The organism is Erwinia sp. JUb26 (assembly GCF_003751505.1).
Lineage (GTDB): Bacteria > Pseudomonadota > Gammaproteobacteria > Enterobacterales > Enterobacteriaceae > Erwinia.
Genome location: NZ_RJVB01000005.1, coordinates 285,222 through 342,892, shown reverse-complemented (window position 1 = coordinate 342,892; position 57,671 = coordinate 285,222). Strand labels below are relative to the sequence as shown.

Here is a 57,671-nt window from a genome sequence, read left to right as displayed (position 1 = left end):
TAGTGTGGCGTTTGCAGCAGCGCCAGTTTCTCATCTTTCAGGAAGGCGCCGACGGTAGCCTGCAGGAAGGTGCGTGTGGCCACGTGGTCACAGTCAAAGACGGTAATCAGTTCGCCCTTGGTGATTTTCATCGCGTGGTTCAGGTTACCGGCCTTGGCGTGGCGGTTATCGTCGCGGGTGATATAGCCCACGCCGACATCGGCGGCAAAGCGGGCAAACTCGCTGCGTTTGCCGTCATCCAGCAGGTAGATTTTTAATTTTTCGCGCGGGTAGTCGATGCACTGCGCGGCCAGCACGGTGTCGCGGACCACATCCAGGCTTTCGTTATAGCTGGGAACGTAAACGTCCACCGTCGGCCAGAGTGAAATATCATCGGGCAGAGGTTCAATCGTACGTTTTAGCGGCCAGGACGTCTGCAGATAGCCGAGAATTAAAATCAGCCAGACGTAAAGTTCGGCGATAAACAGGCCGATACCCAGGATCGCCTCCACTTCGGAATTGAAGTGCAGGGTTTCAGTGGCGCGCCAGTATATATAGCGGGTCGACATGATCGCGGAAAGAAATACCATGATCAGCGAGACCGGCTTGCTTTTAATAAAGCCCAGCAGGAACACAATACCAATGGAAATCAGACCAAAGGTATATTGTTTCTGGCTGTCCATCGGAGTGATGATGATTACCGCCGCAACGGGCAGTAAAATGAGTAAGAGCAGGTAAAACAGGACTTTATTCATAAGTCATCCTGAACACGTGTGGGTATAATTCTTCGTGGCTCACTTCACCACGCGTCTTCAGGCATCCGTGCCAGGTTCCTGTAACCCGCTAGCGCGACTGAAGCGGCGCATGCATCTCGCCGTCGCCGACCTTGATATCAAGCAGCGCGGAAAGGCGTTTTGCGATCAGTTCGATATCGAACGCGGCAGCGGAGACAGGACTGAAATCAAAAATAGACTGCTGGGAGGCATTAGCTTCGGCCACGCTTTCGTCACGATTCACCACGCCAATTAACCGGTCACCGAGGCGCTGCTGCATAAACAGCGTGACGTCGCGGCTGATATTGCGGCGGCTGTCGCTCTGGTTCAGCACAAAATAGTGGCCGTTGCGATGGTTCAGCGCGCTGCCGATCAGTTTTTCATTTTCCACCTGTGGCAGCAGCGACAGCGAAGCCGTGTCGGCAAGCATAACCACCAGGTGCATATCGGCCAGTGCTGCCATCGCCTTCAGCGCCGGGCCAGGACCCGGAGGGAAATCAGCAACAATCACCAGGCCGGGATAGTTCAGCACGGTGTTCAGACCGCGGATAATGAAGTTCGGATCGTGGGTCAGATTATCTTCGAACTGCATCCGCTGCTGTTCCGTGACGTCACCGTAGGGCAGAACGAAAATATTACCGCCGGTGGTGAGAATGGACTGGCTCCAGTCGGAAGATTCGGCGGATTTGGCAACAAAGCCGCGCCCGTCCGACAGCGGTACGCCAAAGTGCAGGCGCAGCGCATTCTGTACATCAAAATCGATCGCCAGCACTTTGCTGCCGCTGCGGGCAAGCGCGTGTGCAAGGTTGGCTGCCATGGTGGTTTTACCCACACCGCCTTTAGGGGAACAGACGCAAACTAACGGCATGAGGCAATTTTCTCCAGCAGGGATTGTAATGGCATCTCTTTAGAAACGATCTGCTCAGCCGAGCCATGGGCCGGGCTGAATAACTGTTTATAGCTGATATTTGAAGATGTTGCCGCAGACTGCGCCTGAGGCTGTGCCGCCGGTCTGCTCGCGAAAAGCGGTGCGGCTACCGGTGGCTGTGACTGATAAAGCGGTGCGGCCTGCTGCTGTGGATAACCCGGCTGAGGCTGCGATTGATACAGCGGAGCCACCTGCTGTGGCGGGTACAACGGCTGCTGCGAAACCTGCTGGGAAGCGGAGTAGGGCTGCTGCACGTTCTGCTGCGGCTGATACTGCGGCGCGACAACCTGCTGAGGCGGCGGTGTGACCGGCGGTGACTGCAGCAGCGTATTCAGCTGCGGTTGCACTGGCTGAGGCGGCAGCGGGAAACCGGACTGCAATAAAGGCTGCGCGTTCGGCAGTGCAGGTTCCGGTTGCTGTAACAGCGCGTTAAGCTGCGGCGCAGCGGGCTGCTGAACCGGCGTCTCCTGCTGCACCTGAGGCGCATTTGGCTGCGACTTCGCCAGCTGATCGAACAGCGAACCCGACGCCTGCGCGACGGACTCCGGACGCAGATCGGCGACTTTGGTCAGCTGGACCGTCGGTTTCACCGGTGCAGCTTCCGGCTGTGGTGTCACCGCTGCGGAGGCCTGTGGCTGCGTGTCCGGCTTCAGCGATGATGAAATGCTGTCAAATAGCGACGCACCCACTGAAGGCGTGTGGTCCTGCGCGGAAAATGACGGCAAAGGCTGAGCGGGCGCCGCGGCTACCTGCGGAGCTAGCAGCACCGACGGATCGATAGGCTGAGGTGCAACGACATCAATCCTCTGACTCTTATCCAGCACCGGGTCGGTGCCATCACTGAGCAACTGCTTGATAATGGCCCAGTTTGAGCTGTCAGAATGGAGTGACTGCTCGGACATATCTTTGAATTCGATGTGGTTTGTTTGCGTTTTTTCTTTAAAACGCTGCAAGTCATCATAACTTTTCATAGAAGCGATCGCGCAGGAGGAGGATTTTACGGCAATATAGCACACTCTTTTTAAAATCGTCAGATTAATCTCAGTGCGCAGTTTGCTGATTTTCAATCAGTAAATTAATGGGTTACTAGCAAAATTATTTATTGCAGACGTTATTTATCGTAATAGTGACTATGTTAATAAATTGGATAATTTTACCGGATTAAAGGCTTTCAATTCACAAACCTGGAATAGCTTAAAAATAGTTATTAACTTCCTTTCCTTAATTTTCCTTCAAATGATTAAGGTTATCGGTTAACTCGTTCTCGTTGCTGGGAAAAATCCATTTTTTCGTAAAAACAACCCTGTTACTTCTCTTAAGTGTTTAAGACGGGTACGGTTTCGGTCCGGTAAAAAATAAAGCGGAGCTAATCTCCGCTTTTGCATCACGACCGTCTTCAGGCTGCCGGTTCGCTCTCATCCTGTTCTACAGCAAAGCAGGCGACCTGCTGCCCGCCCCAGGATTTTAGCTGCGGCTGTAGCTGTGTACAGGTGCCGAGCCGACGACGGCAGCGGGCGTTAAACGCGCATCCCGGCGGCGGATTCAGCGGGCTGGGTAGCTCGCCGGTGAGTTTGATACGTTCGCGTCGATCGTCCGGGTTAAGACGCGGCGTGGCGGAAAGCAGCGCCTGGGTATAAGGGTGACGAGGATTAGCGAAAATCTCTTCTTTCGTCCCCTTCTCTACGCAGCGCCCCAAATACATCACCATCACTTCATCGGCAATGTGCTCCACCACCGACAGATCGTGCGAGATAAAGATGTAGGAAAGTCCCAGCTCCTGCTGCAGATCCATCATCAGGTTCAGTACCTGTGCCCGCACCGACACGTCCAGCGCGGAAACCGGCTCATCGGCAATCAGTACGTCCGGGTCGAGCATCAGGCCACGCGCAATAGCAATGCGTTGGCGCTGGCCGCCGGAGAACATATGCGGATAGCGATCGTAGTGCTCCGTTTTCAATCCCACCTTCGCCATCATCGCCAGAGTTTTTTCCCGACGTTCGGCTTTGGTCAGGTTGGTATTGATGACCAGCGGCTCTTCGAGGATCTGACTGACTTTTTTACGCGGGTTCAGCGAGCCATACGGGTTCTGGAAGACAATCTGAATCTTCTGACGCCGCATCTGCTGCGCCTGCGGATCGTGTTTCAGCAGGTCCTGCCCCTGATAAAACAGCTGGCCTTCGGTGGGCGTTTCGATCATCGTCAGCAGGCGGCCGAGGGTGGATTTTCCGCAGCCGGACTCCCCCACCACCGCCAGCGTTTTGCCGCGTTCGAGGTTAAACGATACGCCGTCCAGCGCTTTCACCAGTCGTTCCTGGCCGAACAGGCCTTTTTTAACCGGATAGTGTTTCTTCAGATCGATCGCCTGCATCAGCAGGGTCGGATTCGTTCCTTCAGGCTTCATAAGTGGGTCTCCCGGCATCATCCAGTGGGAAATGGCATTTGGACTGACGCCCTGCAAGATCGCGCAGCGGCGGTTCTTCCGATCGGCAGCGGTTGGTGGCGTACGGGCAGCGCGGATTTAGCAGACAGCCGTTGGGGCGGTCATATTTACCCGGTACCACGCCCGGCAGCGAAGCCAGACGCGCCTTGTCGGTGGAAAATTCCGGCAGCGCGCGCAGCAGAGCCTGGGTGTAGGGATGGCGCGGCGCTTTAAAGATATCCACCGCTTTACCGGTTTCGACCACCTGCCCGGCATACATCACAATAATGTGCTGCGCGGCTTCCGCGACCAGCGCCAGATCGTGGGTTATCAGGATCAGCGCCATATTTTCCTGGCGCTGCAGATCCAGCAGCAGCTCAATAATCTGCGCCTGAATGGTCACGTCCAGCGCGGTGGTCGGTTCATCGGCTATCAGCAGCTTGGGACGACAGGCAATCGCCATCGCGATCATCACGCGCTGGCTCATACCGCCCGACAGCTGATGCGGATAGACATCCAGCCTTGAGGCCGGATCGGGGATGCCCACCTGGTTTAGCAGGTCGATCGCGCGCTGACGTCGGGTACGGCGATTGCCGCCCTGATGCACCTTAATGGCTTCCATAATCTGGTAGCCCACGGTGTAGCAGGGGTTCAGGCTGGTCATCGGGTCCTGGAAGATCATCGCGACCTCTGAGCCCACCAGTTGGCGGCGCTCTTTCTCGGAGATCTGCTGCAGGTTGCGCTGATCGAAGACCAGCTGATCCGCCATCACCTTGCCGGGATAATCGATCAACCCCATGATTGCCAGCGAGCTGACGGATTTACCGGAGCCGGACTCGCCGACGATGCCGACCACCTGGCCCTGTTCAACCTGGTAGCTGATGCGGTCTACGGCGCGGAACGGTGCTTTTTCGTCACCGAAATGCACCGAGAGTTTATCTACAGTTAATAGTGCCATCTCGCTGCCTACTGTTTGAGTTTCGGGTCAAGAGCGTCGCGTAAACCGTCGCCCATCAGGTTGAATGCCAGTACCGTCAGCAGAATGGCAACACCGGGGAAGGTGACCACCCACCAGGCACTTTGCGCATACTGCAGTACGTCGGAGAGCATGGTGCCCCACTCCGGCGTAGGCGGCTGCGCGCCCATACCCAGGAAACCCAGCGCGGCCATATCGAGGATCGCGTTGGAAAAGCCAAGAGAAGCCTGCACGATCAGCGGTGCCAGGCAGTTTGGTAAGATATTGATAAACATCTGACGCATCGCCCCTGCCCCCGCCACGCGCGAAGCGGTGACGTAGTCGCGGGTCACTTCCACCAGCACCGCCGCGCGGGTCAAACGGATGTAGTGCGGCAGAGCAACAAAGGTCAGCGCCAGCGAGGCGTTCACAATCGACGGGCCAAAGATCGCCACCAGCACCAGCGCCAGCAGCAGGCTCGGCAACGCCAGCATAATGTCGACCAGACGCATAATCGCGGCATCAACCGCGCCGCCAACGTAGCCGGCGATCAGGCCGAAGACCACGCCCATAATCAGCGACAGAACCACCACCAGACAGCCGACCAGCAGCGACAGGCGCGCGCCATACATCAGGCGGGAAAGGACATCGCGGCCGATATCATCCGTACCGAGAAGGTACTGCCAGCTACCGTTCTCATGCCAGACCGGTGGGCGCAACAGCGCGTCGCGGAACTGCTCTGCCGGTGCATGCGGTGCCAGAACGTTGGCAAAAATAGCGATGACAATCATGACAACGACGTAAACCAGGCCGATCACCGCGCCTTTGTTACGCTTAAAGTAGTGCCAGAATTCCTGTAATGGGGTCATCGGCTTGGGTGCAGCAGGGACGCTGCCCGGATCTATAACAGACATAGTGGCCCCTTATTTCTTGTGGCGTATGCGTGGGTTGACCACGCCATAAAGCACGTCGACCAGCAGGTTAACGAGGATAATCAGCGTGGCAACCATCAGCACGCCGCCCTGAACGACCGGGTAATCACGGCGCTGCAGTGCATCGATCAACCAGCGACCCAGGCCAGGCCAGGAGAAGATGGTTTCGGTCAGGATCGCCCCGGCCAGCAGCGTGCCGACCTGCAGGCCGATCACCGTGACCACCGGCAGCATCGCATTGCGCAGGGCGTGGACGACAATCACCCGCATCGGGGTCAGCCCTTTGGCGCGTGCGGTACGAATATAATCCTCGCCCAGTACTTCCAGCATCGCCGAGCGGGTCATACGCACGATCACCGCCAGCGGAATGGTGCCCAGCACCACGGCAGGCAGAACCATATGCATCACGGCATCGATGAAGTCGCCCGGTTCGCCCCAGATCAGCGTGTCGATCAGCATAAAGCCGGTCAGCGGCAGCGTGTCGTCGAGGAAGACCGTATCGCTGATGCGCCCGGACACCGGGGTCAGGTTGAGCTGCACGGACACCAGCATGATCAGCATCATGCCCCACCAAAAAATCGGCATCGAGTAACCGGTCAGGGAGATGCCGACGGCGGTGTGATCGAAAATCGACCCGCGTTTGACCGCGGCCAGCACGCCAACGGGGATACCGACGATCACCGCAAACAGCATGGCGCAGATGCCCAGTTCCATCGTTGCCTTGAAGCGTGGAACAAATTCGTCCCATACCGGCACGCGGCTTTTCAGCGATATACCTAAATCGCCGTGCAGCACGTTCCAGACATAGGTGAAGTATTGCTGCCAGAGTGGCTTATCCAGACCAAGCTGGGCCAGCAGCTGAGCGTGACGTTCAGCGGAGATGCCGCGTTCACCCGCCATGATCAGCACCGGGTCGCCGGGGATCATGTGGACAAACGCGAAAGTTAACAGGGTGATACCAATAAACGTTGGGATAACAAGTCCCAGCCGTCGGAGTATGAACTGCAGCATATTCCGTACTCTCTTCTGTTTCCCGCCGGTCTTAGCCTGCGGGATTATTATTGCTCACATCTTGCAGCCGGGTAGACCCGGCCACGACGCAGCGAACTGCGCCTTGACCTGAATAAACAAGGATTAAGCGGGCTTCGAAACATCGAAAGGGGTTGAACAGGCCAGGTTACGGCTGTCCAACCCCTTATCGGGTTCGTTACTCGGCGATATCAACTTGGGCAAAGTAGTGTCCGCCCAGTGGATCAACCACGTAGTTGGATACTTTTTTGCTCACTGGCTCATACACGGTTGAGTGGGCAATGATCAGCGCCGGAGCCTGGTCATGCATCACCACCTGAGCCTGTTTGTACAGTTCGATACGTTTGTTGTGATCGTCCGTCGCACGGGCTGGCTGGATCAGATCTTCAAACGACTTGTCACACCAGCGTGAGTAGTTGGAGCCATCTTTGGCTGCTGCGCAGCTGAACAGGGTGGCGAAGAAGTTATCCGGATCCCCATTATCACCGGTCCAGCCCATCATCACGGTCTGGTGTTCACCGGCTTTAGCACGCTTCAGATACTCGCCCCACTCATAGGTGACAACCTTGGCCTTCACGCCGATTTTCGCCCAGTCGCTCTGGATCATTTCCGCCATGCGGCGGGCATTCGGGTTATACGGACGCTGAACCGGCATCGCCCACAGGTCGATAGCAAAACCATCCGCCATGCCGGCTTCTTTCAGCAGCGCTTTGGCTTTTTCCGGGTCATAGGCGTAGTCCTGCACCGCGTCGTTGTAGCCCCACATGGTTGGTGGGATCAGGTTTTTCGCCGCCTGGCCTGCACCCTGGTAAACCGCGTCGATGATCGCCTGCTTGTTCACCGCCATGGTCAGCGCCTGGCGCACCTTCAGGTTATCCAGCGGCTTCTTCTCAACGTTAAACGACAGGTAGCCGACGTTCAGACCCGGCTGCTCCATCAGATTGATTTTGGTGTCTTTCTTCATGCTGGCGATATCAGCCGGGTTCGGATACGGCATCACCTGGCATTCGCCTTTCTGCAGCTTGGCGTAGCGCACGGAGGCATCAGGCGTGATGGAGAAGACCAGACGGTCAATCTTAGGCTTCTCGCCCCAGTAGTTGGCGTTGGCTTTGTAGAGGATGCGTGAATCTTTCTGGTACTGCTGCAGCTGGAACGGACCGGTACCGACCGGATTCAGATCGACTTTTTCCGGCGTGCCCGCTTTCAGCATGTTGTCGGCATATTCCGCAGACAGAATGGAGGCAAAGTCCATTCCCAGGTCGGCGAGGAACGGTGATTCAGGACGGGTCAGTACGAAGCGTACGGTGTTGTCATCAACCTTCTCAATTTTGCTGATCAGGTTAGGCATGTCCATGCCTTCAAAGTATTCGTAGCTGCCGCCGGAAACGCCGTGATACTTGTTGTTTTTATCCAGCTGACGTTCGAAGGTGAAGACCACATCGTCGGCGTTAAAGTCACGCGTCGGCTTAAAGTCTTTGGTGGTTTGCCACTTCACGCCTTTGCGCAGGTGGAAGGTGTAGGTTTTACCGTCTTCGCTGACGTCCCATTTTTCCGCCAGAGCCGGATGCAGTTCCGTGGTACCGATGGTGAATTCCACCAGGCGGTTATAAATCTGACGCGAGCTGGCATCGTAGGTGGTGCCGGAAGTGAACAGCTGTGGGTTAAATCCTTCCGGCGAGCCTTCAGAACAATAAACCAGGGTTTTCGCCTGTACGCTGGCGGCCATCAGTAGTGCGATAGCGCTGAAACCGACCTTCAGCATCCCGGATTTTGTCAGGGAAATACTCATGCTTAGCTCCAATAGTGATGTGATGTTGTGTGTTGCGTGCCGACCGATAATTTTTTTGTGTGGTCTGGCGTAATGCCTTGCGGCGTCAGTCGCGGGAGTGGAGTTTGTGTTGCTTTGCCTGCAGAGAAACGCTCAGACAAATCTCCTTACCTTTTGTACTGGGGTTTCAATTTGTCAACAGTTTCAGGGAACGTCAATACAATCGTAGTGTATTTACGCAGAGTGTGAGAAACCGCATGCAAATATTAAAAAAACAATTAGTCCTTTTTTATGGATTAAAAACTTATGGTAAGGTCACAAAACAAGATTAATCGCTAAAAATACCACATCAATCCAGCGGATCGCGTTGAGAAAAAACCTTTTAAATAAACCGAATTACCCTACCTGTTACGCGATAAAATTATCCATACGGCTAACTTATAGATAAAAATGCTGCAACAGCGGGGTGAAAAATAGCGATCACACGTTAATCGGCCATTAATGGAATTCATCGCGAATTAAGATTTTATTTACATGTATAACAGGATGTTAGGTTGTTAATTCGTGGTTTCTAACGTGATTTAGAACGGCGTATAATTTTGCAACAGCAGAGTTTTATGTTGGGGGTGGGGAAATTGTCGGTGAGTTGTTGCCTGTAACGTTGGTGGTTTTCGCGGGCGGGTTCCGGCTCTGATCGGCTGGTCCTCGCGCCACGCGCTGCGTGGTGCCCTCACTCCGTTCGTCAGCCTGTCGGACCGCCGCAGACGGGCCGTCCTGGCCCGACTGCGGCTTCTGGCCGCGTCCGTGCGGCCAAATCCTGGCTTCCTCTCTCCGTTCCGCGCTGTGGATTGCCCGTTCAGAGCCGGATCCCGCCCGCTCGTGTGGTTATGCGTTGTCTGACTTAAAAGCCGGTAGGATATTTAACGGGATAGGTATAACGGAGAAGAGGGACGGGCAGGATGGTTGCTCCTGCCCGTTTAGGCGGTAAATCAATTTAAGTCTGCGCCACGCCGGTCCATCGGCGTGATTAAGCATGGGATAGCTAAGCCAGAGTGGCTTAGTTCGCCGTGCCGCTCTCGGCTGCCAGTTTCGGATCCGCGCACCAGTTATTCGACTGCTTGATACCGCCGTTGGGTGAGGTATAGCCCAGGCAACCCATAATGGTATCGAATAGCTCTACGTGGCGATGCGTTTTACCCGCGCGTTGCTGCTCCTGCAGGCGTTCAAATGCACTTTTATTGTTGGCATCAGCCAGATACTTGTCCGACGCCCAGACAATCATCGGCACGCGGAACTGCTCCGGCGGGGCCATATTGCGCGGGGTGCCGTGCAGATGCATATTGTCGCTGATCGATTCACCGTGGTCCGCCGCGTAGAAGACGATGGCTTTCTTATCACGCAGCTGATCGAATACGCTGTCAAGCACCGTATCGGTGTACAGAACCGAGTTATCGAAAGCGTTAATTAACATGGCTTTACTGCAGGTGTCGTCCACCCCCATGCATTCCGGCTGATAGCGCGCGTATTCACGCGGATAGCGCTGCGAGTAAAGATAATGGGAGCCTTTGGTGTGCAGCACGACCAGATGTTTCCCCTGCGGGTGGCGATCGATCGATGCCTTCAGCTCCGGGATCAGCAGCATATCGTCCACCGATTTGCCCTGATTGCGCTGCTCGGAGCCAATCTGCTCGCGGAAAACATAGTTATCGGCGTCGGTATTGTTGTAGAACCAGACCTCACTCTGCATCGCGAACAGCTCGGAGCTGAAGCCTAACTCTTTCAGCACGGCGAAGACGTTTTGCTCTTTCAGCGTCCGTCCCGGGTTGTCCATCGTGCCGCCCTCGCGAACGAACATGCAGCGCAGAGAGAGCTTGGTCGCGGTATCACAGGATTCCCCGCGGAAGGCGACCAGGTTTTTTTCACGCGAGAGCTTCGGTGTGGTGTCGCGCTCATAGCCCAACAGGCCCATATGGTCCCAGCGCGTGGTTTCGCCAATCACGAACACCACGTAGGTGTCGTCAAGGCCAGCAGATGGCGCTACGTAGCTAAACTTCTTTGCCGGATCGAGCAGGTCATCGTGCTCCATCTTTTCATCGTAGCTGGTGTAGGCAAACAGCCCCAGCGCCGAGAGCCAGTTTGACGGCAGATAAGAGTGAGCCACTACGCCACCGTAGCTCGGCAGGTCGATGTTGGTCAGCTTCTCATTGGCACTCTGTAACTTGTCGAAATAGCGAATGGGCAGCCAGACCAGGGCCACGGCCAGCAACAGCGTCAGCAGCGGTTTAATGCGCTGGCCAGGCGTTTTTAGCTGTTCCAGCAGCGTCATACGCTGTTTATTGGTCCAGATCAGCACCAGCGGTACGATGCTCACCAGCACCATCCACAGAATAAAGTGATAGCCCACCACTTCCTTCGACAAATCGACATCGGTGGTCATCACCGATGCCACAATCCCGTAGCCGATCACCACATTGAAGAAGGTCATGTAATAGCTGGCCGACACAGAAATTAGCACCAGCAGGGTTGCCGTAACGCGGTAAAACCATTTTCCACCGAGCGACAGCAGGCGCATCAGGAAGAAGGTGAGCATGATCGCCGCTGTCACTTCGGCCAGGGCGGAAAGCCAGGGCATAGGTTTAAAGCTGGAGAAAACCGGTTCAAAACGTCGGTAAAATACTGAGAGGTTGAGGAAAATACCGATATAAACGGCCAGCATCAGAGATAACTTCTGCTGGGTAAGCATTTTAATATAATTCATTGGGCCCTTTAGTCCTGGCGTAACCTAAACAATATCTATACACATTCCGAACATTTATCAGACCCTGGGGCCGCCTTAGAGTTCGGAAAAAACCGATAAACCTAAATTCCCTTTTATAAACAAGCTATTATTACAGAAAAGATGTAGAGCTATTCGATCATCGCCGCCAGTTAACCACATAAACCAGCAGCGACCGGTTAACTCACTGTACTATCAGCATTATTGTCACAGTTGGCCGCAATCAGGAGCACATCATAATGTACACACTCGAAGAACGTGCCCGACGCTATGCCACTAAAGCACATGCCGCAGCGGGACAACGACGCAAGTATACCGATGAACCTTACATCGTCCACCCTGCTGCGGTGGTGGAACTGGTTCGCAGCGTCAGCGACGACGAGGAAATGCTGGCTGCCGCCTGGCTGCATGATACCGTTGAGGATACACCCGGCACACTCGATGATCTTGAACAACGCTTTGGCCCACGCGTCGCTTCTCTGGTTGCAATGCTGACCAATAGCGGCAATCTTCCCGGTCAAAACCGCACCGCGCGCAAAGTCGCACACTTTCGCCACACGGCCGCAGCGTCGCCCGATGCTCAGACGATTAAGCTGGCTGATATCATCGACAATACCCGCTCGATTATTCATTTCGATCCGCATTTTGCCCGTATCTATCTGATCGAGAAGCGTGTGCAGATTACGCTGCTTACCGCCGGGAATAAGACACTATGGCAGCTTGCCGATCGTATTATTGAGCAGGGTATCCATCAGCTTGGCCAGCCCCCTTACAGCGTACCGGATGACTGGTTTACGCTTCAGGAAGCGAAGTATAGATAAGGATTGATCATCCGCTCTGACTCACCCTCAATTTCGGCAGATTGCTACCCTGGCATTCTGTGCGATTGTATGGTCCACGGCATAGAATGCCAGGAATCCCAATTTCATATCCCTATAATTGCCCGCTGATGAGTCTACCGGGGGCAATAATGTCTGAAGATCTACTTACAATTAGAAATAAAGTTAGTATTTTTCTCCTCTTTGCAGCATTTCTTAGCGCAATGATGGGTTTGGTGTTTGTTGATGTTGTCTGGATGAGTGATGAGTTACATGAAGCCTCGTTTACGGAAATCACGCAGGAATTACTACTGGCCGTGATTGCAGCCCTGTTTATCTACCACGCCAGAAAATCGCCAGAGCAGCGTCCGATACGGATTTTGGTTGCGGGTTTTTTTTGCTGCATGCTGATCCGTGAACTGGATTTTCTGTTTGATAAGATCAGCCATGGCAGCTGGTTCTGGTTTGCTCTGGCAGTGGCGGGTGTCTCGATGATTGCTGCGCTGCGCCATCCCCGCTTTCTGGTTTCGGGCCTGGCCGATTTCATGCGTCACCCCGCCTGGGGGATGATGACGGCGGGCATGCTAACCATCCTGGTTTTTTCCCGCCTGTTTGGCATGAATGAATTATGGCAGCATCTAATGCCGGGTGATTATCATCGTACGGTGAAAAACATGGCTGAAGAAGGTAGCGAACTGTTGGGTTATACCCTTTGTCTGTTTGCGACTCTGGGATATTTAATGCCGAGTAAAAAGAAGTAGAAGATATATTGATCGCGCCATCAGGTTATTATTTAAACATGCTATCTGAGATGTGTGCGATCAATGCTTAATAGACGTAGTGAGTAGAATTATCCTGTAATCCCATAAAAATGGCAGGACTCAGAGGTTCATGAATAAAAATGCTAAGATTTGCGCTTAATAATTAATCGAAATATAATTTAAGTTATTGGTCGTGTTGACAGATGAAGCGTATTTTCAGTGCAATTATCTTTATGTTTCTTAAATGTACCCGCATGAGTCGCTAATTTGGGGGGGGTTCCAGGTGTTCCAGGGAGTATAACATTCTCAACCTTGATCTGATGGCATAAACGTCGCGTGCCCTGAGATTTCACCTTTCTGGTCTGGCAATTAATGACATCGGTCTTACGTAAAATATAAGATAGCTGAAAGGATGCCCGGCGTTCGGTGATGGCAAAGACGGTAGAGACTTGTTTGTGCCCAATCCACTTTTTCTGCATCAGCCCCCACAATGCGATAAGAACATATAAAGGCTGGTCAGCATACTCATTCAATTCTTCAGGTACACGGCCTCCATCATGATTGCTTTGTTTAACAACCATTGCTGTTCCCTTATGAGGAGATGTAACGTTTTTGTCTTTACTCATAATCATGCCTTCCCTGTGTGATAAGAAATGTACACTTCCGATGAGATTCAAGGCTCATTTTTTTACGTGAAAATGGGAAAAATGGGCAAAGAGTATTTGCCCAACCCGCAGTGACACAGAAAAAATAGCGAAACGCAGCTAAAAATATTTCCCCATTGCTAAAGTAGCAATGGGGAAGAGGCTTACCAGGAGTAATTAACGCCTACGTTTGCCTGCCATGGACGTTCAAGGTTATCGCCAGTGGTGTAATTGAAGCTGGCATAACCGCCGACATTCTTCATCAGCTGGACTTCTGCACCGCCGCCGATTTGGAATGCAGCACCATCGATGCTGTTATTCATATTAATGTTGTTCAGTCTTGTTTCATTGCTATCAGCAAATTCGTTGAGCGCGGCCATATGCAGATAAGGTTTAATATAACCTTCATTCAGGTCGAATGTATAACCCACATCGGTACCGATTTCACCCACCATTGATTTGAAATCGTCGCCATTAACAACCATGCCGTTATTCATGGTGTAGTGTGCGCCGTCAATAACACGGCCGGTCGCTTGAACATACGGTTCAGCAAAGTACCCGCTGTCTTCCCAGGTGTAACCCAGTTTCATACCCAGGCCGTAGCCATTGGTAGAGAAGTCAGAACGTGAACGTTGACCATCCAGAGTTCTGGCGTCGCCGCTGTTGCTGAAGTGGTTGTACTGCCCAGACGTATCAACAAAAATGCCGTTTTCGAAGCGACGTGACAGATAGAACTGCGCACCGTAGCTGTCTAGATCGCCACTGCTGTTCATTACATCAAGGTCAGAACGCGCTGACGAGAATGCCAGACCGGCCAACCAGCTGCCGCCATTTTTCGCATCGAACAGGTTATCAACGCCCAGCATGACACCGTTGGTATTTAACTTATACCCAGCGCCGGCTGACGTTGTATTGTGATTTTCTCCACCAAAGTAAGAGATCCATACACCACCATCATCCCTGGCGTGGCGTGAAGCGGTCATATGTTGGTTAAGTGCATCGGACTCCATGCTGGCAACATTCACCTGCGCTGCTGCCATGCTTAATGCCGTTGCTGCGCTGTTTGACAAGTGACCGTTATTTTTAAAGTAAACGTTACGCTCGTCATGCACTTTGTCATTAAGGGTATCGTGAACGTCATACTGGTAAACACCCAGCTCGGTACGTCCAGTGAAGTGTGCATCGCTACCTTTATCCAGATAATTAACGAAGCTGTGTGGATTCACGCCGTTAACACGATCGCGATCGGCAACGTAGCCGTCTTTGACATAGGGTTCTACGCCAGAGTTAGCGATTTTCAGATGGTACTCACCTTTCGCTGTACCTTTGACCTGAACTGAACCATAGGTGTAATTACCGCCAAGGTTGAGCAGTGGGTCGACGACGCTTTTACCCACGGTGATATCCGATGTCTGATAGTGGCCGTTACTGTCTTTGTCCTGGTTCAGGTTGCCATGAACGACAACGCGAGCAGCCCCGAGGTCTTCATAGCGACCGCGATCCCCCAGGGTTGCGGTATTGTCTTCCTGATTGATCAAATTCAATGAAGAGTTAGACAGGTTCATATCATGTACGTCGCTGATCGCCAGACCGCCATCAGCCGTTGCGGCAGCATTCCACACCGCGCCGTCTTTCACATTCATGTCCGGGTTCCAGGAAGAAACCAGGGTATCGTCAGGACGGGAAGTGTTAGTGATACCGCCGACTTTACCATTCAACGTGCTGTGGTTCAGGTTAACGGTAACCGCTGTCCACGCATTCTTGTCATTGGTGCGTAGGGTGTTGCTGACGCTGTTGACGGTGTTTTTATAGATGGAAGAGGCAGACGACGAACCATCAATGGCATCCTGTCCCATAACGGCCGGAGCCTTCGGATCGGTGACATCGGTCAGTTGAACATCAAAGCCAGTAGAGCCGCCAGCGGTAATGTCGCCGTTGACTACGGTATTGTTGGTCAGATTCAGCGTGGTGCCGTTATGTTCACGATCCATGACCTGTGGATTGGTTATGCTGGCATCGTTTGCAACATATTCACCGGTCTTCGTATCCCGTACTACGTTGACATTGATCGTTGGCTTATAGCCATCGTGGGTAATATTAACGTTGCCATTCAGCGTCGAGCTGTTCACGTCCACACGATTAGCGTGACCGGACACGTTGAGTGCGGAACCCGCGTTGTTTACTCCCCCGGTCAGCGTCGAGTTGTTCTTCACAGAGACATATAAGCCAGAGCCGGAGATATCTACTGCAGTGGATTTTTTATCGGCATCGCGACTGTAATTACCGTTATTTTTGTGGCTACCATCGTAGTTATCGTCTTCGCGCACCGCGGCGGTGTTTTTGGCGGTAATCTGGGCGTTATCTAAAATAACGTTTGGCGTTTTGGCGACCTGATGGGTCAGCGTTTTTTTAGTGCCAATATGATTGCCGTTGCCGTCGGTAGCGTAATTCACGCTGTTGCTGTTAATACTTAAACCGGTCGCTGAAGGACGCATGGTGTAGGCATGCTCTTCACCCGACTCATTCCCTGATGGATAAACCGGCACAGAGTCAGTATTCAGCGTGTTATCAATAGTGGTGTCTTTAATCACTAAAACATCGCGAGCGCGATCGTGCGTGGCGGTTTCCTGCAGATTACCATCAACGGTAACCGCACCGACGCTTTGCTTCAGGCTTTTTACCTGAGAATAAATTTTTGCGTTTTGCAGACCAAAGTCACCGCCGGTGCGATCGACGGGGCGGATATAAACGTCAGCATTCTGATCGAGGGTAACCTCTTTACTGACTTTCAGAGGGATTTTGTGTCCTGCAGTATCAAGAACAAAGGTGCCGTCGGATTTCTTCTGATATTGAATCGCGCCGCTGGCGTCACGTTGATAAAGCGTCACGCTCTGCTTTTTTTGATAGCGATTATTTTCGGTGCCCATTTTCAGGCCGTCAACCACACCAACCGGCACAGAATAACCGTCAGAGGCAGTCGATCTTGCCTGACGTTCACCGTGAACCGCACGCTGATAATCTTCGTAAATAAGGTAGTTAGCATCGCCTGGTAGGCTTGGAGCGGTCGAGTTTAAATAGTCTTTATAACCGCTGCTGTTGACCAGTGCGTTGAAACCCTGAGTGTCCGTGTTAATCGCATCCCATTCACTTCCGGTCTGGGTATTATTGACAACAGGAAGGTCGCTTCCACCGATAAATACGGCACCACCGCCGTTATATTGCCCCTGGGCGTCATGGCTCAATGCCGACTTGTCTTTCACTGCGACGGAAGATGACGTGGTGGCGGAAAATGCTGGGGCACTAAGGCTGACGATGACTGAAGCCGCCAGAACACTCAGCTTGAAACTGTTTTTTCTCATCACTGCAATTCCTTTTATAATAAACAATTAAACAGTTCGCCTCACTGGCCTCTGTTTTCTTACATTAATTTTTAAGCATAAAACCCTACGCCAGAAATAAATATTATCTCAGCGAGAAACCAATTAAATATTTAACTCGGAAGAAGGCAAGTCCCTTCAGGTCATCCTCCATGAAAATCAGCTGAATATTACAAATCGTGTTGATTGCAGCTAATAACTGTAAAGCAAAAAAAAGTAATCAACTTGATAAGAATTTCTTGTTGAAGATAAGTTTTGAATGGTATGAAAAATTTTAAATGAAATCTTTAGTCAGAAAATAACCATGAGAAAAGTATTTAACTCTAAACATTAATGATAAATATAAATAAAATATCGCATTTGATTATTTTTTGTGTTTATTTGTCGCAATCTATTTAGTGGGAATTTATGGATATTATGCGAGTGATGAATTTTTTTTCGGAGAGATAAGCGGATTTTTGATGGGTTTATATAGGGGGGTTGGGTTTTTTTGATTGAAATAAATAACTAAAAATGTCGGAGAGTTGTTAACTCTCCGACGGGTTAATATTATATGAATTTATTAGAAGTTCAGTTCAAGCGTCGTTCCAATTGCACGTTCGCGGAGCGTAATTGGGGTGTTTCTGTCATTTGAACTAATACTTAAACTATGATCGTTATCAAATAAATTCTGCGCATATAGCGTTGCACGACCATATTTAAAGGTGTAGGCCAGTTGCGCATTGGAAACCCAGTACGGAGAAATACGGCCACGATTATCATTATCATAGGCCGAGTAATAAGAGCCGCTGAATTTCACGTTACCGCTGAGCTCAACGCCCGGCAGCAGCATATATTTCGCGCCTACGTTAGCCGTATAGCCCGGTGCCCGAGGCAGTACATTGCCTTCGTTGGTGCTGCCGTTAAACTCTTTGATCTTTGTTTTCAGCAGGCCTACAGAAGAATTTAATTCGAAATCAATTGTCGGTTTCCAGATGGCGCCAAATTCTGCACCGTAGGTCACCACTTTATCCGCATTATCGATAATTGATGAGCCTGATGACAGCGTGTACGGCAGCTGCATATTTTTATAGTCGTTGTAGAAAACGTTACTGGTCAGATCCAGGTCGGCCGCATCAATATGGTGACGGGTATACAGCTCATAGTTCCAGACGTATTCCGGATCGTAGGTGTAGGTCACCACAGGCGTTGCGAAGGTGATACCTGCGCCACCGGCATTATAACCGCGGGCGATTTTGGCACCGAAAGTCTGGCCTTCAATCGGTTTCCACGCCACGTCCAGCTTCGGCAGGAAGACGTTGTAGGTTTCATCGAAGTTCACCGCAGAAGCGCCGCCGCTGCCAACGCGACGGCGATGCTCACGTTCCAGACGGCTGGAAGCGGTGACATCAACCTCTTCGGTCAGTGCATAGGTCAGCTCGGCAAAGGCCGATGAGGTTTTGGTTTCATCTTTGAAGAAGCTGCCACCGTACAGGAACACATCCTCATCCTGGCTGGCGGTGAAGTAGTTCAGTCCGGCCAGACCGCGCCAGACGTTGTCTTCAGTGGCAAAGTTTACCAGTGGTGACATCTGGAATTCATGACCATCTACGTTCGCACTGACGTTGCTGGCGTAGGTATGGCGATGCTGGTTGAAGGCGGTATACAACGCTTTGTTTGACAGGCGCAACTGCTCTGACTGATCCCACGAGATATCCCAGATCGTGCTGTTGTACTGGTTCTGGAAGACCGGGCGACGACGATCGTAGCGGGCAACGGTGTTAGTTTCCGGGCTGAGCGCTTCGTTCTGTGGCGCGATGCTGTCAAAGTGGTTCACCGTCAGCTTGGTGCTCAGTTCGCGTAGCGATGACGGGTTATACAGCAGCTTCATACGCGCGGTATTGGTTTCAACCTGCTTCACTTTGCCCGGATAGGGATCGTAATCAATCAGGTCGACGGTACTCTGACGGCGCTGGCGGTCAAGGCTGACGCGGAAGGCCAGTTCATCTTCGATCAGCGGACCGGAAACCATCGCTGCCGTTTGCGAGGCGTGCTGGTTACCGATACCGCCTTTCACCGCGCTTTCCCATTCAAACGACGGGTCACGGGTGGTCATCACCACCGCACCGGCAATGGCGTTACGTCCCTGCACATAACTCTGCGGGCCGAGGAAGACTTCGGTACGGTCCACATCCCACAGCGACTGGCTGCCGAACGCCATTTCGTTGTAGCTCAGTGAACGGCCATCGACGGACATGTTGATACGCGGGCGTGAACCGGTGAAAAACGCGGTTGCGCCGGTTGCCGGGCCGGAACCGTCTAAGCCACGAATGGTGGGCAGATCGTTACCCGGGCCGACATCGGTAATGTTCGGAATCATCTGCATGATGTCGCGAATTTCCACCGCATGCGGCAGGGAATCGATTGCGTCTTTGTCGTAGACTTTGACGCTGGAACCGGTGTCATAGATCGAGCGGTTGGTCTTCTCACCGGTCACGATCATCGTATTATCAACGGGCGTTTCGGCTGCTTTTTGTTTGTCTTCGGCGACGTTATCATCAGCCACTTTTTCTTCCGCTGCGGCGGCTTGCCCTGCGCTTAATACGCATAAGCCAATTAACAGCGATGAAAATGTCCGTTTGAAAACCCGTCCTGCCACGAGCTGGTGTTGAGCCTGAGTCTGCTCGGCCATGTGTCTATCTCCTTTCCCAGATGCGCACTGCTTTTATTGTTTTTACGAGGGTGAAACGACAATAACATTCACATTATTAATGGATTTGTCTGCCTTCCTGGCTTGTAGTTATGCATTACCTACGCTGATTTTCTGCGAAAACAATAATCACATGGGTAAATTATTCCTTTTAACCATGATGTTAACGCGCCATCATGCTGTCTGGCTTAAAAGTTTCCAAAATGCGGTGAGTAAATATGCGCGCAAAAATCGTCAAAAATAATAATGATTTGCATATGTTAATGCAAATCATTATCAAATGTAACAAAAGTAAATTTTGGTTTTATGTTTCAGTGAAAGGATTATTTTCAGTTATTTATACTGGTTCGGGTTTAAATTTGCCGGGTACGGGTCAGCAACCAGAGCAGATAGAGCCCGCCAATAATTCCGGTCATGCGTCCAACGGGCACGGTGATCCCTACAGGCATTAGCTGGGTGAATAGATCGGCCAGCATCAGCAGGCAGGCGCCCATCAATGCTGCCCCCATCACCGGGACTCCCTTTCCACCGGTTAGCCTGACGACCAGCTGCGGCGCAGCGAGGGCAACAAAGGCGATCGGCCCGGTGGCGCTGGTTGCCACCGCCGCCAGCATCACCCCGGCAAACAGCATCAGCACACGCATACGTTCAACCGGGATCCCCAACTGACGGGCCAGGTCATCGCCCATTTCCATTAAGTTCAGGCGATGGGCACCCAGCAGGACCAGCGGCAGCAGCACGGCAACACCGACGATCACCGGAATGGCGTGATCCCAGCTGCGCGCGGCGGTGGTGCCGGAAAGCCACAGATTGGCCATGATGGAATTGTCGAGATCGCCTTTCACCAGCAGTAAGCCGTTGAATGCGCTGAGGATGGCACCGATGCCGATGCCGGTAAGGATCAGCCGGTAACCCCGTACCGCGCCGCCCTGTCGTGCCAGCAGGTAGACCAGCAGTGCGGTCAGCAGGCCGCCCGCTAGCGACCACATCACCACCTGTAGCGTACCGCCATCAAACAGGACGATCTGCATGATGGCACCGCTGGCTGCGCCGGTGGTAAATCCGATAATGTCAGGCGAACCCAGCACGTTGCGTGAGATCGACTGAAAAATCGCGCCGGAAACACCGAGTGCGGCACCGACAAACAGCGCCACCAGCACTCTGGGCAGGCGGATATTGCGGATAACGTGGCCGAAAATCTCCTCCTCGCCGCTGCCGGAGAGCGCGGCCAGCACCTGGGGAACGCCAATCGGCAGGCGGCCCACGGTCATGGCATAGCAGCCCAGCGCTAGCGCTAAGAGCAGTAAGCAGCAACAGACCGCCAGATTGCGCAGCGAATAACGCAGCGAAAACTGCCGCCACTGCCAGACGCGGCCGGAAACCGGAAAATCCTGATTTTTCATGCCTGCACCCTCTTCCAGTGCCTGACCAGCCAGATAAATACCGGCCCGCCGAGCAGCGCCACCATAATGCCCACGCTGATCTCTCCGGGGTAACCCACCAGCCGGCCAAGCGTATCCGCTGCCATCACCAGAATGGCCGAAATCAGCATCGACCACGGCAGCAGCCAGCGGTGGTCCGCGCCGGAAAATGCCCGGGCGAAGTGCGGTGCGGTCAGCCCGATAAACCCGATTGGCCCGGCGGCGGCGGTTGCCGATCCTGCCAGCAGTACAATTGACAGGGCCGCCAGCAGCCAGATGCGCAGTGGATTTACCCCAAGTGATTTACCCAGATCGAGGCCGAGAGCCAGCGTATCCAGCGCCGTCGCCAGGATCAGCGCCAGCACCACGCCCGCCAGCACCAGCAGCGAGACCGGCAGCAGCACCGCATAACCGCGCCCCTGTAGCGAGCCGACAACCCAGTGGCGGAACTGGTCAAACACCGCCTCATCGCTGTTAACGGTGATCAGCTGCGTTAGCGCCAGCATGACTATCGACAGTGCGGCACCGGCCAGCACCATTCGCACCGGGTTATTGCCGTGCAGACCGCCCAGCGCGCATACCGCGCCGCCGGTCAGCGCCGCCCCGCCCAGCGCAAACCAGATGTACTGATTGATATCGGCCAACCCGAGAAAGGCGATCGCCATGACGCTGGCGAGCGTAGCCCCGGCATTCACGCCGAGGATCCCCGGATCGGCCAGCGGATTGCGGGTCAGCGCCTGCATCACTGCCCCGGCCGCGCCCAGCGCCACGCCAACAACCAGCCCGAGCAGCGTGCGTGGCAGCCGCAGATAGTGCACCAGCAGATGCTCGCTGTTGCGTGGGTCAAAATTGACCAGCGCCTGCCAGGTGGTCGCTACCGAAATCGAACGGGTGCCGATAAACACGCTGCTGATGGTCAGCAAAATCAGCAGCAGCATGCCCCAGAGCAAACCGCTGCGGCGAAATGCCGGGCTGAAAATCTGATTCATTGCCCGCTGGCTGCCGGTGCTTTGGCGAAGTTTTTCACCACGTCGCGCACGATCTCGCTGGCGCTGTAATAATCAATGCGGAAGGAGTTAATTCCCAGGCTGTAAACCCGCTTCGCTTTCACCGACGGCAAATTCGCCAGCATCGGATCGTGCAGGAAGGCATCGACACGCTCCTGCGGCGCGCGCAGCAGGAAAGTCGTCGCTGCGGTTATCTGAGTCAGGTTTTCGTAGGTTGCCCAGACAAAATCGTTCTGCGCTTTGACGGTGGTTTGCCAGGCCGGGTTTGGATCTTCCATTGTAAAGCCGAGCGATGCCAGCAGGCTGCTGTGCACGCCTCTGGCCGTGGCGATCGGGTTAGGAATACCGGGGCCGTTATAGCTGATGATATTGGCATGGCCCGGCGGCACGGTGATTTTTTCCCGCGCCTGCTGGACGAGGCGATCGAACTCGTTAATACGCGCGCTGGCTTCTTTTTCCAGCCCGCCCGCATCACCCAGCAGCGTCGCCAGCTCCTGCCAGGTTTGTCCGCCGTAGTCGACGACGATCGTCGGTGCGATTTGACGGAAGTCCGCCAGCTGCGCCTTCGCAGAATCCGCCCCTCCGGTGGAAACCACAATCAGGTCCGGGGCTGCCGCATACGCCTGTTCCAGATCGACGGTACCTGCCGACCATAGTTTTTCCAGCTTGCGCTGTGCCGCAACGGACTGCCACTGCGCGTACCAGTCGCCGTTCACGCCGGTGGCGCTGCCCGCCAGCGGCGCGTCAATCGCCAGCAGCGTGCCGGTCACGGTGACCGAGGTCGAAAGAATGCGTTTCGGTTTCGCCGGAATGGTGGTGGTGGTGCCGTCCGCATTGTGGAACTGGCGCGGCCAGCCTTTTTCGCCTTCAGCCTGGCTGGAAAAAGCCGCCATCAACAGCATCAGAGGTAAGCAATATCGCAAAATTATATTAATATTGTTCATATATCCCTTCATTTATAAGGACTACTTTGCGCAGTACACGCTGCCCTGCGCCATTGCGTAATCGTCAAACGACGGGCAGTATATTCCGCACGCACACCGACAACAACATCAGTAAATGCAAGGATATAAGGAGAATGGAATGAACAGTAACAGGCAGCTCTGCGTCGGATTATCGCTTGCTGTAACCTGGCTTACCGGCAACGGATGGCGCCGAGGTGACAGCAAGGTTGAGGATATTTACTCAAGCGAATTTTATGTTGATATTGCCCGCCGCGCCGAAGCAGCAAAGCTGGATTTCCTGTTCCGCCCCGATGCGATGTGGCTGTCGCGCCAGGCGGTAGTCGAATCTCCGGCCTTCAGCAGCGTTGATCCTACGCTGCTGATGGCGTCCATTGCCGCGCATACCCAGCGCATCGGGCTAGTGTCTACCGCTTCCACCACCTTTATGCCGCCGTACGTGGTGGCGCGTCAGTTCCAGTCGCTGAACCAGCTCAGTCGCGGCCGTGCAGGCTGGAATGTGGTGACCTCGCTGGCCGGGAATCTGAATTTTGGCCTCAGCGAAATGCCTCCGTCGGCGCAGCGCTATGCGCAGGCGCTGGAGTTTACTGACGTGGTGCGCAAACTGTGGCGCAGCTACCCGGCAGAGGCGCTGCGCATCGATCGCGAAGCGGGCGTGTATGCCGACTTTGATAAAGTTGTGCCGATCGATCATCAGGGAGAACACTTCAACGTGCAGGGGCCGCTTAACGTACCCGAGTGGGACGGGCCGCGCATTCCGCTGTTCCAGGCGGGAGCGTCCGATTCCGGCCGTGACTTTGCTGCCCGCACCGCCGATGCCATCTTTGCGGCTACCCCGGATATCGCGGCGGGCGTGGAACTGCGCAGCGATCTGCGCCGCCGGGCCGTTGCACACGGACGCAGCGCCGATGATATTCGTCTGATGCCGGGCGTCAGTCTGTATCTGGGCAATACCCGGGAAGAGGCACGCGAACTGTATCGCGCCACGCAGGAGGGGCTGGACCCGGAGCGCAAATTCGCTCGCGCCAGCGAGCTGCTCGGCATTAACCTCCGCGAGCTGTCGCCGGATACCCGCGTTACGCCGGAGATGCTGCCGCCGCCGGGTAAAGTCTTCAGCCAGACTCACGCCAATCTGCTGCGCAGGCTGATTGAGCGCGAACAGCCGCTGCTGCGCGATCTGATGACGCGACCGGAAGTGGTGGGATCCGCCTACTGGCAGGTCATCGGAACGGTAGAAGATGCGGTGCGCGAGATCCGCGAACGCTTTGAGGCGGGCGCGCTGGACGGCATTATCGCCATTCCGGGCGGTTCGCCGGGCTGCATGGATCTCACCCTCAGCCAGCTGATGCCGCGCCTCACTGAAGAGGGCCTGCTGCGCAGCGAGTATTCATCCACAACGCTGGCCGGGCACCTTGGGATCCGCTGAGTGTTGTCGGGCTGCCGCTCTCCGGCAGCCCAAGTCCTGTCGTATAAACGTCACGTTCCGGCAATAAAAACGTCATTCCCGCCCGCCAGGATATGGCTCTGTTTCTATTGTCAGGATCCGCTGCACGATGACCTTCAAAGCGCTGCCTCATCCCCTTTCTCCGCCGCAGCGGCTGGCGCTGGGCGAGGCCGGTATTCTTTACCAGCCCCCGACGTTACGCTCACCGAATCCGGCCGACGGCATCCTGCGATTTGGTCTGATTGCCGATCCGCAGTATGCGGATGCCGATCCCGATCTGGAAAACAACCTCTACTACCGTCACGGACTGCACAAGCTTTCTTCGGCGATTAGTACCCTCAACGATCTGCCGCTCGATTTTGTTGCGACGCTGGGCGATCTGGTCGATCGCCACTGGTCTGGCTACAGCGAACTGCTACCGCGCTATGATGCGCTGCGCCACCCGCATGCGGCGATTATCGGTAATCACGATGCGCAGGTGATCTCCGAGCATCTGGCGACGTTTACCCCGCCGCTGGGTCTGCCAAAAAGCTATTACCACTTCCGCCTCAGCGGCTATCGCTTTCTGGTGATCGACGGTAACGATATCAGCCTCTACTGCAATGCGGGCAACGGCGACGACCTGCAGCAGGCGCGCGCACAGCTGGATGAACTGCTGGCGCAGCAGCAGCCTCAGGCCCAGCGCTGGAACGGCGCGGTCGGCGAGCAGCAGCTGGCATGGATTGAGCAGAATCTGCAGCAGGCGCAGGCACTGGGGGAAACGGTGATCGTCTTTGGCCACTACCCGCTGGCACCGTTGAAAAAGCACATTTTGTGGAACGGTGAAGCCGTGGCGGATCTGCTGTGCCGCTATCAGGTCCGCGCCTACTTTGCCGGCCACGACCATCGCGGCGGCTACTATCGGTGTGAGAATACCGATTTTATTACCCTGAAAGGGATGCTCGACGGACCGGATAACGTGCCTTTTGCCGTCGCCGAACTGAGCGGAACCCGGCTGACGATCGTCGGCTTCGGTGGCGAAATCAGCCGGATCCTGCCGTTAAATCACCGCGAGCAGCCGCAGGAGGCGGATAGCGAGAGCCGCCTGTAAAACCTGGGGCAATTATGTGATAGCCTGTCACGAAATTAATCCGGAATATTATCGTCATGAAAGAATTACCGCCCGCCTTGCAGCCGCTGATGGCCGGTTCCCGTGAAGGATTACAGGCCCGCCTCGACGAGGATCTCGCACTGCTGCTGCGGGTGTTGGAAATTTACGATCGACGTACCGTTGCCGAACGCCTGCAGTCAGTCGGCGGCGACGGCTGGACGCGCGAGTCGCTGAGCCGCTGGATGAACGGTAAGTCCGCCCCACAGGCATTAACCGCAGCGGAAGTCAGCGCGCTTGAAGCGATGCTGCCGCAGCCACCGGCGCATCATCCTCACTATCCCTTCCGCTTTATCGATCTCTTCGCGGGCATCGGCGGCATTCGCAGCGGCTTTGAAGCGATTGGCGGTCAGTGCGTGTTCACCAGCGAATGGAACCCCTACGCGGTCAGAACCTATCGGGCTAACTGGTATAACGATGAGCGCGCGCACACGTTTAATACCGATATTCGCAAGGTGACGCTGAGCGATAAGCCCGAGGTGGCTGAAGCGGAAGCCTATACCCATATCGACAGGCAGATCCCCCAGCACGATGTGCTGCTGGCGGGCTTTCCCTGCCAGCCGTTCAGCCTGGCGGGCGTCAGCAAAAAGAATTCCCTTGGCCGGGCGCACGGTTTTGAATGCGATACGCAGGGGACGCTGTTCTTTGACGTGGCGCGGATTATTGCCGTCAAAAAACCGGCGATTTTCGTGCTGGAGAACGTAAAAAATCTGAAAAGCCACGATAAAGGCAAAACGTTCCGGGTGATCCAGCAGACGCTGGACGAACTCGGCTACGACGTGGCCGATACCGACGTTAACGGTGCCGCCGATCCAAAAATTATCGACGGCAAGCATTTCCTGCCTCAGCACCGCGAGCGCATCGTGCTGGTGGGCTTCCGCCGCGATCTTGACCTCGCGAAAGATTTTACCCTGCGCGATGTTGCGAAGTTCTATCCGCCGCAGCGCCCCGCCTTCGCCGATCTGCTGGATAAGCAGGTTGAGAGCAAATATATCCTGACGGTAAAACTGTGGGAGTACCTCTACAACTACGCCAGGAAGCACCAGGCGAAGGGTAACGGTTTTGGCTACGGGCTGGTGTCACCCGCGGATCGTCATGTGGTGTCGCGCACCCTGTCCGCGCGCTACCACAAGGATGGTTCCGAGATCCTGATCGACCGGGGATGGGACAAGGCGCTGGGCGAAAAATCGTTCCACGATGCGGCTAACCTCGAACACCGTCCGCGCAGGCTGACGCCGCGTGAGTGCGCCCGCCTGATGGGCTTCGAAAAACCGGGCGAAAAGACGTTTCGTATTCCGGTGTCGGATACCCAGTCCTACCGCCAGTTTGGTAATTCGGTGGTGGTGCCCGCCTTTGCCGCCGTGGCCCGGCTGCTGGAGCCGGTGATTTTGCAGGCTGTGCAGAAAACCCGTTCTGCCGAGAAAGCCGCAGGCTAACACGGCCGGAAAGCGGATTTGTCACGGCGCGGAAAGCGGATCTGTCCCCTTTCCGGCCGCGTTCTTACCTCTCCGTCGTTTTTTGACGTTATTCCTTTCGCGATGACGGCGCCTGCTGCCAGGCGAGGTAGTTGCGCTGAATGGCGATCTGATCGGCGATGTATTTCGCGTCGTGCCAGACTCCCCAGATAAATGACGAACCTCGGCGTGACTGCCACGGTAAGCCGAGAAAATAGACCCCGGATTCCGATGACACGCCGCGTTGATGCTGGGGCTTACCCTGCGCATCGAAGGCGTCAACGTTCAGCCAGCGATAATCGGTGGTAAAGCCCGTTGCCCAGATAATGGCGGTGATATTGCTATCGGCCAGATCAAGCCGCAGCTCCGGTGACGTCATACAGGCCGGTGCCGGGCGAATTACTCGCGCCTGAGGCTCCTCCGGAAGGTCCTCGCCGTTGCGGGTCACCCATGCATCGGCAGCGTCCAGCAGCGACAGATAGTTCTCATCCCCGCGCTCGATGTTCTGCGCCAGGTCGTTTTCAAACTCCGCCACGCCGTTGGTAAAATGCTTCGTGCGGCCCACCAGCCTGACGCCTTCCTCCGCCAGTTTGCGGAAATCAACCGTATGGCCGCCGTTGGCACCGCTGACGGCGATCGTCACGTGTTCTTTCCCCGGTTCCGTGGTCGCTTTATCCCACAGCCCCAGCACGCCCAGCCACCAGCAAAAATCGCGCCCGCGATAGCTGCGTGGCGGGCGGTCGTGCGGGCCAACGGAGAGATACACTTCTTTTCCGGCGCGGTTAAGCTCCTCGGCGATTTGCACGCCGGATGAACCGGCACCGACGATCATCACCGCCCCGGCGGGAAGCTGCGCGGGGTTACGATAGTGTGCCGAATGCAGCTGCGTCAGTTCTGCGGTTTGTGGTGCGACGGCAGGAATGGCCGGGCACTGGAAAGGACCGGTGGCCACCACCAGGTGGCGGGCCTCAAAAACGCCGACTGAGGTTTCAACGCGAAAGCCGGGCTTGCCGGTATTGCGATCGACCCGTCGCACCTCAACGCCGGTGCGGATGGGGGCATCGAAGCGGCGGGCATAGGTCTCCATGTAGTCGGCCACGCGCTCTTTCGGCACAAAACCGTCCGGGCTGATGTCGGAAAACGCCATGCCGGGAAAGCGGTCGTGCCAGGCGGGGCCGTTCGCCACCAGCGAATCCCATCGCCCGGTGCGCCAGGCTTCAGCAATACGATTTTTTTCTAACACGATGTGGGGGATGTCCAGCCGCGTCAGGTGTTCGCTCATCGCCACACCGGCCTGACCGGCACCGACAACCAGCGTATCAATGAAGGTTATTTCTGGCGTCATTTCTCTGTCCTCAGGGCTTATTGAATCGTCAAATGCAGCCTAAGGAGCGAATCAGATACGGTAAAATATTATTAAGTTCATCACTGACGATAAATTAACGATGCAATAAAAATTCGTCTGCCGCCGCTGCAATTCTCCCTGCTTATCTCAAATGTTGCATTTTCGTTAAATCACTACTGGATTGTCCTGCACAGTTTTTTCATTCTTTCTGACCATAAACATACTTATTTACCCGTCGAAAAAAGAGAGCGCATTATCGCCTCAATATAAAAACGATGCGCCAACGCCTCGACACCCCTGTACTTTCTGACTTTGGAGCCTGCTATGTCGCCAACAGAAACTTCACCGCCGCTGATTGAGAAACACACCATTGGCTACGTTCCTCCCGCCGATCGTCACGGCAAAACCCGCGATCTGTTTACCCTGTGGTTTGGCGGAAATATCGCCCCGCTGCCGATCGTCACCGGAGCGCTGGCCGTGCAGCTGTTCCATCTGAACTTACTGTGGGGCGTGGTGGCCATTCTGGTCGGCCATCTGGCGGGCGGCGCGCTGATGGCGCTGCACTCCGCGCAGGGCCCGCAGATGGGTATTCCACAAATGATACAAAGCCGCGCCCAGTTTGGTTCGCTGGGTTCACTGCTGGTGGTGGCGATTGCCGGCGTGATGTACGTGGGCTTTTTTACCTCGAATATCGTGCTGGCCGGTGAATCGCTGCACGGCATTGCACCCAGCATACCGCTGCCGGTGGGGATTGTTATCGGGGCCGTGGGATCCGGGATTATCGGCATTATCGGCTATCGGTTTATCCACGTGCTGAACCGCATCGGGACCTGGGTGCTGGGGATCGGCATCGTGCTGGGCTTCGGCTATATCTTTAGCCATATCCACACCGCAGATTTCCTGACGCGCGGTGGCTTTTCACTTTACGGCTGGCTGGCGACGGTGTCGCTGGCCGCGCTGTGGCAGATCGCCTTTGCACCCTACGTTTCCGATTACTCCCGCTATCTGCCGGAGGATGTTTCCGTGGCGGGCACCTTCTGGGCCACCTATTGGGGGTCGACGCTCGGCTCCAGCCTGTCGTTTATTTTTGGTGCGGTGGCGGTACTCGCGACCCCGCCGGGGCTGCAGACCATGGATGCCGTCAGGATCGCCACCGGCGCGATTGGCCCGCTGATGCTGGTGCTGTTTATGCTCAGCGTGATCAGCCATAACGCCCTGAATCTGTACGGCGCGGTGATGTCGTTAATCACCCTGGTGCAGACCTTTTTCTGGCGCTGGATCCCCGGCAGCAGGAGCCGATCGGTGCTGTCGGTCATCGCGCTGGTACTCTGCTCGGTGGCGGCGATTTTTGCCTCGGCGGACTTCATCAGCCACTTTGTGGATCTGGTGCTGGCGCTGCTGGTGGTGCTGGTTCCCTGGACCGCAATCAATCTGATCGACTTTTATGCCATCCACAAAGGTCACTACGATATCCACTCCATTTTTCAGGTAAATGGCGGGATCTATGGTCGCTATAACCCGCAGGCGCTGCTGGCCTACGGCATCGGCATTGTGGTGCAGATCCCCTTTATGAACACCCCGCTTTACGTGGGCCCGGTTTCCGCCTGGATTAACGGCGCGGACCTCTCCTGGCTGGTTGGTCTGCTGGTGACGTCACCGCTTTACTACTGGCTGGCCAGCCGCAACAGCGCGTACCGCCGCAGGCAGCAGAGCGACTGCCGTCCTGCCTGAATTTTCCGTCGGCCGCCGAGAGCGGCCTTCCTGACCCGTTTTACAGGAGTTAATCGATGAGCAAACCAACGCATACCCGCATTCGCATGTTTAACACCAAAGCGACCTACCCGAATCAGAGCCTGGATAACGATCTGTGCCAGGCGGTGCGGGCGGGCAATACCGTTTACGTACGTGGCCAGGTTGGCACTGACTTTTCCGGTGCGCTGGTGGGACTGGGCGATCCGCGCGCGCAGGCGGAGCAGGCGATGAAAAACGTGAAGCAGCTGCTGGAAGAGGCGGGCAGCGACCTGTCGCACATTGTCAAAACCACCACCTATCTTACCGATCCGCGCTACCGCGAACCGGTCTACCAGGAAGTGGGAAAATGGCTGAAGGGCGTGTTCCCTATCTCCACCGGTCTGGTGGTGTCGGGGCTGGCGCAGCCGCAGTGGCTGATGGAAATTGATGTGATTGCCGTGATCCCGGACGAGGAGGCGCTATGACCTTTTCAATCGCTGCACGCTGTAGTGAAACCGGCCAGTTTGGCGTTGCCGTCAGTTCATCCAGCATGGCGGTGGGCGCCCGCTGCCCGTGGGTGCTGAGCGGTGCCGGTGCCGTATCCAGCCAGAACATCACCCTGCCAGCCCTCGGCCCGGAAATCCTTTCAGCGCTGCATCACGGTGCCAGCGTACAGGGGGCATTAGATGCCGCGCTGGACCGTGACGAACACCGCCAGTATCGCCAGGTGACGGTCATTGGCCGTGATGGCCGCACCGCCGCCTTCAGCGGCGCACGGACGCTGGGAGTGCATCATGCCGTGCAGGGCAGAGACTGCGTGGCCGCCGGGAATATGCTGGCGGGGAAACCGGTGATCGTCGCCATGGTCAGCGCCTTTGAGAACAGTCGGGGCCCGCTGGCACAGCGACTGATCCTTGCGATGGAGGCGGGGCTGGCGCAGGGAGGAGAAGCCGGGCCAGTGCATTCTGCCGCGCTGAAAGTGGTGGGCGATCGCAGCTGGCCGCTGGTCGATCTCCGGGTTGACTGGTCCGATGAGACCCCGCTTGCCCGGCTGGCCGCACTCTGGCAGGCCTGGGAGCCGCAGGCGCAGGACTATCTGACGCGAGCCCTCGATCCGCGCCTGGCGCCCGGCTATGGCGTACCCGGCGATGAGTAGCCCGGTGCGCGATCTGCTGGCGCAGCTGCTGGCGTTTGATACCACCAGCCGCGAATCTAATCTGGCGCTGATCCACTTTGTTCAGGGCTGGCTGAGAGAACACGGCGTGGAGGCCCGGCTGCTGCACAACGACAGCGGCAGCAAGGCGAATCTGTATGCCCGCATCGGGCCGGACGGCGCGGGCGGCGTGATGTTATCTGGCCATACCGACGTGGTGCCGGTCGATGGCCAAACGTGGAGCGTGCCGCCATTTGCGCTGACGGAGCAGGACGGTCGCTACTACGGCCGAGGCAGCACCGATATGAAGGGTTTCCTCGCCTGCGTGCTGGCTTCAGTCCCCGATTTTATCGCCCAGCCTCTGCGCCAGCCGCTGCATCTGGCGTTTTCCTACGATGAAGAGGTCGGCTGCCTCGGCGTGCGTAGCCTGACCGAAATGCTGGCCGATGCGGCGGATAGACCGGCGCTATGTATTATCGGCGAACCCACGCAGATGCGGCCGGTTTACGGCCATAAAGGTAAAGTGGCGATGCGCTGTAACGTGCGTGGTCACGCCTGCCATTCCGCCTATGCGCCGCAGGGAGTGAATGCGATTGAGTATGCCAGCAGGCTGATTGCCCGATTGATGGATGAGGGCGAACGGCTGGCTGAAGTGCAGGACAGCCGCTTCGATCCGGCGTTCAGCACCCTGCAGGTGGGTATGATTTCCGGCGGCGCCGCGTTAAATATCGTGCCTCAGTCCTGCCAGTTTGACTTTGAGATCCGCCACCTGCCCGATGCGCCCGCCGACGCGGTGATTGAGCGGATCGGGCAGTATGCGCAAAACGAACTGCTGCCCGCGATGCGGCAAAAAGCTGATGACTGCAGCATCACTTTTCAGCCGCTCAGCCAGTATCCCGGCCTGCTGACCGATCCGCGTTGCCGGTTTTCCCGCCTGCTGGCCGAATGGTGCGGCAGCGACAGTTTCAGCACCGTTGCCTTCGGCACCGAAGGCGGATTGTTTCATCAGGCGGGTATCACCACGCTGGTCTGCGGTCCGGGGAGTATGGAACAGGGGCATAAGCCGGATGAGTTCATCAGCGTGGATCAGCTCGATGCCTGTATGAATATGTTGGGTAATCTGACGCGCTGGCTGCGCGCCTGAACGGCGCGCGGGCTTAATTTCACAGCATGCCAGACAGCTCGGCCTTGCAGTATTCCACGAACAGCTCGGCGGGCTTGGTTAACCGATCGCCCGCCAGCCAGGCGGCAGCCAGCCCGGATCCTTCCACCTCATCTTTCAGCTCCACCAGGGATAGCGGCTTACCGTCGTAGCTGAACTGGCCGCTCGGACGGGTCACCAGCACGGCAAAACCAAAACCGTGGCCTACCATGCCACGCACCATTTCAATCGACGGCGAGCTGAAGACAATATCCGGCGTGATGCCCGCGCGGGTAAACAGGCTGATAAAGTAGTTACGGCTGGGCTGCACATCCAGCAGGATCATCGGTTCATCGGCCAGGTCAGACAGGGAAACCGCATCCTGCTGCGCCAGACGGTGGTCGGCAGGCAGTAGAATATACGGCCTTCTGGGGGCCACCAGCGGCTCAACGGTGAGAGAATTGTCGAGGTCGTGCTGGTAAAGCAGCGCCACGTCGAAGCGGCCAGCGGCCAGCCCGTGCAGGAGCTCATGCTGCTCGCCGTCGCGGATCATAATCTCCACGCCGGGATACAGTGCCTTAAAGCCGTGGATAAGCCTGGGCAGGATCAGCGGGGCCACCGTTTCAAAACAGCCGATATCGATTTTTCCCGCCACGATATTCGTATCGGCCAGCGCATTTTGCTCAAACTCATGGGCCATTCGCAGCAGTTTGACCGCCTTACGGTGAAAACGGGCGCCGGAAGGGGTCAGCGATACGCCCTGCGCGTGATGACGAATGAATAACTGCACGCCGAAGCTTTCTTCCAGAATCTTTATCGCCGTTGAGATCGATGGCTGCGCGATAAATAACGTGCGGGAGGCTTCCGCCACGCTGCCGCATTCAACCGTCGTGACGAAATACTTCAACTGACGCAATGTGTAGTTTGCCATAGCCCATCCTTATTCGTTCTCAGGATCATATCCGGCAAAATGGCGGCGATAAAGCGTTTATCTGTGTTGAACTTCACGAATTTTGCAGTCAGTTTTAGGCGGTTGCCTGAACGCTGAGGCTGTCAAGGACAACTGCTGACATTGTGGTTACGGCGGTAATGCTGTTATCTGATAGCTGGAGAAAACGGTGCCTGGGATCGGGCATTTAACCCGTGTAAAGAGATCGCATGAACGCTGAGATAACCCTGCCCCTGCAGCAACAGAATAGCAATATTTTCCGCCTAGCCGCCGCTCAGGCGCTGGCGGGTGCTAACGCCGTGGTGTTTTATACCACCGGTGCGATTGTCGGCAACAGCCTTGCGTCGGACAGCACGCTGGCCACCCTGCCGCTGACCATTTTCGTGCTGGGGATGGCCGCCTGTATTTTACCGCTCGGCGCATTCGCCAGAAAGCGGGGGCGCAGAGCCGCCTTTATGCTCGGCACCGGCACCGGAGTGATAACCGGGCTGGCCGCCGCGCTGGCGGTGGTCATCGGCTCCTTCTCCCTGTTCTGTCTGGCCGCGTTTATGGGCGGAGCCTATGCGGCCGTGGGGCTGTCGTTTCGTTTTGCGGCCACCGATGGCGTGGCCAAAGAGCGTCGCGCACGGGCGCTGTCGCTGGTGATGGGCGGCGGCGTGGCGGCGGGCGTTATCGGCCCGATGCTGGTGACCGGCACCATGGATCTCTGGCCGCCGCATACCTTTGCAATGACCTTTATTGCCCAGGCGCTGGTGGCCGCGATTTCCGCGCTGGTGCTTTCCGGCGTGAAGTCGGCCGAGCCGGTGGCGCAAAACAAGGCCAGCGCCGCTGGCCGACCGCTGGCTGAAATTATTCGGCAGCCGGGTTTTGCCCGCGTGGTATTTACCGGCGCGGTGGCCTATATGGTGATGAATTTTCTGATGACCGCCGCCCCGTTGGCGATGCATATGCACGGCATCTCGCAGGAAGCATCGAACCTGGGCATTCAGTGGCACGTGATTGCCATGTATGCGCCGGGATTTTTTACCGGCGGGCTGATTAGCCGCTTCGGCGCCTCACGCGTTGCCGCCGCGGGGCTGGCGATCACCGGTCTGTCGGTGCTGGCCGGGCTGGCCGGAACCGAAATCGTGCACTACTGGGTATCGCTGATCCTGCTCGGCGTTGGCTGGAACTTTGGCTTTACCGGCGCATCCGCTCAGATCGTTGATTTCCACCGCCCCGAAGAGAAAACCCAGGTGCAGTCGCTAAATGATTTCATCGTGTTTGGCGTGATGATTATTGGTTCATTCTCTTCCGGCGCGCTACTGCATCTGTTCGGTTGGAATGCCGTACTGTGGGGATCGCTGGTGCCGGTGATGGTGGCGCTGCTGACGCTGATATCGATAAAAAAGCGCGGATAACCAGGCATATACGGATAACAATTAAGTTGCAGACAGGCAGACAGGCAGACAGGCAGACAGGCAGACAGGCAGGCAGACAGGCAGACAGGCAGGCAGACAGGCAGACAGGCAGACAGGCAGACAAGGCAGACAAGGCAGACAAGGCAGACAAGGCAGACAGGCGCTCAGCAGCGGACAGGCTGAGCGCCTGCCCGCTGGCGAACGTAAGTGTTACCAGATGCCCACAATCTTCATCCACGCGCCGCCCGCCAGCAGCCAAATGGCAATAGAAACGAGCGACACGAGGAAGCTGACGCCCCACCACTGGCCGGTAGAGTTGTAGCCGGACCCGAACAGCGCCGGGCCGGGGCCGCCGGAGTACTGGGTCAGCCCCATCGACAGATTGGAGGTGTAGCCCAGCGTCAGCGCAGCCAGCAGCGGCGGCACGCCGACCGAAACGGCCACCGCCAGGAAGGCCAGATACATCGCGGAGATATGCGCCATTGCCGACGCAAAGAAATAGCGCGTATAGAAGTAGACCAGGATCAGCACCAGGAACACCAGCAGCCAGTCAAAGTGGCCGATATAGCCGACGATGCCCTTGGAGATCCAGGCAATCATGCCGTATTTGTTCAGGGCATTGGCCATCATCACCAGCACCGCGAACCAGAACATCGTATCCCACGCCGTTTTCTCTTCGATAATGTTCTTCCACGACATAATGTTGGAGAGCAGCAGGATCACCAGACCAATAAAGGCTGAAAGCGTGGCCGGGATCTGGAAGAAGATATCGCCCGCGGTCCACAATACAATCAGCAGCACGAAGTCGAACGCCAGAATTTTCTCGGCAAGGGACATCGGGCCCATTTTGCGCAGTTCTTCCCGCGCGATGCCCGGTATTTCCGGCGTTTTTTTCAGTTCAGGCGGATAAATATAATAGAGGCACAGAGGAATAATCAGCAGCGTCAGCAGGCCGGGCACGATAGCACCTAAGAACCAGATCCCCCAGTTAATCTGAATCCCCTGGCTGGCGGCCAGTTCGGCAATCAGCGGGTTTCCGGCCATCGCCGTCAGGAACATCGCACAGATAATGGCATCAATCTGCGAAACGCAGATCATCAGGAACGCCCCGGCCTTTCTGGCCGTTGGTCCCGGCTCGGACTGATACGCCGTGGCGATCGACTGGGTGATAGGATACATAATGCCGCCGCCGCGCGCCGAGGCGGAAGGAATGCCCGGGCCGAGCACCATATCGGACAGCGCCAGGCCGTAGGCCACGCCGAGCATGCTGTGCCCGCACTTCGAAATGAACCACAGCGCGATGCGCCTGCCCAGCCCGGTTTTAATCACCGCGCGGGAGATAAACATCGCAATACCAATCAGCCAGATAGTGCCGTTGGCAAAGCCGGACAGCGCGGCAACCTTGCCGTTGCCGCCGCCGGAGATCGGCGTCAGTCCGGTCATCGCCGACACCACCAGTGCCACCATGGTCACCGCACCCATCGGCATCACTTTTAAAATAATCGCCAGAATGGTGGCGGCGAAGACCGCGAACATATGCCAGGCAAAAATATCCAACCCGGCGGGCGGCGGCGTAAACCAGATCAGCAGACCCACAAAGAGCGTGAAAACGCCCTTCCACAGTGGAAATGCCAGTTTTACCTGCACTTGCTCAGTCATCATTATTTTCCTTTATTTTCCCCTACGTACTTTTTGAACAAAAACAGGCATCCACACCTTGATGGATATCAAGGATGGTAATTAATCCATCTTAATTTACTTAATACGGGAGGAGGTGAAGGTAAAAATGGCCTGGCCGAGTGGGGGCAGTGATTTTATATTCGGAGTTATTCAATTTATGGAAATAAAATTAAGCGGAGCGGCCTTTATACCGCTGCAATTTTAAACCTTCTACTAAATCCTGTTTCATCGGCGATCACCAGCAATTTAGCTTCGTCCATGGCTTTACGTCGCATGGCCGAAAGCTCAGGCCTGAAGACATGATTATTCCCTTTAATATTAAGCGGTAAGGTAATACCGACGATCAGCTGTTTTTCCAGCAACCATGGTTCGTCGTCTGCAACCCAGTGCACTCTTGCGTTAAGCTCCATCCAACGATCAAGCCACTGTTCTCCCAAATGCGTAAAAGTCGTTCGGGTGCCTGACCCCACTCTGCGTAGAGGGAAACCACTCTCTTTAGCCAGCAGTATGCCCAACGTTCTGCGCAGCGTTGAACCTTCGGCATTGCCGCTGTAATGAGTTCTGATACGCGTTTTTAACGTGGCGCGGCTGTTGGGTTTGCCCTTTTTATCCGGTGAGATACCAACATACAGCAGCGTAAAGCCTTCTCTCGTGATACAGCCGTCTGTTGGCACGCCTGGAGGAATATCTTTAAACCACCAGAAATATACGCCATTGACCGCCGGTACCGGCGATGGACGAGCCATTACTTCATTTCTACCGTAGGTTTTTTCAGGATAAAAATCGAACACAGGACTCCTCCCGCTGAGTTTTTCCCAATACGTTACCCGATTATTATCAGAAAGGGAGAGCGAAACATCCTGCCCCCAACGGGAGCAGGATAACGAATTTATGCTGCGCTCAGATTTTGCGCGTTATAGCGCCGCAGCTTATACAGCGTGGCTGCCGCCGCGACCAGCGCCGGAACGCTGAGGAACATCAGAATGCTGTCGGCCTGCCACTGCTGAGAAAGCAGCTGGGCGCTCATCATGGTGCCGGCCACGCCGCCAAAGCGCCCGACGCCCTGCATCCACGCAATGCCCGTAGCGCGGCAGTGGGTCGGATAAAAGGTGGCCGCCAGGGTTTGCAGGCCCGACTGCGCGCCGTTCATGGTGATGCCCATCAGGAAGATCAGCCCGCCGAACAGCACGATATGGTTGTTCTCAAAGCCGAGCGCCAGCGCAAACAGCATCGTCAGGGCAAAACCGGTCATCACCACTTTGTGCGCCTCCCAGCGGTCCATCATCCAGCCCGCCAGCAGGATCCCCGCCGTGCCGCCGAAGGTAAACAGTGAGGTCAGCCAGGCGGATTCCGCCAGCGGATAGCCCATACCCAGCATCAGCGTTGGCATCCAGCTCAGCAGCACGTAATAGATCACCAGACCCATAAAATAGGTCGTCCACAGCATCAGCGTACCGGCCAGCCAGGGCTGGCTGAACAGCTGCGCCACGCTGCCTTTTTTGCTGGTGGTGCGCTCCTCGTCCAGATAAAAATGCGTCACCTGCGCCAGATCCCCGGCGATAAACCGCTGCGCAATCCGCCGGATTTGCACAATATCTTTGCCGCGATGCACCAGGTATTTGACCGATTCCGGCAGGAACAGGATCAGCAGAACGGTGAGCGCCAGCGGGGCAATGGCTCCGGCCAGCAGCACGCTGTGCCAGCCGTAGTTGGGGATCAGCCAGGATGAGATCGCCCCGCCGCCCGCCGCGCCGAGGGGAAAACCGCAGTACATAGTGTTAATGGCCATTGAGCGGCAGCGCTTAGGAGCAAACTCAGAGACCAGCGTAATCGCATTTGGCATCGCCGCGCCCAGCCCGAGGCCGGTGAGAAAGCGCCACAGCGTCAGCGTATTCAGCGTCTGCGCGTACGCAGTACCCAGGCTGGCAAGCCCGAAGAACAGGCAGGAGAAAACGAGCACCTTTTTACGGCCCAGGCGATCCGAGGCCGGTCCGGCAACCAGCGCGCCGAGGGAAAGCCCGAGCAGCGCGGCGCTCAGCACCGGCCCGAGGTCCTGCCTCTTAATGCCCCAGTCGGATGACAGCGTGGGGGCGATATAGCCCATCGCCGCCGTGTCGAATCCGTCGATAGCGAGGATCAGAAATCCCAGGATGATAATCACCCAGTGAAAGCGTGAAACCGGTGCTTCGTCGATTGCCTGCTGGATATTCACTTTACCCGAGTAAACCATGTCACCCCCGCCCGTTGTGATGTGTATTAGTGCATATGATCTGATCATGTACTTTCCTGTATATACATTTGCAATCGACACAAAAAATTGTCAAATCGACTTAGCGTAAGTGTTAAGTAGTCGTTGTTTTTGGATGAAAAATGGACGGTTGATGAGGTTGGTAGAGTCGTATAATCCGGATTGACTAACTAGCGATATTTACAGCGTGTTAGGAGGGGATCGATTTTTTTTGACGATATAAAACGGATCGTTAGAACGATTATATTTCCCTGACCCGCAGATAAACCCGGCGTTCGCTGGCGCGAATATCGCGGATGCGTTCCAGCATCTCATCGAAGTAATCGGGTACAGCGGAGGTGCCAATGGGCGGATTTTTCAGCCGCTCATCATCCATGACAAACCCTTTTATCAGATATTCCTGCAGAGTTTGCGTGGCCCACTGACGGAACTGCGTACCGCGAGTGGATCGAACGCGGTAACCGACGGCGAGTATCGCGTCAAGATTGTAGTGCTCTAACTCTCTGGCTACTCGCCGGTTTCCTTCCTGTCGAACTATCCGGTATTTCCGGATGGTTGAATTTCGATCAATCTCGCTTTCAGTAAACAGATTAACTCAATGCTCGTTAATGGTGCGCACATCTTTGCCGTACAGTTCAGCAATCGCCGCTTGCGTCAGCCAGAGTGTATCGGACTCAAAGCGACATTCAACACGCAAGCGGCCATCGCTGCTGGCGAAGATCAAAAATTCGCCTGCTGGAGAATGTGTGATGGGATCGTTGCTCATGTCGCCTCCGCTATGCTGCAAAATGTCCTGGGCAACGGCTTAGTATGCCAGAGATACCTGCATAAAATGACTGTACGGTCGTATCCATTTTGCGGGAGGCCTCCCAGCCAGCAGATGCAATGCCGCGTTGGTTACATTGCGGCCGAACGGAGGGAGGTGTTAACTGGGAAGATATCTGGAAGAGATAACAGGTGAGCTTAAGAGACACTCATTGGCGGAAGATCACAGGAGTCGAACCTGCCCGGGACCGCTGGCGGCCCCAACTGGATTTGAAGTCCAGCCGCCTCACCGGAGACGACGATCTTCCCTCTTAAACACAGAAGCGCGGCGAGTATACCATCGGTGATACCCTTATAAAAAGCAGGGCTTCATTAAATAAGGTCACGGATGTCCTGCAGGGACAGCATCGTGTCCGTTTATGACCTTCTTTTACCCGCTTGTCCTTGCCATCATAGGGTTATTCCCTTCAGGCAAGGAGTCCGAAAATGACCGATACCGTTTTACTGGTAATTGATGCGCAGCAGTCGTTCTATCATCGTGGCTATCAGCAAACCCCCGAAACGCCCGCGTTTGAGCAGGCGCTGAGCCGGCTTATCGCCGGCTGCCAGCAGAAAGCTATTCCGGTAGTGGACGTGCTGCATGTGGAAACCGAAGGCCCGTTTTCACCGGCGTCCGGCCTGGTGGTTCGCCTGCCGTTTCTGACCCATCAGGCGGCGCACGTCGTGAAAAAAACGGTACATAATGCGCTGACGGAATCCGGTCTGCTACAGTGGCTGGAGCAGCGGCAGGTGAAGCACGTGATCGTGAGCGGTATCCGTACCGAACAGTGCTGTGAAACCACCGCGCGCGTGGCGTCGGACCTCGGCTACCGCGTGACGTTTGTGACGGAAGCGACGCTGACGTCCCCCCTTACCCATAACGGCATTACGCTCAGCGTGGCGGACTTGCGCCACCGTACCGAAAGCGTGCTGATCGATCGCTTCGCCGCGATCCGCACGGTGGAGGAGTGCCTGCAGGAGCTTGCATAACATGACAATTCCGGTGTGGTTTTTGACCCTGCCCGGGGTGATGACCCTCGACCTGACCGGCCCGGCGGAGACGCTGAAGCTGGCCGACGGGGCGTTCAGCCTGCACTATATCGGCCCCGATGAAACCGTGCTGAGCTCAACGGATATGACCATTAGCCGCATCCAGCCGCTGCCGGAAGCGTTACCCCCCGGCAGCCTGTTGGTGGTGCCGGGCGTGCAGGACTCCTCGGTATGGTTCGATACGCCGCAGGCGATTGCCGCGCGCAACTGGCTGATGCGCATTCAGCCCGCGATCCATGCCCGCCATATCAGCTTGATCTGCGTGTGCTCAGGCTCGCTGCTGGCCGCCCGTGCCGGGCTGATGCACGGCGTGGAGTGCACCACCCATCATGAAGTTATCGCGAGGCTGAAAGCCGCCGAACCTGCCGCTATCGTGCGGGAAAACCGCATCTTTATCGAAGATCGCGGCATCTGGACCAGCGCAGGGATTACCGCCGGCATCGATCTGTCGCTGCATCTGATTAATCGCCTCTGCGGCTCGCAGATGGCGCTGAACGTGGCGCGGGAAATGGTGGTTTACTTCCGCCGTTCGGGGGATGACCCGCAGCTTTCGCCGTGGCTGCGCTACCGCAACCATATGCACCCGGCCATTCACCGCACTCAGGATCTGCTGATCCAGCAGCCGGAGCAGGAGTGGTCGCTGGATGACATCGCCGATCGGGTCCACGTCAGCGCGCGCCATCTGACGCGGCTGTTCCGCCAGCATCTGGGCATTAGCGTGCGTGAGTATCACGAGCAGCTGCGGCTGGCGATTGTCCAGCAGCGGCGCCAGCAGGGCGAAGGCAACGAGCAGGCGGCGCTGGCGGCAGGGTTCTCCTCCTCCCGCCAGCTGCGTCGCGCACAGCAGCGCTGGCAGGCGGACTAGCTGACCAGGTGATGTTTATCGATGCGCTGCAGGCCGATGGCCAGCAGCAGGCTGCCGCCGAGGGTGATGGCAAACACCAGCGGGATGTCGATCAGCGGACGATCGGTATTATCCAGCCCGTGGGTGCGCATGTAATGGATAAACAGCGCGTGGAAGCCGTAAATCGGCAGGGAATAACGCGAAATGGTGGCTAAAATCGGCAAAGGCCGCTCGTTTAGCGTGTTTTTAAACAGTACCAGCAGGCTGACGGCGGCAATAAACACCGCCGGACCGCAGTAGAGGTACCAGGTATCGGCGAAGGCCCCGTTAATCGCGAACTGGCGTTTGGTGCCGAAGGCAATGACCAGCACGCAGACGATAAAGGTTATCGCCGCCAGCCAGCTAACGCCCCGCCTGTCGGTTTTCATCGTGCCGATGGCCCGGCCGGTCAGCGCGTACAGCAGATAGTAGATGGAATCCCCGTTGATATAGAGGTTCACCGGCAGCCAGTGAAAACGGGCAATCGAGCCGTCAACGGTATTCGGGTTCGCCAGTACCGCCAGCACCAGGATCACAATCGCCATATAGCCCGCGCTGACCGGCTTCACCTGAATCAGCGGTGAAAACATATAGATGGCGATAATCGCGAAGAAAAACCACAGGTGGTAAAAAATCGGCTTTTGCAGCAGGTTTTTCAGCGATGTGACTTCATTAATCGGCGTCAGCAGGCTGATGTAGGCCAGCGCAATCGCACTGTAAAACAGCAGGCACAGCACCACCCGCAGGAAATGGCGCTTCTGCGCGCTGCGCTCGCCGAAGAACAGGTAGCCGGAGATCATAAAGAAGATCGGCACGCACACCCTAGATGCCGAATTCAGCAGGTTTGAAAGGTCCCAGCTGTGCTCGCCGACCGACATGCCGGTGGTCACGTACCAGGTGGTGGTGTGGATCATAATCACCATCAAACACGCCACTGCGCGTAAATTATCTATCCAGCCAATTTTCTGCATTATTTCAATCCTGTTTGCCGGAAAAGTCCGTATCGATGCTCGCTAATTCTGGCCAGGAGAACGGACTTCAACAACCCGATGGGCAAAAACTCGGAACAGGACGAATAAAATGTGTGGCGTCGCCGACAAAAGCAGCGGATTCGATTAAATCACCGCCGTTATCATTACCATTTTGGTAATCAACCCGGTCAAAGGGTATACTGACGCCCACTTTTTTAACCACTCGTATCGCGTGCGAAATCAACATGCAAAAGTTTGATACCAAGACTTTCCAGGGCCTGATCCTGACCTTACAGGATTACTGGGCGCGCCAGGGCTGCACCATCATCCAACCGCTGGATATGGAAGTGGGCGCTGGTACTTCTCACCCGATGACCTGCCTGCGGGCGCTGGGGCCAGAGCCAACGGCGGTGGCCTACGTGCAGCCGTCACGCCGCCCTACCGACGGCCGCTACGGTGAAAACCCGAACCGCTTACAGCACTACTACCAGTTCCAGGTGATCATCAAGCCATCGCCGGACAACATTCAGGAGCTGTACCTCGGCTCGCTGAAAGAGCTGGGCATGGACCCGACCATCCACGATATCCGCTTCGTGGAAGACAACTGGGAAAACCCAACGCTGGGTGCCTGGGGTCTGGGCTGGGAAGTGTGGCTGAACGGCATGGAAGTGACGCAGTTCACCTACTTCCAGCAGGTTGGCGGCCTGGAGTGCAAGCCGGTTACCGGTGAAATCACCTACGGTCTGGAGCGCCTGGCGATGTACATCCAGGGCGTGGACAGCGTTTACGATCTCGTGTGGAGCGACGGTCCGCTGGGTAAAACCACCTACGGCGACGTGTTCCATCAGAACGAAGTGGAGCAGTCCACCTATAACTTCGAATACGCCGATGTCGATTTCCTTTTCACCTGCTTCGAGCAGTACGAGAAAGAAGCGCAGAGCCTGCTGGCGTTGGAAAAACCGCTGCCGCTGCCTGCCTACGAGCGTATTCTGAAAGCCGCACACAGCTTTAACCTGCTGGATGCCCGCAAAGCCATCTCCGTCACCGAGCGTCAGCGTTATATTCTGCGTATCCGCACCCTGACGAAAGCCGTGGCCGAAGCCTATTATGCCTCCCGCGAGGCGTTAGGCTTCCCGATGTGCAATAACAAGAAATAAGAGGCAGCCATGACTGAAAAAACCTTCCTGGTGGAAATCGGCACCGAAGAGCTGCCTCCGAAAGCCCTGCGCAGCCTGGCCGAGTCTTTCGCAGCAAACTTTACCGCAGAGCTGGATGCGGCTGGCCTGGCCCACGGCGACGTGAAGTGGTTCGCCGCGCCGCGCCGCCTGGCGCTGAAAGTCGCCAACCTGAGCGCCGCACAGCCGGATCGCGAAGTAGAAAAACGCGGCCCGGCAATTGCCGCCGCGTTTGACGCCAACGGCGTGGCCACCAAGGCCGCTGAGGGCTGGGCGCGCGGCTGCGGTATCACCGTCGATCAGGCTGAACGCCTGAGCACCGACAAAGGTGAATGGCTGGTGTACCGTGCGAAAGTGACCGGTGAGCGCGCTCAGGCGCTGCTGCCGGCAATGATCGCCACCTCACTGGCGAAGCTGCCGATCCCGAAACTGATGCGCTGGGGCGCGTCTGACGTGCAGTTTGTGCGTCCGGTGCATACCGTGACCATCCTGCTCGGCGACGAGTCCATCCCGGCCACCATTCTGGGTATCGATTCGGCGCGTACGATCCGCGGACACCGCTTTATGGGCGAGCCGGAATTCACCATCGACAATGCCGACCAGTATCCTGCGATCCTGCTGGAGCGCGGTAAAGTGCAGGCGGATTTCGAAGCGCGTAAAGCCACGATTAAAGCTGATGCTGAAGAAGCAGCCCGTAAAATCGGTGGCGTCGCCGATCTGAGCGAAAGCCTGCTGGAAGAGGTTACCTCCCTGGTGGAGTGGCCGGTGGTGCTGACGGCGAAGTTTGAAGAGAAGTTCCTCGCGGTTCCGGCTGAAGCGCTGGTGTACACCATGAAGGGCGATCAGAAGTATTTCCCGGTGTATGACACCGCGGGCAAGCTGCTGCCAAACTTCATCTTCGTGACGAACATTATCTCGAAAGATCCGCAGCAGATTATCTCCGGTAACGAGAAGGTGGTGCGTCCACGCCTCGCCGACGCCGAGTTCTTCTTCAATAGCGACCGTAAGCGTCGTCTGGAAGATAACCTGCCGCGTCTGGAAACCGTACTGTTCCAGAAAGAGCTGGGCACTCTGCGCGATAAAACCGACCGCATTCAGGCGCTGGCGGGATGGATTGCTGCCCAGATCGGTGCGGATGTGAATCACGCGACCCGTGCTGGCCTGCTGTCCAAGTGCGACCTGATGACCAACATGGTGTTCGAATTTACCGACACCCAGGGCGTGATGGGCATGCACTATGCGCGTCACGACGGCGAAGCCGAAGACGTTGCGGTCGCGCTGAACGAGCAGTATCAACCGCGCTTTGCCGGTGACGAGCTGCCGTCTAACCCGATTGCCTGCGCGCTGGCAATCGCCGATAAGATGGACACCCTGGCCGGCATTTTCGGCATCGGTCAGCATCCGAAAGGCGATAAAGACCCGTTTGCTCTGCGCCGTGCCGCGCTGGGCGTGCTGCGTATCATCGTTGAGAAAAACCTGCCGCTGGATCTGCAAACCCTGACGGAAGAAGCGGTGCGCCTGTACGGCAGCAAGCTGTCTAACGCCAAGGTTGTGGATGAGGTGATCGACTTTATGCTGGGGCGTTTCCGCACCTGGTATCAGGAAGAAGGCCACAGCGTGGATACCATCCAGGCCGTGCTGGCGCGTCGCCCGACCCGCCCGGCGGACTTCGATGCCCGCATGAAGGCGGTCTCCCACTTCCGCACGCTGGAAGCCGCTGCCACGCTGGCCGCCGCCAACAAACGCGTCTCTAACATTCTTGCCAAGTCCAGCGAACCGCTGAACGACAGCGTGCAGGCCGTGCTGCTGAAAGAGAATGAAGAGATCAAGCTGGCGACCTACGTGTCAGCCCTGAGCAGCAAGCTGCAGCCTTACTTTGCAGAAGGCCGCTACCAGGAAGCGCTGATCGAGCTGGCTGAGCTGCGCGAGACGGTGGATAACTTCTTCGACAAGGTGATGGTAAATGCCGATGACCAGGCGGTGCGTATTAACCGCCTGACGCTGCTGGCTAAGCTGCGCGAGCTGTTCCTGCAGGTCGCGGATATCTCCCTGCTGCAGTAATCTGCGGCCATCAGGGGCGGGCCATCGGTCCGCCCTTTTTTATCGCGCAGACACCCCGACTTACAATTCCGCCTTGCCCCTCGCGCACCATTTCCTTACCCTGTGCGGTTTTTGCCATTCAGGTTAAGACATTTATGCAATCCTTTGGATACGCTGCCAAAGCAGCCAACACCCCTCTCGAACCCTTCGAATTTAAGCGTCGCGACCTGCAGGCCGGTGATGTCCATATCGACATCCACTACTGTGGTGTGTGCCACTCTGACCTGCATATGGCGCGTAACGAATGGGGCGTCAGCCAGTTCCCGCTGGTGCCGGGCCACGAGATCGTTGGGCGCGTCGTCGCCGCCGGCAGCGACGTCACCGCGTTTAAAGCGGGCGACCTGGTTGGCGTGGGCGTGATGGTCGACTCCTGCGGCCACTGTGCTCAGTGCCACGGCGGCGAAGAGCAGTACTGTGAAGAAGGTTTTACCGCAACCTATAACAGCGAAGAAAAAACCATTGGCGGCATGACCTTCGGCGGCTACTCCGACAGCATCGTGGTCGACAGCAAGTTTGTGGTCTCCGTGCCGGAGAATCTGGAACTGAGCGCGGTCGCACCGCTGCTGTGCGCCGGTGTGACCACGTGGTCGCCGCTGAAGCACTGGAACGTACAGCCTGGCCAGCGCGTGGGGATTATCGGGCTGGGTGGCCTGGGCCATATGGCGGTGAAACTGGCGAGCGCGCTGGGTGCTGAAGTGGTGCTGTTTACCACGTCCCCGGCGAAAGGTGCCGACGCGCTGCGTCTGGGTGCCAGCCAGGTGGTGGTGTCGAAAGATGCAGAGCAGATGGAGAGCGTGAAGAACAGTCTGGATATGATCCTGGACTGCGTGGCCGCACCGCACGATCTCGACCCTTACCTCAACGCGCTGAAAACCAACGGTCACCTGGTGCTGGTGGGCATTCCTGACTCACCGCATAAGTCCCCAAACGTCACGCCAATCGTGTTTAAACGCCTGAGTATTTCCGGCACCTCGATCGGCAGCATCAAGGAAACCCAGCAGATGCTCGATTTCTGCGGCCAGCACAATATCGTGTCGGATGTTGAGGTGATTCGCCTGAATCAGGTGGAAGAGGCGTTTGAGCGGATGCTGAAGGGTGATGTGAAGTACCGTTTTGTCATCGATATGAAAGCGGGGCGCTAAGGCTTTTTTGCATAAAACCCGCCCTGTGGCGGGTTTGTTTTTTTAGCTCTTTTATCTTTCCAGCAACTGTCGTCCCAGATACGGATTCGAATGAATCAACTGCATCAGTTTTTGTGCGCTGCCTGACGGCTTGGTACGTTGTGCTTCCCAGCTTTTCACCGATGAAACGCTCACGCCCATTGCCAGGGCAAACTCATCAATCTGCATGCCGCTAATTTCCCTGATCCGTTTGGGTTCGGGCATCGCTGCTTCACTCTCGATTAATGCGCCAGCCTGCAACACATCACGCGTCAGCACGATCTGCTCCAGGTTGGAGAGTAATTCAAACATTGGATCTTTTGTTTCCATAAGCACACACCTCATTAAAATCACTTAATGTGAACGACCAGAGGAGTTGAGCCTCAAGCACAGGCTCAGAATACTGGCGAACATCAACCGCTGGAAAACTGCGAGGCAGCACAGGGAAACGCCAGGATCCTAAGTATTAGACGAATCCTGGTGATACAGGTCATATTTTTTAATTATTTTTTTGTTTTGCTTTGCAAAAAATGGAAGACACTCTCTCCGTCTCCTTTATTGTCATTGGCTTAGGTCTTATAAGCCTTGCTAATCTGTTTAAGGAGAGATCGAACGATAAACCGTCCCGTCAGCCGGGCAGACGTCATTACCGTTCCCCGATGGTCACATTGTCGATCGCGCTATCCTTCGAAAACGAGTTCGACTATCCTTCATTCAGGATTTATCTTCTTCACAACCCGCAAGATGTTTAACAGGAGTTTTTTCTCATGACCACAGGACCTGCACGCATCTGGATGCGTTTGCTGGTGCCGTTTATGGCGCTGTTTCTGGTGCTGCAGCTGACCGGCTGCGGTGATAAAGAAGCCGACCAACGCAAGGCGTTTATCGATTTTCTGCAAAATACGGTGATGCGCAGCGGCGAGCACCTGCCTTCGCTGAGCGAAGATCAGAAGCAGAAGTTCGGCAATTACGTTAGCGATTACGCCATTATTTACGGCTTTTCTCAGCAGGTGAACAAGGCCGTTGATACCGGGTTAAAACCGGTGGTGGATGAGCTTTCCGCGATCCGCACACCGCAGGACTATCTGACCCGCCGCGATTCGCTGCGTCAGGCCAGCGGCTCCCTGGGCGTGCTGAACCAGCAGATTCAGACGGCCAAAACGCAGGCCGACAGCAGCAAAGCCACGCTGAAGCAGCCGGAAGACCTGAAAACCGTCTACGACAATGTCTTTAATAAAGTGGTGACCCAGCCGGCGGACGCATTAATGCCTCTGCTGCCGACGCTACAAACGCTGAGCCAGGATGTGATTCAGGCCGGTGATTTCCTGCAGCAGCAGGGAACGCGCGTCAGCTTTAACGGCTCGGCGGTGCAGTTCCCCACGCAGGATCAGGCATCGGCTTATAACACCCTGATGAGCAACCTGAGCATGAATGCCCAGGCACTGACTCAGGCGCAAAGCGTACTGCAGAACAGCATTCAGTAATATTGCAGTGGGGCTTACCTCCCACCGTGATAATAAGGCCACCCGTCGGTGGCCTTATTTATTCCCTGCGTGAACCTGAATATCCGTTCGTCGGGGTGGTATATTCTTCCCCGCCCGTGACGGAATAAAAGTGGAATAAACGTGTAGCCTGATATGTAGCTTAGTTACAGAGCGTGGGCAGAGCTGATCGCGTTCGAATGGCGGCACATGAGCCGGCATGTAAAGAAAAGTTTCTTGTGATCTACATCACAAATAAAGAACAAAGTCCGCATTCAACTACGTGATTTATATCACATTATTGGCCTGTTGATGCTCGAATTTTGACCTTTGTGGTTTTTTTACACAAGTTTATTGTGATCAATATCACAATAAACCCCTCCTCCCCCCCTCATACATAGTGATCCAGATCACACATAATTCACCGACTACGCAGCGTCATATTCGCGTGATAGAGTCCGCTTGCATACAGTGATACTGACGGCTTTTTAGCCGTAATCGTCTTCAAACAACATCAGCGCGCTCTCTTACATGGTCAGCGCGTACCAATAAGAGGTGTGCTTTTATGTCCTCATCAGATATCAAGATCAAGGTTCAGAACTTTGGTCGCTTTCTGAGTAATATGGTAATGCCAAATATCGGGGCATTTATTGCCTGGGGTATTATCACCGCGCTGTTTATTCCAACCGGATGGCTGCCAAACGAAACGCTGGCGAAGCTGGTTGGCCCAATGATTACCTATCTGCTGCCCTTGCTGATCGGTTATACCGGCGGACGCCTGGTCGGTGGCGATCGCGGTGGCGTAGTCGGTGCGATTACTACCATGGGTGTGATCGTCGGTGCCGATATGCCGATGTTCCTCGGCTCAATGATTGCCGGTCCGCTGGGCGGTTGGGCAATCAAAACCTTCGACCGCCAGGTTGACGGTAAGATTAAAAGCGGCTTCGAAATGCTGGTTAACAACTTCTCTGCCGGTATTATCGGCATGCTGTTGGCTATCCTCGCATTCCTGGCTATCGGTCCGCTGGTTGAGGGCCTGTCGCATATTCTTGCCGCCGGCGTGAATCTGATGGTGCAGAACAACCTGCTGCCGCTGACCTCAATCTTCGTTGAACCGGCAAAAATCCTGTTCCTGAACAATGCGATTAACCACGGTATCTTCTCGCCGCTGGGTATTCAGCAGGCCAGCGAAGCCGGTAAATCTATCTTCTTCCTGATTGAAGCGAACCCGGGCCCGGGTATGGGCGTGCTGATGGCCTATATGTTCTTCGGCCGTGGCAATGCTAAACAGTCTGCCGGCGGTGCGGCGATCATCCACTTCCTGGGCGGTATTCACGAGATTTACTTCCCGTATGTGCTGATGAATCCGCGTCTGATTCTGGCGGTGATTCTGGGCGGTATGACCGGCGTCTTTACCCTGACGCTGCTGAACGGCGGTCTGGTATCACCGGCCTCTCCGGGTTCCATCCTCGCCGTACTGGCAATGACGCCAAAAGGCGCCTACTTCGCGAACATTGCGGCCATTGTTGCTGCCTTCGCCGTCTCCTTTGTGGTGTCAGCCGTTCTGCTGAAAACCAGCAAGGTGAAAGAAGAAGACGACATCGAAGCGGCTACCCGTCGTATGCAGGAAATGAAAGCGCAGTCAAAAGGCCAGTCAGCAACCGTAGCCGGTGCCGATGCGCTGCACTCCGATTTATCCCACGTGCGCAAAATCATCGTGGCCTGTGATGCCGGTATGGGCTCCAGCGCCATGGGTGCAGGCGTGCTGCGTAAGAAAGTGAACGATGCGGGCCTGACCACGATTTCTGTGACCAACACGGCCATTAACAGCCTGCCGGGCGATGTGGATCTGGTCATTACCCACCGCGATCTCACCGAGCGTGCGATGCGCCAGGCGCCCCATGCGCAGCATATTTCCCTGACCAACTTCCTCGACAGCGGCCTGTATAACGATCTGACCGCGCGTCTGGTCGAAGCTAACCGCAGCGCCGAACATCGCGAAAAAGTGAGCACCACGCTCAGCGACAGCTTTGATGAAGGCCAGGAGCATCTGTTCAAGCTGACCGCCAGCAATGTATTCCTCGGCAATCATGCCAGCGAAAAAGAGCAGGCGATTCGCTTTGCCGGTGAACAGCTGGTAAAAGGCGGCTACGTTGAGCCGGAATACGTCGAAGCGATGCTGGAACGTGAAAAACTGACGCCAACCTACCTCGGTGAGTCAATTGCCGTGCCGCACGGTACGATTGCCGCGAAAGACCGCGTGCTGAAGACCGGGGTAGTATTCTGCCAGTATCCGGAAGGCGTGCGCTTCGGTGAGGAAGAAGACGACATCGCTCGCCTGGTGATTGGTATTGCCGCCCGCAATAACGAGCATATCCAGGTGATTACCAGCCTGACGAATGCACTGGACGATGACAGCGTGATTGCCCGACTGGCGACCACCACCAGCGTACAGGAAGTGCTGGATCTGCTGTCCGGTAAAACCAGCGCCTGATTCAGCGAGTGGTGATGTATTTCCGCAAGGGCCGGGCATGCCCGGCCTTTTTTGGATCGAATCCTGAACAATTTAAGTGGGTAATATCATGAAAGCTTTACATTTTGGTGCGGGCAACATTGGCCGGGGATTTATCGGTAAACTACTGGCCGACGCCGGTATTCAACTGACTTTCGCGGACGTTAACCAGGTCGTACTGGATGCGATTAACGCACGCCATGAATATCCGGTTCACGTGGTCGGCGAACAGGCGCAGGTTGAGATCGTAAAAGGTGTGAATGCGGTTAACAGCACCAGCGACGATATTGTCGATCTGGTGGCTGAGGTTGATATCGTTACCACGGCGGTTGGTCCACAGATCCTTGAGCGTATTGCCGGCGGCATTGCGAAAGGGCTGGCCAAACGCAGTGATAACGCTAATACCCGTCCCCTGAATGTTATCGCCTGCGAAAACATGGTTCGCGGCACCACGCAGCTGAAAGGCCACGTGCTGAAAGCGCTGCCCGAGCAGTATCACGCCTGGGTTGAAGCGAACGTGGGCTTTGTGGATTCCGCCGTTGACCGTATCGTGCCGCCTTCCGAGGCGGGCAGCAGCGACCCGCTGGAAGTGACGGTCGAAACCTTCAGCGAATGGATTGTGGATAAAACCCAGTTCAAAGGTGCCCTGCCCGCTATCCCGGGTATGGAACTGACCGACAATCTGATGGCATTCGTCGAGCGTAAACTGTTTACGCTCAATACGGGGCATGCGATTACGGCATATCTTGGGCAACTGGCGGGGCATAACACCATTCGCGAAGCGATTCTCGATCCGCAGGTGCGTGCCGTGGTCAAAGGCGCGATGGAAGAAAGCGGTGCCGTGCTGATTAAGCGTTACGGTTTTGAAGCGGATAAGCACGCGGCCTATATCCAGAAAATTTTGGGCCGTTTTGAAAATCCGTATCTGAAAGATGACGTTGAACGCGTAGGCCGCCAGCCGCTGCGTAAGCTCAGCGCCGGTGACCGCCTGATTAAGCCCACGCTGGGCACACTGGAGTATCAGCTGCCTCACGATAACCTGGTGACCGGCATCGCCGCCGCGCTACGCTACCACAGCGAACAGGATCCGCAGGCACAGGAGCTGGCTGAGCTGCTGGCGAAGCAGGATGTTGCGACCACGCTGGCTGAGGTCTCCGGCCTTGATGCCAACAGCGATGTGGTTAAGGCCGTAGTGAAAGCCTGGAGCGCTATGGCATAATGCCGTTGAACGCGCTCCTCAGGGACGAACAATCCGGGCACAGCCTCACCGCTGTGCCCGCGCTGATATCACTACGCCATATGATGAACGATATGCAGGCACTTATGGAACAACCTCAGGCTTTTGAAAACAGGGTGCTGGAGCGCCTGAATGCCGGACGTTCGGTAAGAAGCTTTCTGATCGCTGCCGTTGAATTACTGGCGGAGGCGATTAATATGCTGGTCATCCAGGTGTTCCGCAAAGATGATTATGCCGTTAAGTATGCGGTGGAACCGCTTTTACACGGCGATGGCCCGCTTGGCGAGCTGTCTGTTCGCCTGAAGCTGATTTATGGCTTAGGCATGATTAACCGCAGCGAATATGAAGACTGTGAACTGCTGATGGCGCTGCGTGAAGAGCTGAACCATGATGGCCACGAATACCGTTTTACCGACGATGAAATCCTTGGCCCCTTTGGTGAGCTGCACTGTGTGACTCCCCTTCCTCCCCGCCCGGATTTCGCCGTTGAAGATGCGGAATTACGTAATATGCAGCAGCTGCGCTATCAGCAGGTGGTGCGTTCCACCATGGTTCTGTCCCTCACCTCGTTGATTTCGCTGATAAGCCAGAAACAGGCCTTCAAAAAATAGCCTCTCCTTACCCGCTTTAGACCGGTTTGGTGTATCCTTTGCAGCAATGAATCATTGTTACGGTTAATCGTTATGAAAGAACAAGTACAGTCAGAAATTAAAATCCTTAGTGACAAGCTGGATGCCCTTAATCACAAAGAGCCAGGCCTGCTGGCATCGGGCGACAGCGAGAAGCTGGGTGAACTGCTGAATGAGAAAGACAAGCTGATCGCTGAGATCGAACGTTTGCGCAATGTGCGGGCAGAGAATCTCAGTAAAGAAGCCCAGCAGCTTAAAAAGCTGCCCTTCAGCCGTGCTATTACCAAAAAAGAACAGGCCAATATGGGCGCGCTGAAAAAAAGCGTGCGCGGTCTGATCGTCGTACATCCAACCACCGCTCTGGGCCGCGAACTGGGCCTTAAAGAGATGACTGGATTTGCTAAGGCAGAATTTTAAGAACGCTGCCCGGAGCTTGTGCCGGGCATCTTAATTTTTTTGACGTCGGAGCGGCTTGCCTGTTTTCAGCCTTACTATCAAAGGGTTAATTCTCATCTGGCATTGTGTCAAAGTCCACTAAAGGTCGTTATACCCACCGCGTCTCCCGTACCTGTAAATTAAAACCGTTATATCCTATTAATCCCCCACGCCCAGTGCCATAACCTGCATTAAGTTGTTTCTTTAGTGCTATATGCTAGTGATGAGTTGCTTAGCAGTTTTTAACTGTCGCAACTTTGGATAAACAATGACATTAGACTCGCATTTATTATTTTTTTTACGAAGTTCCAGAAATTTATATCGAATTTTAGGTATCGGTTTTTTTTTCTTCAATTAGCGTACTGTATTTGCAATAATTACTTTCAACGAGCAAGCATGAATAGTTATTTATCCATGATTGTTAATATCATGAAATATAATTAATGGCCGCGTTCGTTAAATCGTTTCTTAATAGATTCAGTACAAAAAGCTTTTTGCATTCTTGAAAACGGACAAAAAGATATTTTCATATCAATAAAGGAATAGTGTAATGGAACTGAAAAAAATTGTACTTGGCGTTGCTCTGGCAATGGGTATGACTGGTTTTGCTCAGGCTGCAGCAGGTGATCCTACTCCAACCGATCAGGGTAGCGGCAGCTTCACCTTCAAAGGTTCTATTATTGATGCGCCTTGCTCGATTGCCGGAAATAAAGATCAGGTTGTTGAAATGGGACAGATCTCTAATGCGGCTCTGATTAATGGTGATCAGCGGTCTGTAGCTCGTGACTTCAGTATCAAACTGGAAAAATGTGTTATTACAGATAAAAAATCTGTGAGCGTAACCTTCACGGGTCCTAAAGGTACAATTCCTGATTCTCTGGGCATGGGTAAAGTTACCGGTGCCAGCCTCATCATGAACGACGGTAATAATCAGCAAATTAAGCTGGCTGAACCTACCAATCTGCAGGACTTGGCGAATGGCGATAACACGCTGAGTTTCTCTGCCTTTGTACAGGGTAACCCAGGTGTGACTGAAGTCGAGCTGGGTGAGTTTACTGCTGTTACTAACTTCACCCTTGCTTATCAGTAATATTCGGTACTGATGAAGAGTACATGTGGAGGATAACTCCACATGTACTGATTTCGCTTGTAATTGTTAGGTTTTCTCTATGTTCAAGAAGATAAGCGTTTTAGTTTTATTGTTGAACATGAGTGCTGTTAGTCAAGGTTACTCCTCTGGTTTGATGTCTTCTGACAATGGGCAAGGGCGAGTGAATATGATTGGTAGCATCATTGATGCAGCCTGCGCAATTGATATCAATAGTATCGATCAAACCATTGATATGGGCGTAGTACCCGTCAGCCGAATTGTACGAGATGGGCAAAGCGTTAAAAAAAATTTCTCTATAAATCTTATTAATTGCGTTCTTAATAAAAGTGATAAAGATTCCACCAGGTGGCAATATTTCACCATTACTTTCGATGGATTGAATGATGATGGATTATTTTCTGTCGAAGGTGATGCAAAAGGTATCGCGATAAAAATCATTGACAACAGTGGAAGTATTGCCAGGCCAGGATTGGCTCTTCCTCCTGGAAAGATTGAGTCAGGAGATATTTCACTTAACTTCTCCATGCAACTTGTCAGTAATCATCGGGCACTACAAGCGGGTGATTACAACGCCGTAATTAAATTCAAAATGGATTACTACTAACACAGCGATATCATTTTGACAGATTAATCCTTAGCTGAAATGAACATCGGCATGGCGCAGAACCATTGATGTAAATGACTCTATGGCGCTGGAATGGAAAAAAAGGTCAGGGAATGATGACGCCATATTATTTTAGGTCTTTTTCTACACGCCCGCATCTGCTGGGATTATTAATTAGCTGTCTCATTAGCGTGGCGGCCTTTCCTGCTAATTCTCAGGACTTCAAATTTAACGTCGACGTTCTCGATGTTAACGACCGTAAAAACATCGACCTCGACCAGTTTGCCCGCGCCGGTTTTGTTATGCCGGGTGACTACATCATGTCTGTAAATATTAACAAACAGCAGCTGAGAGAACAGCCGATTAGCTTTTATCCGCCGGAGAACGATCCAAAAGGCAGTGATGCCTGTATTACGCCGGAGCTGGTTAAGCAAATTGGCCTGAAGCCACAAATGAAGGATAAGTTGACCTGGTGGCACAATGGTGGATGCCTGGTGATTGATAGCCTGAAAGGTACGGTGGTTAAAACCGATCTGTCGGCTTCGGCGGTTTATCTGAGCATTCCCCAGGCTTATCTGGAGTATGCTGCCGATGACTGGGATCCGCCTTCGCGCTGGGATAATGGTATCCCAGGGTTGCTGTTTGACTACAACGTTAATGCGCAGGGGCAACGCCAGAGTAAGAGTGGTGATAAATCTTATGACGCCAGCGGCAACGGTACGGTCGGTGCCAACTTCGACGTATGGCGTTTTCGTGCCGACTGGCAAAGCCGGTATAACCATCGGTCTGGCAGTAACTCATCAAACAAAATGACATGGGACTGGAGCCGTTATTACGCCTACAGGGCAATAGCACGTCTTGGTGCAAAACTGACGTTGGGCGAGAACTATCTCAACTCCGATATTTTTGACAGCTTCCGTTTTACCGGCGCAACGCTGGTCACCGACGATGGCATGCTGCCGCCGAATTTGCGTGGCTATGCACCAGAAGTCTCTGGCGTGGCAAAAACTAACGCCAAAGTTATTATCAGCCAGCAGGGCCGTGTGTTACAGCAAACCCAGGTGGCATCGGGGCCATTCCGTATTCAGGATATTAACGATGCGGTTACCGGTAAATTAGATGTACGTATCGAAGAGCAGGATGGAAGCGTGCAGGAGTTTACGATTAACACCGCGAACATTCCTTATCTGACCCGCCCGGGAACGATTCGTTACAAAATTGCATCCGGTCGTCCAACCGACTTTCGGCATCATGCTAACGGACCCATGTTTGGATCCGCTGAATTTTCCTGGGGTATCAACAACGGTTGGTCGCTGTACGGTGGTGGTGTATCTGATGGCAGATATAACGCGCTTGCTCTGGGTATTGGTCGCGATCTTATGTTCCTGGGGGCGCTGTCTTTTGACGCAACGCAATCCCGGGCAAAACTGCCCCATAGCGATGAGATATATTCAGGCGGTTCGTATCGTTTGAGCTATTCCAAACGCTTTGATGATTATGATAGTCAGGTGACCTTTGCGGGATATCGTTTTTCACAGAAAAAATACATGAGCATGAGCGAATATCTCGATACGCGTGTGACCGGTGTGCGGTCTCAAAATAGTAAAGAGATGTATACCATATCATTTAATAAACAATTCCGGGATGCCGGTATAAGTACATACCTGAATTATAACCACCAGACCTACTGGGACCGGCCGGAAAACGATCGCTATGATGTTACCGTATCAAGTTATTTTGACTTAGGGCGCTTAAAAAACTTAAGTTTATCATTAACTGCTTTTCGTAATAAATATGATAGTCATACTGATGACGGAATGTATCTGTCGCTATCATTGCCCATGGGCAATGATGCCAGCCTGAGCTATAACGGCAGCTGGGGACGTTCGGATAACACGAATAAAGCGAGCTATTACAAAAAGATTGATGAACACAATAACTATCAAGTGAGTAGTGGGTTGTCACACAGTAAAGCGTTAGCGAGTGGTTACTACTCTCATGAGGGCGATATTGCACAGGTTGATGCGAATGCCACTTATCAGGAAGGCGATTACAGTTCGGTAGGATTAAGTATCCAGGGGGGAGCAACGGCGACGCTAAAAGGTGCGGCACTGCATCGGACCAGTATGATTGGTGGCACGCGAATCCTGTTGGATACCGACGGCGTTGCCAATGTACCGGTGAGTGGCTATGGATCGACGACCTCATCTAACCGATTCGGTAAAGTTGTACTCGCCGACGTCTCCAATTATTACCGAAACCAACTCAGCATTGATCTGAATAAGCTGCCTGAAGATGCTGAAGCTATTCGTTCGGTCACTCAGGCAACCTTGACGGAAGGTGCTATCGGGTATCGTAAGTTTGAAGTGATTTCTGGTGAAAAATCGATGGCGGTACTCCGCCTGGCAGACGGATCGACACCACCGTTTGGTGCCACGGTTAAAAACGGCAGGGATCAGAGCGTAGGGATTGTTAATGACGGCGGTAGCGTGTATCTGTCCGGCATCAAAGCCGGTGAAACAATGAAAGTATTCTGGGACGGTAAAGAACAGTGTGAATTACCACTGCCTAAAACTCTGTTAATTGGCG

At 54.9% G+C, this 57,671-nt stretch carries 45 protein-coding genes, 1 tRNA gene and 1 pseudogene (2 of these 47 cut by a window edge); 23 read left to right on the top strand and 24 right to left on the bottom strand.

Annotated elements, in window-relative coordinates:
• The 9 genes from bcsA to eptB form a co-directional block, all read right to left on the bottom strand.
• Window positions 1-734 carry the start of a UDP-forming cellulose synthase catalytic subunit gene (bcsA, locus tag EC836_RS15180; RefSeq protein WP_123334547.1) on the bottom strand. The gene continues 1,366 nt to the left of window position 1, outside the view, so only the first 734 of its 2,100 coding nucleotides appear in the window; the start codon lies at window positions 732-734; its stop codon lies beyond the left edge, outside the window.
• A gap of 88 nt (window positions 735-822) precedes the next feature.
• Entirely contained in the window at window positions 823-1,620 is a 798-nt protein-coding gene (gene bcsQ / locus EC836_RS15175; RefSeq protein ID WP_123334545.1) for a cellulose biosynthesis protein BcsQ, read from the bottom strand.
• On the bottom strand, window positions 1,611-2,651 hold the full coding sequence (bcsO, locus tag EC836_RS24860) for a cellulose biosynthesis protein BcsO (protein WP_199735181.1): 1,041 nt from the start codon (window positions 2,649-2,651) through the stop codon (window positions 1,611-1,613). Before bcsO ends, bcsQ begins: the two co-directional genes overlap by 10 nt.
• A gap of 425 nt (window positions 2,652-3,076) precedes the next feature.
• On the bottom strand, window positions 3,077-4,081 hold the full coding sequence (gene dppF / locus EC836_RS15165) for a dipeptide ABC transporter ATP-binding subunit DppF (RefSeq protein WP_123334543.1): 1,005 nt from the start codon (window positions 4,079-4,081) through the stop codon (window positions 3,077-3,079).
• Window positions 4,071-5,057, bottom strand: a complete 987-nt coding sequence (dppD, locus tag EC836_RS15160) for a dipeptide ABC transporter ATP-binding protein (RefSeq protein WP_105593688.1) — start codon at window positions 5,055-5,057, stop codon at window positions 4,071-4,073. Before dppD ends, dppF begins: the two co-directional genes overlap by 11 nt.
• Before the next feature lie 8 nt (window positions 5,058-5,065).
• A complete protein-coding gene (gene dppC / locus EC836_RS15155; RefSeq protein WP_123334541.1) occupies window positions 5,066-5,968 on the bottom strand; it encodes a dipeptide ABC transporter permease DppC in 903 nt (300 codons plus the stop codon).
• 9 nt (window positions 5,969-5,977) lie between these two features.
• Window positions 5,978-6,997 (bottom strand): dipeptide ABC transporter permease DppB, encoded by a 1,020-nt coding sequence (gene dppB / locus EC836_RS15150; protein WP_123334539.1) that lies wholly within the window; start codon window positions 6,995-6,997, stop codon window positions 5,978-5,980.
• 196 nt (window positions 6,998-7,193) lie between these two features.
• Window positions 7,194-8,804: a dipeptide ABC transporter periplasmic-binding protein DppA gene (gene dppA, locus EC836_RS15145; RefSeq protein ID WP_123334537.1), complete on the bottom strand. Its 1,611-nt coding sequence runs from the start codon at window positions 8,802-8,804 to the stop codon at window positions 7,194-7,196.
• A 1,036-nt stretch (window positions 8,805-9,840) separates the two neighbouring features.
• Complete coding sequence (gene eptB / locus EC836_RS15140) at window positions 9,841-11,541, bottom strand: kdo(2)-lipid A phosphoethanolamine 7''-transferase (RefSeq protein WP_123334535.1); 1,701 nt, start codon at window positions 11,539-11,541, stop codon at window positions 9,841-9,843.
• Between the two features lie 257 nt (window positions 11,542-11,798).
• Here eptB and EC836_RS15135 point away from each other — a divergent pair, with 257 nt between their 5' ends.
• Both EC836_RS15135 and EC836_RS15130 read left to right on the top strand, forming a co-directional pair.
• Window positions 11,799-12,380 (top strand): HD domain-containing protein, encoded by a 582-nt coding sequence (locus tag EC836_RS15135; RefSeq protein WP_123334533.1) that lies wholly within the window; start codon window positions 11,799-11,801, stop codon window positions 12,378-12,380.
• A gap of 149 nt (window positions 12,381-12,529) precedes the next feature.
• Entirely contained in the window at window positions 12,530-13,138 is a 609-nt protein-coding gene (locus EC836_RS15130) for a hypothetical protein (RefSeq protein WP_123334531.1), read from the top strand.
• 179 nt (window positions 13,139-13,317) lie between these two features.
• Here EC836_RS15130 and EC836_RS15125 read toward each other — a convergent pair whose 3' ends face one another.
• From EC836_RS15125 to fepB, 6 genes are all read right to left on the bottom strand, one after another.
• Window positions 13,318-13,764 carry a CaiF/GrlA family transcriptional regulator gene (locus tag EC836_RS15125; RefSeq protein WP_158612795.1) on the bottom strand — a complete coding sequence of 149 codons (447 nt, stop codon included), beginning with the start codon at window positions 13,762-13,764 and terminating at the stop codon, window positions 13,318-13,320.
• Window positions 13,765-13,946: 182 nt separating this feature from the next.
• Entirely contained in the window at window positions 13,947-17,141 is a 3,195-nt protein-coding gene (locus EC836_RS15120; protein ID WP_123334527.1) for an autotransporter outer membrane beta-barrel domain-containing protein, read from the bottom strand.
• Window positions 17,142-17,721: 580 nt separating this feature from the next.
• Window positions 17,722-19,830, bottom strand: coding sequence for a TonB-dependent receptor (locus tag EC836_RS15115; protein WP_123334525.1), 2,109 nt, complete (start codon window positions 19,828-19,830; stop codon window positions 17,722-17,724).
• A gap of 371 nt (window positions 19,831-20,201) precedes the next feature.
• Entirely contained in the window at window positions 20,202-21,251 is a 1,050-nt protein-coding gene (locus EC836_RS15110) for an iron chelate uptake ABC transporter family permease subunit (protein WP_123334523.1), read from the bottom strand.
• A complete protein-coding gene (locus EC836_RS15105; RefSeq protein ID WP_123334522.1) occupies window positions 21,248-22,258 on the bottom strand; it encodes an iron ABC transporter permease in 1,011 nt (336 codons plus the stop codon). Before EC836_RS15105 ends, EC836_RS15110 begins: the two co-directional genes overlap by 4 nt.
• Window positions 22,255-23,169, bottom strand: coding sequence for a Fe2+-enterobactin ABC transporter substrate-binding protein (gene fepB, locus EC836_RS15100; RefSeq protein ID WP_233599340.1), 915 nt, complete (start codon window positions 23,167-23,169; stop codon window positions 22,255-22,257). The genes EC836_RS15105 and fepB overlap by 4 nt, the downstream gene beginning before the upstream one ends.
• A 190-nt stretch (window positions 23,170-23,359) precedes the next feature.
• On the opposite strand from fepB, the gene EC836_RS15095 reads away from it, so the two are divergent.
• The 3 genes from EC836_RS15095 (at window position 23,360) to EC836_RS15085 (ending at window position 27,265) form a co-directional block, all read left to right on the top strand.
• On the top strand, window positions 23,360-24,664 hold the full coding sequence (locus tag EC836_RS15095) for an NtaA/DmoA family FMN-dependent monooxygenase (RefSeq protein ID WP_123334519.1): 1,305 nt from the start codon (window positions 23,360-23,362) through the stop codon (window positions 24,662-24,664).
• Window positions 24,665-24,791: 127 nt separating this feature from the next.
• On the top strand, window positions 24,792-25,772 hold the full coding sequence (locus tag EC836_RS15090; protein WP_123334518.1) for a metallophosphoesterase: 981 nt from the start codon (window positions 24,792-24,794) through the stop codon (window positions 25,770-25,772).
• Between the two features lie 89 nt (window positions 25,773-25,861).
• A complete protein-coding gene (locus EC836_RS15085; RefSeq protein WP_233599347.1) occupies window positions 25,862-27,265 on the top strand; it encodes a DNA cytosine methyltransferase in 1,404 nt (467 codons plus the stop codon).
• 88 nt (window positions 27,266-27,353) lie between these two features.
• Here the strand turns inward: EC836_RS15085 and EC836_RS15080 are convergent, their stop codons facing one another.
• The gene (locus EC836_RS15080; RefSeq protein ID WP_123334516.1) at window positions 27,354-28,628 is read right to left on the bottom strand and encodes an NAD(P)/FAD-dependent oxidoreductase; all 1,275 of its coding nucleotides are present in this window, start codon (window positions 28,626-28,628) and stop codon (window positions 27,354-27,356) included.
• Between the two features lie 324 nt (window positions 28,629-28,952).
• Between EC836_RS15080 and EC836_RS15075 the strand changes: the two genes are divergently transcribed.
• The 4 genes from EC836_RS15075 to argE are packed head-to-tail and all read left to right on the top strand — an operon-like array spanning window position 28,953 to window position 32,656.
• Window positions 28,953-30,359, top strand: coding sequence for a cytosine permease (locus EC836_RS15075; RefSeq protein ID WP_123334515.1), 1,407 nt, complete (start codon window positions 28,953-28,955; stop codon window positions 30,357-30,359).
• 56 nt (window positions 30,360-30,415) lie between these two features.
• Window positions 30,416-30,844 (top strand): RidA family protein, encoded by a 429-nt coding sequence (locus EC836_RS15070; protein ID WP_123334514.1) that lies wholly within the window; start codon window positions 30,416-30,418, stop codon window positions 30,842-30,844.
• Window positions 30,841-31,515 (top strand): DUF1028 domain-containing protein, encoded by a 675-nt coding sequence (locus EC836_RS15065; protein WP_123334512.1) that lies wholly within the window; start codon window positions 30,841-30,843, stop codon window positions 31,513-31,515. Before EC836_RS15070 ends, EC836_RS15065 begins: the two co-directional genes overlap by 4 nt.
• A complete protein-coding gene (gene argE / locus EC836_RS15060) occupies window positions 31,508-32,656 on the top strand; it encodes an acetylornithine deacetylase (RefSeq protein WP_123334710.1) in 1,149 nt (382 codons plus the stop codon). Before EC836_RS15065 ends, argE begins: the two co-directional genes overlap by 8 nt.
• Before the next feature lie 19 nt (window positions 32,657-32,675).
• On the opposite strand, the gene EC836_RS15055 is transcribed toward argE, so the two are convergent.
• On the bottom strand, window positions 32,676-33,584 hold the full coding sequence (locus EC836_RS15055) for a LysR family transcriptional regulator (RefSeq protein ID WP_123334510.1): 909 nt from the start codon (window positions 33,582-33,584) through the stop codon (window positions 32,676-32,678).
• A gap of 227 nt (window positions 33,585-33,811) precedes the next feature.
• On the opposite strand from EC836_RS15055, the gene EC836_RS15050 reads away from it, so the two are divergent.
• Window positions 33,812-35,002 (top strand): MFS transporter, encoded by a 1,191-nt coding sequence (locus EC836_RS15050; protein ID WP_123334508.1) that lies wholly within the window; start codon window positions 33,812-33,814, stop codon window positions 35,000-35,002.
• A 210-nt stretch (window positions 35,003-35,212) separates the two neighbouring features.
• Here the strand turns inward: EC836_RS15050 and EC836_RS15045 are convergent, their stop codons facing one another.
• The 5 genes and pseudogenes from EC836_RS15045 to EC836_RS15025 form a co-directional block, all read right to left on the bottom strand.
• The gene (locus EC836_RS15045; RefSeq protein WP_370347913.1) at window positions 35,213-36,664 is read right to left on the bottom strand and encodes a DASS family sodium-coupled anion symporter; all 1,452 of its coding nucleotides are present in this window, start codon (window positions 36,662-36,664) and stop codon (window positions 35,213-35,215) included.
• A 203-nt stretch (window positions 36,665-36,867) separates the two neighbouring features.
• A complete protein-coding gene (locus EC836_RS24990; protein ID WP_123334504.1) occupies window positions 36,868-37,473 on the bottom strand; it encodes a GIY-YIG nuclease family protein in 606 nt (201 codons plus the stop codon).
• A 98-nt stretch (window positions 37,474-37,571) separates the two neighbouring features.
• Window positions 37,572-38,912: an aromatic acid/H+ symport family MFS transporter gene (locus EC836_RS15035; RefSeq protein WP_123334503.1), complete on the bottom strand. Its 1,341-nt coding sequence runs from the start codon at window positions 38,910-38,912 to the stop codon at window positions 37,572-37,574.
• Window positions 38,913-39,174: 262 nt separating this feature from the next.
• Window positions 39,175-39,696: pseudogene (locus EC836_RS15030) on the bottom strand (virulence RhuM family protein); the annotation flags it as partial.
• Window positions 39,697-39,908: 212 nt separating this feature from the next.
• Window positions 39,909-40,003 (bottom strand) — tRNA-Sec (locus EC836_RS15025).
• Window positions 40,004-40,181: 178 nt separating this feature from the next.
• On the opposite strand from EC836_RS15025, the gene EC836_RS15020 reads away from it, so the two are divergent.
• Both EC836_RS15020 and EC836_RS15015 read left to right on the top strand, forming a co-directional pair.
• A complete protein-coding gene (locus tag EC836_RS15020) occupies window positions 40,182-40,724 on the top strand; it encodes an isochorismatase family protein (protein ID WP_123334501.1) in 543 nt (180 codons plus the stop codon).
• Between the two features lies 1 nt (window position 40,725).
• Window positions 40,726-41,649, top strand: coding sequence for a GlxA family transcriptional regulator (locus EC836_RS15015; RefSeq protein WP_123334499.1), 924 nt, complete (start codon window positions 40,726-40,728; stop codon window positions 41,647-41,649).
• Here EC836_RS15015 and EC836_RS15010 read toward each other — a convergent pair.
• The gene (locus EC836_RS15010; protein ID WP_123334497.1) at window positions 41,646-42,641 is read right to left on the bottom strand and encodes an acyltransferase; all 996 of its coding nucleotides are present in this window, start codon (window positions 42,639-42,641) and stop codon (window positions 41,646-41,648) included. The two genes, EC836_RS15015 and EC836_RS15010, sit on opposite strands and share 4 nt — an antisense overlap.
• Before the next feature lie 242 nt (window positions 42,642-42,883).
• On the opposite strand from EC836_RS15010, the gene glyQ reads away from it, so the two are divergent.
• From glyQ to EC836_RS14995, 3 genes are all read left to right on the top strand, one after another.
• Window positions 42,884-43,795 carry a glycine--tRNA ligase subunit alpha gene (gene glyQ / locus EC836_RS15005; protein WP_012443081.1) on the top strand — a complete coding sequence of 304 codons (912 nt, stop codon included), beginning with the start codon at window positions 42,884-42,886 and terminating at the stop codon, window positions 43,793-43,795.
• Window positions 43,796-43,804: 9 nt separating this feature from the next.
• Window positions 43,805-45,874, top strand: a complete 2,070-nt coding sequence (gene glyS, locus EC836_RS15000) for a glycine--tRNA ligase subunit beta (RefSeq protein ID WP_123334495.1) — start codon at window positions 43,805-43,807, stop codon at window positions 45,872-45,874.
• Window positions 45,875-46,008: 134 nt separating this feature from the next.
• Complete coding sequence (locus EC836_RS14995) at window positions 46,009-47,055, top strand: NAD(P)-dependent alcohol dehydrogenase (RefSeq protein WP_123334493.1); 1,047 nt, start codon at window positions 46,009-46,011, stop codon at window positions 47,053-47,055.
• A gap of 51 nt (window positions 47,056-47,106) precedes the next feature.
• Here EC836_RS14995 and EC836_RS14990 read toward each other — a convergent pair whose 3' ends face one another.
• The gene (locus EC836_RS14990) at window positions 47,107-47,403 is read right to left on the bottom strand and encodes an HTH-type transcriptional regulator (RefSeq protein WP_123334491.1); all 297 of its coding nucleotides are present in this window, start codon (window positions 47,401-47,403) and stop codon (window positions 47,107-47,109) included.
• 437 nt (window positions 47,404-47,840) lie between these two features.
• Here EC836_RS14990 and EC836_RS14985 point away from each other — a divergent pair, with 437 nt between their 5' ends.
• The 8 genes from EC836_RS14985 to EC836_RS14950 form a co-directional block, all read left to right on the top strand.
• Window positions 47,841-48,557: a DUF3053 domain-containing protein gene (locus tag EC836_RS14985; protein ID WP_123334489.1), complete on the top strand. Its 717-nt coding sequence runs from the start codon at window positions 47,841-47,843 to the stop codon at window positions 48,555-48,557.
• A gap of 562 nt (window positions 48,558-49,119) precedes the next feature.
• The gene (locus tag EC836_RS14980; protein WP_123334487.1) at window positions 49,120-51,048 is read left to right on the top strand and encodes a PTS mannitol transporter subunit IICBA; all 1,929 of its coding nucleotides are present in this window, start codon (window positions 49,120-49,122) and stop codon (window positions 51,046-51,048) included.
• 88 nt (window positions 51,049-51,136) lie between these two features.
• The gene (gene mtlD / locus EC836_RS14975; RefSeq protein WP_123334485.1) at window positions 51,137-52,285 is read left to right on the top strand and encodes a mannitol-1-phosphate 5-dehydrogenase; all 1,149 of its coding nucleotides are present in this window, start codon (window positions 51,137-51,139) and stop codon (window positions 52,283-52,285) included.
• An 80-nt stretch (window positions 52,286-52,365) separates the two neighbouring features.
• A complete protein-coding gene (mtlR, locus tag EC836_RS14970; RefSeq protein WP_199735193.1) occupies window positions 52,366-52,914 on the top strand; it encodes a mannitol operon repressor MtlR in 549 nt (182 codons plus the stop codon).
• Window positions 52,915-52,986: 72 nt separating this feature from the next.
• Window positions 52,987-53,349, top strand: a complete 363-nt coding sequence (locus EC836_RS14965) for a YibL family ribosome-associated protein (RefSeq protein WP_123334481.1) — start codon at window positions 52,987-52,989, stop codon at window positions 53,347-53,349.
• Between the two features lie 568 nt (window positions 53,350-53,917).
• The gene (locus EC836_RS14960; RefSeq protein WP_123334479.1) at window positions 53,918-54,457 is read left to right on the top strand and encodes a fimbrial protein; all 540 of its coding nucleotides are present in this window, start codon (window positions 53,918-53,920) and stop codon (window positions 54,455-54,457) included.
• Window positions 54,458-54,536: 79 nt separating this feature from the next.
• Entirely contained in the window at window positions 54,537-55,082 is a 546-nt protein-coding gene (locus EC836_RS14955; RefSeq protein WP_123334477.1) for a fimbrial protein, read from the top strand.
• Window positions 55,083-55,198: 116 nt separating this feature from the next.
• On the top strand, window positions 55,199-57,671 hold the 5' portion of the coding sequence (locus EC836_RS14950; RefSeq protein ID WP_123334708.1) for an outer membrane usher protein. Its footprint extends 68 nt past the window's final position; the window shows 2,473 of its 2,541 coding nt (coding positions 1-2,473); its start codon is at window positions 55,199-55,201; its stop codon lies beyond the right edge, outside the window.

Bases quoted from the DNA above. Each gene is read 5' to 3' on its own strand.
- EC836_RS15120 (WP_123334527.1), bottom strand. From the start codon at position 17,141: ATGAGAAAAAACAGTTTCAAGCTGAGTGTTCTGGCGGCTTCAGTCATC.
- EC836_RS15130 (WP_123334531.1), top strand. From the start codon at position 12,530: ATGTCTGAAGATCTACTTACAATTAGAAATAAAGTTAGTATTTTTCTC.
- EC836_RS15125 (WP_158612795.1), bottom strand. From the start codon at position 13,764: ATGAGTAAAGACAAAAACGTTACATCTCCTCATAAGGGAACAGCAATG.
- EC836_RS14960 (WP_123334479.1), top strand. From the start codon at position 53,918: ATGGAACTGAAAAAAATTGTACTTGGCGTTGCTCTGGCAATGGGTATG.
- bcsO (WP_199735181.1), bottom strand. From the start codon at position 2,651: ATGAAAAGTTATGATGACTTGCAGCGTTTTAAAGAAAAAACGCAAACA.
- EC836_RS15135 (WP_123334533.1), top strand. From the start codon at position 11,799: ATGTACACACTCGAAGAACGTGCCCGACGCTATGCCACTAAAGCACAT.
- bcsQ (WP_123334545.1), bottom strand. From the start codon at position 1,620: ATGCCGTTAGTTTGCGTCTGTTCCCCTAAAGGCGGTGTGGGTAAAACC.
- glyQ (WP_012443081.1), top strand. From the start codon at position 42,884: ATGCAAAAGTTTGATACCAAGACTTTCCAGGGCCTGATCCTGACCTTA.
- EC836_RS15015 (WP_123334499.1), top strand. From the start codon at position 40,726: ATGACAATTCCGGTGTGGTTTTTGACCCTGCCCGGGGTGATGACCCTC.
- EC836_RS15095 (WP_123334519.1), top strand. From the start codon at position 23,360: ATGAACAGTAACAGGCAGCTCTGCGTCGGATTATCGCTTGCTGTAACC.
- EC836_RS14955 (WP_123334477.1), top strand. From the start codon at position 54,537: ATGTTCAAGAAGATAAGCGTTTTAGTTTTATTGTTGAACATGAGTGCT.
- dppF (WP_123334543.1), bottom strand. From the start codon at position 4,081: ATGAAGCCTGAAGGAACGAATCCGACCCTGCTGATGCAGGCGATCGAT.
- argE (WP_123334710.1), top strand. From the start codon at position 31,508: ATGAGTAGCCCGGTGCGCGATCTGCTGGCGCAGCTGCTGGCGTTTGAT.
- EC836_RS15115 (WP_123334525.1), bottom strand. From the start codon at position 19,830: ATGGCCGAGCAGACTCAGGCTCAACACCAGCTCGTGGCAGGACGGGTT.
- EC836_RS15050 (WP_123334508.1), top strand. From the start codon at position 33,812: ATGAACGCTGAGATAACCCTGCCCCTGCAGCAACAGAATAGCAATATT.
- EC836_RS15070 (WP_123334514.1), top strand. From the start codon at position 30,416: ATGAGCAAACCAACGCATACCCGCATTCGCATGTTTAACACCAAAGCG.
- dppC (WP_123334541.1), bottom strand. From the start codon at position 5,968: ATGTCTGTTATAGATCCGGGCAGCGTCCCTGCTGCACCCAAGCCGATG.
- EC836_RS15075 (WP_123334515.1), top strand. From the start codon at position 28,953: ATGTCGCCAACAGAAACTTCACCGCCGCTGATTGAGAAACACACCATT.
- glyS (WP_123334495.1), top strand. From the start codon at position 43,805: ATGACTGAAAAAACCTTCCTGGTGGAAATCGGCACCGAAGAGCTGCCT.
- EC836_RS15085 (WP_233599347.1), top strand. From the start codon at position 25,862: ATGGCCGGTTCCCGTGAAGGATTACAGGCCCGCCTCGACGAGGATCTC.
- EC836_RS14985 (WP_123334489.1), top strand. From the start codon at position 47,841: ATGACCACAGGACCTGCACGCATCTGGATGCGTTTGCTGGTGCCGTTT.
- eptB (WP_123334535.1), bottom strand. From the start codon at position 11,541: ATGAATTATATTAAAATGCTTACCCAGCAGAAGTTATCTCTGATGCTG.
- EC836_RS14980 (WP_123334487.1), top strand. From the start codon at position 49,120: ATGTCCTCATCAGATATCAAGATCAAGGTTCAGAACTTTGGTCGCTTT.
- mtlD (WP_123334485.1), top strand. From the start codon at position 51,137: ATGAAAGCTTTACATTTTGGTGCGGGCAACATTGGCCGGGGATTTATC.
- EC836_RS15045 (WP_370347913.1), bottom strand. From the start codon at position 36,664: ATGATGACTGAGCAAGTGCAGGTAAAACTGGCATTTCCACTGTGGAAG.
- dppA (WP_123334537.1), bottom strand. From the start codon at position 8,804: ATGAGTATTTCCCTGACAAAATCCGGGATGCTGAAGGTCGGTTTCAGC.
- EC836_RS14995 (WP_123334493.1), top strand. From the start codon at position 46,009: ATGCAATCCTTTGGATACGCTGCCAAAGCAGCCAACACCCCTCTCGAA.
- EC836_RS14965 (WP_123334481.1), top strand. From the start codon at position 52,987: ATGAAAGAACAAGTACAGTCAGAAATTAAAATCCTTAGTGACAAGCTG.
- EC836_RS15090 (WP_123334518.1), top strand. From the start codon at position 24,792: ATGACCTTCAAAGCGCTGCCTCATCCCCTTTCTCCGCCGCAGCGGCTG.
- EC836_RS15065 (WP_123334512.1), top strand. From the start codon at position 30,841: ATGACCTTTTCAATCGCTGCACGCTGTAGTGAAACCGGCCAGTTTGGC.
- fepB (WP_233599340.1), bottom strand. From the start codon at position 23,169: ATGGCGGCTTTTTCCAGCCAGGCTGAAGGCGAAAAAGGCTGGCCGCGC.
- EC836_RS14990 (WP_123334491.1), bottom strand. From the start codon at position 47,403: ATGGAAACAAAAGATCCAATGTTTGAATTACTCTCCAACCTGGAGCAG.
- dppB (WP_123334539.1), bottom strand. From the start codon at position 6,997: ATGCTGCAGTTCATACTCCGACGGCTGGGACTTGTTATCCCAACGTTT.
- EC836_RS15020 (WP_123334501.1), top strand. From the start codon at position 40,182: ATGACCGATACCGTTTTACTGGTAATTGATGCGCAGCAGTCGTTCTAT.
- EC836_RS15055 (WP_123334510.1), bottom strand. From the start codon at position 33,584: ATGGCAAACTACACATTGCGTCAGTTGAAGTATTTCGTCACGACGGTT.
- mtlR (WP_199735193.1), top strand. From the start codon at position 52,366: ATGATGAACGATATGCAGGCACTTATGGAACAACCTCAGGCTTTTGAA.
- EC836_RS15110 (WP_123334523.1), bottom strand. From the start codon at position 21,251: ATGAAAAATCAGGATTTTCCGGTTTCCGGCCGCGTCTGGCAGTGGCGG.
- EC836_RS15035 (WP_123334503.1), bottom strand. From the start codon at position 38,912: ATGGTTTACTCGGGTAAAGTGAATATCCAGCAGGCAATCGACGAAGCA.
- EC836_RS15080 (WP_123334516.1), bottom strand. From the start codon at position 28,628: ATGACGCCAGAAATAACCTTCATTGATACGCTGGTTGTCGGTGCCGGT.
- EC836_RS15105 (WP_123334522.1), bottom strand. From the start codon at position 22,258: ATGAATCAGATTTTCAGCCCGGCATTTCGCCGCAGCGGTTTGCTCTGG.
- dppD (WP_105593688.1), bottom strand. From the start codon at position 5,057: ATGGCACTATTAACTGTAGATAAACTCTCGGTGCATTTCGGTGACGAA.